Annotated in this window: 55 protein-coding genes and 1 tRNA gene (1 of these 56 only partly in view); 29 read left to right on the forward strand and 27 right to left on the reverse strand. The window is 46.7% G+C overall.

Annotated elements, in window-relative coordinates; all coding sequences use genetic code 11:
* Positions 1-67: 67 nt before the first annotated feature.
* A complete protein-coding gene (gene mutS, locus J0M30_08995; protein ID MBN8667627.1) occupies positions 68-2,686 on the reverse strand; it encodes a DNA mismatch repair protein MutS in 2,619 nt (872 codons plus the stop codon).
* A gap of 120 nt (positions 2,687-2,806) precedes the next feature.
* Between mutS and J0M30_09000 the strand changes: the two genes are divergently transcribed.
* The 6 genes from J0M30_09000 (at position 2,807) to J0M30_09025 (ending at position 8,041) form a co-directional block, all read left to right on the forward strand.
* Positions 2,807-4,441, forward strand: coding sequence for a CotH kinase family protein (locus tag J0M30_09000; protein MBN8667628.1), 1,635 nt, complete (start codon positions 2,807-2,809; stop codon positions 4,439-4,441).
* 50 nt (positions 4,442-4,491) lie between these two features.
* Positions 4,492-5,019 carry an RNA methyltransferase gene (locus J0M30_09005; protein ID MBN8667629.1) on the forward strand — a complete coding sequence of 176 codons (528 nt, stop codon included), beginning with the start codon at positions 4,492-4,494 and terminating at the stop codon, positions 5,017-5,019.
* A 56-nt stretch (positions 5,020-5,075) separates the two neighbouring features.
* Positions 5,076-5,951, forward strand: coding sequence for a UbiA family prenyltransferase (locus J0M30_09010; protein ID MBN8667630.1), 876 nt, complete (start codon positions 5,076-5,078; stop codon positions 5,949-5,951).
* 51 nt (positions 5,952-6,002) lie between these two features.
* Positions 6,003-6,413, forward strand: coding sequence for a Holliday junction resolvase RuvX (ruvX, locus tag J0M30_09015; protein MBN8667631.1), 411 nt, complete (start codon positions 6,003-6,005; stop codon positions 6,411-6,413).
* Positions 6,414-6,534: 121 nt separating this feature from the next.
* The gene (locus J0M30_09020; protein MBN8667632.1) at positions 6,535-7,116 is read left to right on the forward strand and encodes a peptide deformylase; all 582 of its coding nucleotides are present in this window, start codon (positions 6,535-6,537) and stop codon (positions 7,114-7,116) included.
* A gap of 1 nt (position 7,117) precedes the next feature.
* Entirely contained in the window at positions 7,118-8,041 is a 924-nt protein-coding gene (locus tag J0M30_09025) for a hypothetical protein (GenBank protein ID MBN8667633.1), read from the forward strand.
* Here the strand turns inward: J0M30_09025 and J0M30_09030 are convergent.
* On the reverse strand, positions 8,031-9,086 hold the full coding sequence (locus tag J0M30_09030; GenBank protein MBN8667634.1) for an RluA family pseudouridine synthase: 1,056 nt from the start codon (positions 9,084-9,086) through the stop codon (positions 8,031-8,033). The genes J0M30_09025 and J0M30_09030 overlap by 11 nt on opposite strands.
* A gap of 40 nt (positions 9,087-9,126) precedes the next feature.
* Here J0M30_09030 and lipB point away from each other — a divergent pair, with 40 nt between their 5' ends.
* Entirely contained in the window at positions 9,127-9,816 is a 690-nt protein-coding gene (gene lipB / locus J0M30_09035; protein ID MBN8667635.1) for a lipoyl(octanoyl) transferase LipB, read from the forward strand.
* 25 nt (positions 9,817-9,841) lie between these two features.
* Here lipB and J0M30_09040 read toward each other — a convergent pair whose 3' ends face one another.
* Positions 9,842-10,693, reverse strand: a complete 852-nt coding sequence (locus J0M30_09040; GenBank protein ID MBN8667636.1) for a hypothetical protein — start codon at positions 10,691-10,693, stop codon at positions 9,842-9,844.
* Between the two features lie 38 nt (positions 10,694-10,731).
* Positions 10,732-11,646: a pyridoxal-phosphate dependent enzyme gene (locus tag J0M30_09045; protein ID MBN8667637.1), complete on the reverse strand. Its 915-nt coding sequence runs from the start codon at positions 11,644-11,646 to the stop codon at positions 10,732-10,734.
* 50 nt (positions 11,647-11,696) lie between these two features.
* Here J0M30_09045 and J0M30_09050 point away from each other — a divergent pair, with 50 nt between their 5' ends.
* Entirely contained in the window at positions 11,697-12,596 is a 900-nt protein-coding gene (locus J0M30_09050; GenBank protein ID MBN8667638.1) for a nucleotidyltransferase, read from the forward strand.
* Between the two features lie 53 nt (positions 12,597-12,649).
* Here J0M30_09050 and J0M30_09055 read toward each other — a convergent pair whose 3' ends face one another.
* Positions 12,650-13,744 carry a trypsin-like peptidase domain-containing protein gene (locus tag J0M30_09055; GenBank protein MBN8667639.1) on the reverse strand — a complete coding sequence of 365 codons (1,095 nt, stop codon included), beginning with the start codon at positions 13,742-13,744 and terminating at the stop codon, positions 12,650-12,652.
* The gene (locus tag J0M30_09060) at positions 13,737-14,312 is read right to left on the reverse strand and encodes a sigma-70 family RNA polymerase sigma factor (GenBank protein ID MBN8667640.1); all 576 of its coding nucleotides are present in this window, start codon (positions 14,310-14,312) and stop codon (positions 13,737-13,739) included. Before J0M30_09060 ends, J0M30_09055 begins: the two co-directional genes overlap by 8 nt.
* A 141-nt stretch (positions 14,313-14,453) precedes the next feature.
* Between J0M30_09060 and J0M30_09065 the strand changes: the two genes are divergently transcribed.
* The 9 genes from J0M30_09065 to J0M30_09105 all read left to right on the forward strand — a co-directional run bounded on the left by J0M30_09065 (position 14,454) and on the right by J0M30_09105 (position 23,999).
* Entirely contained in the window at positions 14,454-14,639 is a 186-nt protein-coding gene (locus J0M30_09065) for a hypothetical protein (protein ID MBN8667641.1), read from the forward strand.
* A gap of 91 nt (positions 14,640-14,730) precedes the next feature.
* Positions 14,731-16,389: a DEAD/DEAH box helicase gene (locus J0M30_09070; GenBank protein MBN8667642.1), complete on the forward strand. Its 1,659-nt coding sequence runs from the start codon at positions 14,731-14,733 to the stop codon at positions 16,387-16,389.
* Positions 16,390-16,597: 208 nt separating this feature from the next.
* Positions 16,598-17,431, forward strand: coding sequence for a prephenate dehydratase (locus J0M30_09075; protein MBN8667643.1), 834 nt, complete (start codon positions 16,598-16,600; stop codon positions 17,429-17,431).
* 7 nt (positions 17,432-17,438) lie between these two features.
* Complete coding sequence (locus J0M30_09080; GenBank protein MBN8667644.1) at positions 17,439-18,614, forward strand: aminotransferase class I/II-fold pyridoxal phosphate-dependent enzyme; 1,176 nt, start codon at positions 17,439-17,441, stop codon at positions 18,612-18,614.
* Positions 18,615-18,621: 7 nt separating this feature from the next.
* On the forward strand, positions 18,622-19,470 hold the full coding sequence (locus J0M30_09085) for a prephenate dehydrogenase (protein ID MBN8667645.1): 849 nt from the start codon (positions 18,622-18,624) through the stop codon (positions 19,468-19,470).
* 125 nt (positions 19,471-19,595) lie between these two features.
* Positions 19,596-20,663 (forward strand): bifunctional 3-deoxy-7-phosphoheptulonate synthase/chorismate mutase type II, encoded by a 1,068-nt coding sequence (locus J0M30_09090; GenBank protein ID MBN8667646.1) that lies wholly within the window; start codon positions 19,596-19,598, stop codon positions 20,661-20,663.
* Positions 20,664-20,668: 5 nt separating this feature from the next.
* Entirely contained in the window at positions 20,669-21,679 is a 1,011-nt protein-coding gene (gene aroB / locus J0M30_09095) for a 3-dehydroquinate synthase (protein MBN8667647.1), read from the forward strand.
* Positions 21,680-21,690: 11 nt separating this feature from the next.
* On the forward strand, positions 21,691-22,998 hold the full coding sequence (gene aroA, locus J0M30_09100) for a 3-phosphoshikimate 1-carboxyvinyltransferase (protein ID MBN8667648.1): 1,308 nt from the start codon (positions 21,691-21,693) through the stop codon (positions 22,996-22,998).
* Positions 22,999-23,024: 26 nt separating this feature from the next.
* Positions 23,025-23,999 (forward strand): chorismate synthase, encoded by a 975-nt coding sequence (locus J0M30_09105; protein ID MBN8667649.1) that lies wholly within the window; start codon positions 23,025-23,027, stop codon positions 23,997-23,999.
* Between the two features lie 31 nt (positions 24,000-24,030).
* Here the strand turns inward: J0M30_09105 and J0M30_09110 are convergent, their stop codons facing one another.
* The gene (locus tag J0M30_09110) at positions 24,031-24,735 is read right to left on the reverse strand and encodes a M15 family metallopeptidase (protein ID MBN8667650.1); all 705 of its coding nucleotides are present in this window, start codon (positions 24,733-24,735) and stop codon (positions 24,031-24,033) included.
* 20 nt (positions 24,736-24,755) lie between these two features.
* Here J0M30_09110 and J0M30_09115 point away from each other — a divergent pair, with 20 nt between their 5' ends.
* From J0M30_09115 to J0M30_09125, 3 genes are all read left to right on the forward strand, one after another.
* The gene (locus J0M30_09115) at positions 24,756-26,468 is read left to right on the forward strand and encodes a L,D-transpeptidase family protein (GenBank protein MBN8667651.1); all 1,713 of its coding nucleotides are present in this window, start codon (positions 24,756-24,758) and stop codon (positions 26,466-26,468) included.
* Positions 26,469-26,471: 3 nt separating this feature from the next.
* Positions 26,472-26,879 (forward strand): septal ring lytic transglycosylase RlpA family protein, encoded by a 408-nt coding sequence (locus J0M30_09120; GenBank protein MBN8667652.1) that lies wholly within the window; start codon positions 26,472-26,474, stop codon positions 26,877-26,879.
* Between the two features lie 77 nt (positions 26,880-26,956).
* Positions 26,957-28,291 (forward strand): OmpA family protein, encoded by a 1,335-nt coding sequence (locus J0M30_09125; protein MBN8667653.1) that lies wholly within the window; start codon positions 26,957-26,959, stop codon positions 28,289-28,291.
* Positions 28,292-28,532: 241 nt separating this feature from the next.
* Here the strand turns inward: J0M30_09125 and J0M30_09130 are convergent, their stop codons facing one another.
* Entirely contained in the window at positions 28,533-29,786 is a 1,254-nt protein-coding gene (locus tag J0M30_09130; GenBank protein MBN8667654.1) for an ABC transporter permease, read from the reverse strand.
* A gap of 73 nt (positions 29,787-29,859) precedes the next feature.
* On the opposite strand from J0M30_09130, the gene J0M30_09135 reads away from it, so the two are divergent.
* Positions 29,860-31,455, forward strand: coding sequence for a peptide chain release factor 3 (locus J0M30_09135; GenBank protein ID MBN8667655.1), 1,596 nt, complete (start codon positions 29,860-29,862; stop codon positions 31,453-31,455).
* Here J0M30_09135 and purB read toward each other — a convergent pair.
* A complete protein-coding gene (gene purB, locus J0M30_09140) occupies positions 31,452-32,786 on the reverse strand; it encodes an adenylosuccinate lyase (GenBank protein ID MBN8667656.1) in 1,335 nt (444 codons plus the stop codon). The genes J0M30_09135 and purB overlap by 4 nt on opposite strands.
* Positions 32,787-32,843: 57 nt before the next feature.
* Between purB and J0M30_09145 the strand changes: the two genes are divergently transcribed.
* On the forward strand, positions 32,844-33,587 hold the full coding sequence (locus J0M30_09145; protein MBN8667657.1) for a menaquinone biosynthesis protein: 744 nt from the start codon (positions 32,844-32,846) through the stop codon (positions 33,585-33,587).
* 7 nt (positions 33,588-33,594) lie between these two features.
* On the opposite strand, the gene J0M30_09150 is transcribed toward J0M30_09145, so the two are convergent.
* From J0M30_09150 to J0M30_09180, 7 genes are all read right to left on the reverse strand, one after another.
* Entirely contained in the window at positions 33,595-34,449 is an 855-nt protein-coding gene (locus J0M30_09150; protein MBN8667658.1) for an alpha-1,2-fucosyltransferase, read from the reverse strand.
* Between the two features lie 24 nt (positions 34,450-34,473).
* Positions 34,474-35,223 carry a DUF268 domain-containing protein gene (locus J0M30_09155; GenBank protein ID MBN8667659.1) on the reverse strand — a complete coding sequence of 250 codons (750 nt, stop codon included), beginning with the start codon at positions 35,221-35,223 and terminating at the stop codon, positions 34,474-34,476.
* A gap of 4 nt (positions 35,224-35,227) precedes the next feature.
* A complete protein-coding gene (locus tag J0M30_09160; GenBank protein MBN8667660.1) occupies positions 35,228-36,013 on the reverse strand; it encodes an FkbM family methyltransferase in 786 nt (261 codons plus the stop codon).
* A 22-nt stretch (positions 36,014-36,035) separates the two neighbouring features.
* Positions 36,036-37,151 carry a hypothetical protein gene (locus tag J0M30_09165; protein ID MBN8667661.1) on the reverse strand — a complete coding sequence of 372 codons (1,116 nt, stop codon included), beginning with the start codon at positions 37,149-37,151 and terminating at the stop codon, positions 36,036-36,038.
* Between the two features lie 32 nt (positions 37,152-37,183).
* Positions 37,184-37,654: a T9SS type A sorting domain-containing protein gene (locus tag J0M30_09170; GenBank protein MBN8667662.1), complete on the reverse strand. Its 471-nt coding sequence runs from the start codon at positions 37,652-37,654 to the stop codon at positions 37,184-37,186.
* Between the two features lie 63 nt (positions 37,655-37,717).
* Positions 37,718-38,551: a glycosyltransferase gene (locus J0M30_09175; GenBank protein MBN8667663.1), complete on the reverse strand. Its 834-nt coding sequence runs from the start codon at positions 38,549-38,551 to the stop codon at positions 37,718-37,720.
* A gap of 3 nt (positions 38,552-38,554) precedes the next feature.
* Positions 38,555-39,478 carry a glycosyltransferase gene (locus tag J0M30_09180; protein MBN8667664.1) on the reverse strand — a complete coding sequence of 308 codons (924 nt, stop codon included), beginning with the start codon at positions 39,476-39,478 and terminating at the stop codon, positions 38,555-38,557.
* A gap of 95 nt (positions 39,479-39,573) precedes the next feature.
* Here J0M30_09180 and J0M30_09185 point away from each other — a divergent pair, with 95 nt between their 5' ends.
* Positions 39,574-40,773, forward strand: a complete 1,200-nt coding sequence (locus J0M30_09185; GenBank protein ID MBN8667665.1) for a glycosyltransferase family 4 protein — start codon at positions 39,574-39,576, stop codon at positions 40,771-40,773.
* Between the two features lie 3 nt (positions 40,774-40,776).
* On the opposite strand, the gene J0M30_09190 is transcribed toward J0M30_09185, so the two are convergent.
* Positions 40,777-43,290, reverse strand: a complete 2,514-nt coding sequence (locus tag J0M30_09190; GenBank protein MBN8667666.1) for a YfhO family protein — start codon at positions 43,288-43,290, stop codon at positions 40,777-40,779.
* 55 nt (positions 43,291-43,345) lie between these two features.
* Here J0M30_09190 and J0M30_09195 point away from each other — a divergent pair, with 55 nt between their 5' ends.
* On the forward strand, positions 43,346-43,651 hold the full coding sequence (locus J0M30_09195; protein ID MBN8667667.1) for a hypothetical protein: 306 nt from the start codon (positions 43,346-43,348) through the stop codon (positions 43,649-43,651).
* Positions 43,652-43,653: 2 nt separating this feature from the next.
* Positions 43,654-44,457: a queuosine precursor transporter gene (locus tag J0M30_09200; GenBank protein ID MBN8667668.1), complete on the forward strand. Its 804-nt coding sequence runs from the start codon at positions 43,654-43,656 to the stop codon at positions 44,455-44,457.
* A 100-nt stretch (positions 44,458-44,557) separates the two neighbouring features.
* Here J0M30_09200 and J0M30_09205 read toward each other — a convergent pair whose 3' ends face one another.
* Genes J0M30_09205 through J0M30_09220 form a run of 4 tightly spaced genes read right to left on the reverse strand, consistent with a single transcriptional unit; the run spans position 44,558 to position 47,693 of the window.
* A complete protein-coding gene (locus J0M30_09205) occupies positions 44,558-45,022 on the reverse strand; it encodes an NUDIX domain-containing protein (GenBank protein ID MBN8667669.1) in 465 nt (154 codons plus the stop codon).
* A gap of 2 nt (positions 45,023-45,024) precedes the next feature.
* On the reverse strand, positions 45,025-45,963 hold the full coding sequence (locus tag J0M30_09210) for a magnesium transporter CorA family protein (GenBank protein MBN8667670.1): 939 nt from the start codon (positions 45,961-45,963) through the stop codon (positions 45,025-45,027).
* A gap of 39 nt (positions 45,964-46,002) precedes the next feature.
* Positions 46,003-46,788 carry a diaminopimelate epimerase gene (locus J0M30_09215; protein MBN8667671.1) on the reverse strand — a complete coding sequence of 262 codons (786 nt, stop codon included), beginning with the start codon at positions 46,786-46,788 and terminating at the stop codon, positions 46,003-46,005.
* 26 nt (positions 46,789-46,814) lie between these two features.
* Positions 46,815-47,693 carry a nucleoside phosphorylase gene (locus tag J0M30_09220; protein ID MBN8667672.1) on the reverse strand — a complete coding sequence of 293 codons (879 nt, stop codon included), beginning with the start codon at positions 47,691-47,693 and terminating at the stop codon, positions 46,815-46,817.
* A 55-nt stretch (positions 47,694-47,748) separates the two neighbouring features.
* Between J0M30_09220 and J0M30_09225 the strand changes: the two genes are divergently transcribed.
* A tRNA-Cys gene (locus tag J0M30_09225) sits at positions 47,749-47,819 on the forward strand.
* Positions 47,820-47,858: 39 nt separating this feature from the next.
* On the opposite strand, the gene J0M30_09230 is transcribed toward J0M30_09225, so the two are convergent.
* Together J0M30_09230 and J0M30_09235 are read right to left on the reverse strand one after the other, a co-directional pair.
* Positions 47,859-48,275, reverse strand: coding sequence for a hypothetical protein (locus J0M30_09230; protein ID MBN8667673.1), 417 nt, complete (start codon positions 48,273-48,275; stop codon positions 47,859-47,861).
* A 156-nt stretch (positions 48,276-48,431) separates the two neighbouring features.
* Positions 48,432-49,334 carry a hypothetical protein gene (locus J0M30_09235; protein ID MBN8667674.1) on the reverse strand — a complete coding sequence of 301 codons (903 nt, stop codon included), beginning with the start codon at positions 49,332-49,334 and terminating at the stop codon, positions 48,432-48,434.
* A gap of 79 nt (positions 49,335-49,413) precedes the next feature.
* On the opposite strand from J0M30_09235, the gene J0M30_09240 reads away from it, so the two are divergent.
* The 3 genes from J0M30_09240 to J0M30_09250 all read left to right on the forward strand — a co-directional run bounded on the left by J0M30_09240 (position 49,414) and on the right by J0M30_09250 (position 51,742).
* Positions 49,414-49,755 carry a hypothetical protein gene (locus J0M30_09240; protein ID MBN8667675.1) on the forward strand — a complete coding sequence of 114 codons (342 nt, stop codon included), beginning with the start codon at positions 49,414-49,416 and terminating at the stop codon, positions 49,753-49,755.
* A gap of 18 nt (positions 49,756-49,773) precedes the next feature.
* Positions 49,774-50,247 carry an FKBP-type peptidyl-prolyl cis-trans isomerase gene (locus J0M30_09245; protein ID MBN8667676.1) on the forward strand — a complete coding sequence of 158 codons (474 nt, stop codon included), beginning with the start codon at positions 49,774-49,776 and terminating at the stop codon, positions 50,245-50,247.
* Positions 50,248-50,308: 61 nt separating this feature from the next.
* Entirely contained in the window at positions 50,309-51,742 is a 1,434-nt protein-coding gene (locus J0M30_09250) for an L-serine ammonia-lyase (protein ID MBN8667677.1), read from the forward strand.
* A 34-nt stretch (positions 51,743-51,776) separates the two neighbouring features.
* Here the strand turns inward: J0M30_09250 and mqnE are convergent, their stop codons facing one another.
* The 4 genes from mqnE to trxA all read right to left on the reverse strand — a co-directional run.
* On the reverse strand, positions 51,777-52,901 hold the full coding sequence (gene mqnE / locus J0M30_09255; protein MBN8667678.1) for an aminofutalosine synthase MqnE: 1,125 nt from the start codon (positions 52,899-52,901) through the stop codon (positions 51,777-51,779).
* A 78-nt stretch (positions 52,902-52,979) separates the two neighbouring features.
* The gene (locus J0M30_09260) at positions 52,980-56,153 is read right to left on the reverse strand and encodes a zinc-dependent metalloprotease (protein ID MBN8667679.1); all 3,174 of its coding nucleotides are present in this window, start codon (positions 56,151-56,153) and stop codon (positions 52,980-52,982) included.
* 89 nt (positions 56,154-56,242) lie between these two features.
* Positions 56,243-57,547, reverse strand: coding sequence for a NupC/NupG family nucleoside CNT transporter (locus J0M30_09265; protein MBN8667680.1), 1,305 nt, complete (start codon positions 57,545-57,547; stop codon positions 56,243-56,245).
* A gap of 113 nt (positions 57,548-57,660) precedes the next feature.
* Positions 57,661-57,671: the final stretch of a thioredoxin gene (gene trxA / locus J0M30_09270; protein MBN8667681.1), read on the reverse strand. The gene runs 307 nt beyond the window's last position; 11 of the gene's 318 nt are visible here — the last part of the coding sequence; its start codon lies off the right edge, out of view — the gene reads right to left on this strand; the stop codon is at positions 57,661-57,663.

Here is a 57,671-nt window from a genome sequence, read left to right on the forward strand (position 1 = left end):
AAGCCAAGATATCTTATAAATAATTAATAATCAATAACTTATAATAAATCAACTCCCATTGGTCTGACTATTTCAGCAGATTCTTGATTTCCTGCAATTTCAGCAGTGCCTCGACGGGAGTCAGGCGATTGATATCCGTGCTTTCGAGAATTGTCCGGATAGTTTGGAAGGTTTCGGTATGGGCATCAAAAATGGAAAGTTGCAAACGTTCCTGTCCTGGACCGTTCAGGTCTTTTAATTTTTCAGCAGGTGCCGGATGGCCACTCAGGTGTTTATCTTCTAATTGGGCCAGGATCTCATTGGCCCGGTTGATCAGCGAAGGGGGCATTCCCGCCATTCGGGCCACATGGATACCAAAGCTGTGGGTGCTGCCGCCCGGGGCGAGTTTTCGGAGAAAGAGAATGCGGTTTCCTACCTCTTTATTAGTGATATGGAAATTCTTTACCCTGACCAGTTTTTCTTCCAATTCATTCAACTCATGATAATGGGTGGCGAAAAGGGTAAAAGGCCGGTGGGGTGATTCGTGCAGGTGTTCGGCAATGCTCCAGGCAATGGAGATACCATCGTAGGTGGAAGTGCCCCTACCGATCTCATCCAATAATACCAGACTTCTGGGAGTGAGGTTATTGATGATACTGGCGGTCTCATTCATTTCCACCATAAAGGTCGATTCGCCGCCACTCAGGTTGTCAGATGCGCCTACCCGGGTAAATATCTTATCGGTCAGCGGAATACTGGCAGCGGCCGCTGGTACAAAACTTCCGGTATGCGCCAATAACACGATCAGGGCAGTCTGGCGCAAGAGGGCACTTTTACCACTCATGTTGGGACCGGTCAGAATGATCAGCTGTTGTTTCGTTTTATCCAGGATAAGATCATTGCTTACATAGGTTTCACCGGCAGGAAGCTGTCTTTCAATCACCGGATGACGGCCTTCGCGGATATCCAACTCTGCTCCATCGTGTAATACCGGTTTGCGGAATTGAAACTGCAATGCATTTTGGGCAAAGGCACACATACAATCCAGGTTGGCAAGGATGTGCGCGTTTGCCTGTATTGGTTGTAAATAATCCTGCAATTCAGTGACCAGCCCTTCGAATATGGCAGTCTCCAGACCAAGTATTTTTTCCTCGGCTCCGGTGATCTTTTCTTCATATTCCTTCAATTCCGGCGTGATATAACGCTCGGCATTGGTCAGGGTTTGCTTTCGGATCCAGGAGGCAGGTACTTTGTTTTTATGTGCGTTGGTTACTTCGAGATAATAACCAAAGACATTGTTGAAGGCGATTTTTAAAGAAGAAATTCCTGTTTCCTGTGCTTCTTTTTGCTGCAGGCTGGCCAGGTATTCTTTTCCGTTATGAGCTATGGATCGCAGTTGATCCAGTTCGGCATGTATGCCAGCCTGAATCATCCCGCCTTTGGCAGCGAGGGCAGGGGGATTATCAACGATCTCCCTGAAAATTTTCTCCGCGATAAAAGGACATGGGTTAAGCGCATCGCCCAATCTTTTTAAGTATTCACTGGTGGAGCTCAGGCAAACCTGTCGGATCGATTCCACTTGTTTCAATCCTCTTCCCAGTTGTAACACTTCCCGTGGATTGATCTTTTTCATCGGAACTTTGGAGATCAAACGTTCAATATCTCCGCAGGCTTTGATGTGTTGATATAACCGGTTACGGGTTTCCGTATCCTTCACCAGGTATTCCACCAGATTGAGTCTTTCCTGGATCTTCTGGATATCCCGCAAGGGAAAAACCAGCCAGCGACGGAGAAGCCGGGCACCCATGGGAGAAACAGTGGTATCGATGACATCCAGCAGGGTAGTGGCATTCTCGTTGGAACGGTGAACCAGTTCGAGGTTACGGATCGTAAACCTGTCCATCCATAAAAAATCCTCCCGGTCGATCCGTTGAAGGGAACTGATGTGTTGGAGATTGGGATGTTCGGTATCCTTTAGATAGTGCAGGACAGCACCGGCCGCAACCAATCCTTCTTGCAGATCCTCCACCCCAAAACCTTTGAGTGAATGTGTCTGAAAATGCTTGAGCAGGGTATCAATACCATAGGTCGGCGTAAAGATCCATTCATCCAGGGTATAATTATACATTTTCCCGCCAAACTGTTCGCGGAATAACTTTTGTTTATGCCGCTGAAAGACCACTTCGGCAGGTTTAAAACCCTGTAGTAGTTTATCCGCATAATCCCTGTCGCCTTCAGCGATCAGGAATTCTCCGGTGGAAATATCCAGAAAAGCCAGTCCATATCGATCATTTTCAGCAAAATGAACCCCGGCGAGGAAGTTATTGCTGTGGTGTTCCAGCAATTTGTCATTGGTGGCTGTTCCCGGGGTTACCATTTCAGTCACCCCTCTTTTCACGATCCCCTTGGCCAGTTTGGGGTCTTCCAACTGGTCGCAAATGGCCACCCGGTATCCGGCTTTGACCAGTTTGTGCAGATAGGTATCCAACGCATGATGCGGGAATCCAGCTAATTCGGAGGACGAAGCCGCTCCATTGTTTCTTTTGGTCAGGGTAATTCCAAGTACCTGGGCAGCGATCACAGCATCGGGGCCAAAGGTTTCATAGAAATCCCCAACCCGGAACAAGAGGATTGCATCCGGGTATTTTTGTTTGATGGCCCGGTGCTGCTGCATCAAGGGAGTATCTGATGTTTTGGCTTTACTCATACGGTGGCGGCAAAAATAAGGAAGTGGGGCGGGAGTCATCTTGGAACAGGGTAATATTTGTGTATTTTTGCCTGTTGACCCGTTCCGTACATCATACGCCGGGTTTTTAAATACTGCTATATGAAAAAGGGTCTGATCTTTCTGGCATCACTGGGCTGGTCTCTGCTGTCGTTAAGCCAATCCGTCAATCTGACGAGTTCCAATCTTCCCATCATTGTCATCAATACACAAGGCGTGGAAATTCCCGATGATCCCAAGATTCCGGCAGATATGGGGATCATTTATAATGGACCCGGATTGGTGAATCATATGTCTGATCCATTCAACCATTATAACGGAAAAATAGGCATTGAGATCAGGGGAAAATCTTCCCAGAGTTTTCCAATGAAATCCTATTCCGTGGAATTGCAGGATGCTACCGGAAATGATATAGAACAGGCGCTGTTGGGTATGCCAAAGGAAGCCGACTGGGTATTGTATGCACCGTATACGGATAAAACCCTTATGCGGAATTTTCTGGCCTATACCATTAGCCGCGAAATGGGAAATTATGCATCGCGTTGCCGCTATGTGGAAGTCGTGTTGAATGGTGATTACCGCGGCGTGTATATTCTGGAAGAAAAAATCAAAAGAGGTTCGGGCCGATTGCCCATTACAAAAATGGGGAATGCGGATAATTCGGGTGACGCAGTGACCGGAGGTTATATTTTTAAAATTGATAAAAAGGACCCGGATGAACAAAGCTGGATTTCCTATTTCAAACCGACAGAAAATCCGAATCGCCAGATTGAATTCATATATGAATATCCAAAGAGTGAGAATGTCACCAACGCCCAGAAAATATACCTGCAGAGCTATGTTGACAGTTTTGAAAGAGCGTTGAATGGCGCCAATTACCAGGACCCCGATCTGGGCTATCGCAAATATGCGGATGTAGCTTCCTTTATTGACTTTTTTATTGTGAATGAGGTAAGCCGGAACGTGGATGGATATCGCCTCAGTTCGTATTTTCATAAGGACCGTGATAGCAAAGGAGGAAAACTCAAGGCCGGGCCGGTATGGGATTTTGACCTTGGATTTCGTAACGCCGACTATTGTAGTGGTGCCGCGGTGGATGGTTGGAGTTTTCGGTTCAATACAATATGCCGTGATGATTATTGGCTCGTCCCATTCTGGTGGGACCGGCTGATGACGGATTCTTCCTTTTCCTCCTCCCTGCGCTGCCGATGGAAAAACCTCCGTGCCGGATCGTTGAATGAGCAACGTTTATTCTTTCTGATCGACTCCGTAAATGCCTTACTCGGTGAAGCCAATGTGCGCCATTTCCAACGCTGGCCGATCCTGGGCCAATATATTTGGCCCAATCCAAGTCCGATCCCCACCACCTATGCAGGAGAGATCACCACCTTAAAACAATGGTTGGGGCAACGCCTTGCCTGGATCGATCAAAATATACCCAATACCGGATCCTGTTTCGACTGGCCCTCAAATAAACCGGGTACTATTGAAGTACAGGTCTATCCCAATCCATTCAAAAATCCTCCCTCTATTAAAGTGACCGCCAAAGAAGACCAGGTGCTTCAGACGGAAGTATTTGACCTTTATGGACGTAAAGTTTTCAATGCTCAGTTGAATGTGCTTAAAGGGTTCAATTTCTTACCGGTGCCTTTGGACCGGTATCCTTCGGGTCTCTATATCCTCCGGATCAGGAATGGTGCAGGAGAATCGGCCACCTTCAAACTTATGCGTCAATAAGCCCACCCAATGGGTTGGCCCTTTATCTTTGCGCCATGCGAAAAAGGACCATGGAAGAGTTGGGTCGAAAATCGGTGGAGGAGTTCCGGGAATCCCGGAAAAATCCGGTAATTGCCGTTTTAGAGAATGTACGGAGCGGCTACAATGTGGGTAGTTTGTTTCGAACCGGTGATGCTTTTTTACTCGAAGCCATTTATATCTGTGGTTATTCTCCATATCCTCCCCATAAGGAAATTCGCAAAACAGCCCTTGGGGCTGAAGATACCGTGAGCTGGAAACATTTTAAAACAGCAACCGAGGCTGTCCATGAATTGAAAGAAATGGGTTACCGGGTCTTTGCGGTGGAGCAAACGGAGAATAGTATCCCGCTGCAAAAGGCAGAGTTTGACCCCATGGAAAAAATCGCGGTCATTTTTGGAAATGAAGTGACCGGTGTGGAGCAATCCACTATTTCCCTCTGTGAAGGAACGATAGAAATTCCTCAGTGGGGGATGAAACATTCGCTCAATATCGCTACCGCAGCAGGGGTGGTGTTGTGGGAGTTGGTGCGCAAACGCGTGAAAGAAGAAAATACCTAAAAGCTAAAAGCTAATAGCTTTTAGCTCATCGTAAATTATAAACTATCAATAGGTTTTTGTTGAAAAAATATCTCAGTTTAATTAAGTTTTCCCACACCATCTTCGCCATGCCCTTTGCGTTGATCGGGTTCTTTCTGGGTGTCCGGTCAGAAGGGGTCGAAATGGATTGGCAGGAAGGAGGAAAGCTGCTGTTCCTGGTGGTCCTTTGTATGGTATTTGCACGAAGTGCCGCCATGGCCTTTAACCGTTACCTTGACCGGCAGTTTGACGCCAAAAACCCCCGTACCGCCATTCGCGAAATTCCAGCTGGATTAATCAAAGCGAATCATGCTCTGTTGTTCACGGTCATATCGAGCTTACTTTTCGTCACCTGCGCTTTCTTTATCAATACCCTTTGTTTTTATCTTTCCCCGGTGGCCTTGCTGGTGGTATTGGGTTATAGCTATACCAAAAGGTTTACGGCTCTTTGTCACCTTGTTTTAGGACTCGGACTTTCCCTGGCACCGATCGGTGCCTATCTTGCCGTGGCCGGAGTGTTTGATGTGTTACCCATTCTTTTTTCTTTTTGTGTATTGTTTTGGGTCAGTGGGTTTGATATCATTTATTCGTTGCAGGACGAACATTTTGATAAAGAGAATGATCTTTATTCCATTCCTGCTCAACTGGGAAAGAAAAATGCATTGCAGGTTTCGCGGGTATTGCACGTGCTGTCTTTTGCCTGCTTACTCGGAGCTGGTCTATCCGGCCATTTTCATTGGGTCTATTGGGTTGGAATGGCGATGTTCACTGCCATGCTCATCTACCAGCATTCGATCGTTAAGCCCGATGATCTTCGCCGGGTGAATATTGCTTTTATGACAGCCAATGGCATAGCCTCGGTTGTATTTGCGATATTTGTGATTCTCGACCTTATTCTCTTAGCTAATGGCTAAAAGCGAATAGCTATCAGCTCTTGGTCTTCACAACAATAAAACAGAAACACCTTGGCCCGCATATTATCCATTGATTTTGGACTTAAACGAACCGGCATTGCCGTAACGGATCCATTGCAGATCATTGCTACTGGATTGACAACTGTGGAGTCAAAAGAGTTGATCGTTTTTTTGAAGAAATACATGCAAACTGAAGCAGTGGAGCGTTTCCTGATCGGGGAACCAAAGAATTGGGATGATTCAGATACCCATGCCACGCCACTGGTGGAACAATGCATAAAGGACCTGGAAAAGAATTTTCCCCAGATTCCCATCACACGCGTGGATGAGCGTTACACATCGAAAATGGCAAAGGATGCCATGCTTGAAATGGGGATGAAGAAAAAGGACCGCCGCAAGAAAGGCCTCGTTGACGAGATTGCTGCAACGATCATGTTGCAGGAGTACCTGACAAAAATTTAGCTGGTAAGCTTTCTCCTGTTCTTTGCGGTAAATTGATGCCCCACCAATGCTCCCGATCTTCAGTATTCCATTTTTCTCTATAAGTCCGTAACTTTGTCCGTTAATCGGAAACAGAAACAGAATGATTCTTCCTATCGTAGCCTACGGACATCCAGTTTTGCGAAAACTTGCCACTGATATTCAACCTGATTACCCGGGTCTGGAAAAATTGATCGCGGACATGTGGGAAACCATGTATCACAGTAGCGGGGTAGGGTTGGCTGCTCCCCAGGTAAACCGTGACATACGTCTTTTTGTGGTGGACAGCCACCAGATACTGAAAGGAATGGACAAGGAAGAAAGGGAAGAATATGGAGATGATCAGGGAACCAAAGAGGTATTTATCAATGCCCGAATTGTAGAATTTGAAGGGGAAGATTGGCCTTATAATGAAGGGTGTCTGAGTATTCCCAAGATCCGCGAAGATGTTTGGCGCCCTATGCAGGTTGGCCTTGAATATGTGAACGAAAATTTTGAACCCCGGAAGAGGATGTTCACCGGTATTACAGCCCGCGTCATCCAGCACGAATACGACCATATCGAAGGCAAGCTTTTTATTGATCACCTGACCCCTTTAAAGCGGAAATTGATGAAGGGAAAACTGGATGATATCTCAAAAGGGAAGATCAGCGTGGATTACCGGATGCTCTTTCCTAAAAAATAATATGCGCCGACTGGTCCTGATATGGCTTTTCTTTCCTTTTACCGCCCTGGCTCAGGACGAAGACTCACTGGAAAATGAACGCCTCGCCCGCATGATCACCTTGTCTGAACTCGTGATGCGATCAGACCTGAGTATCCCCAAATTCATTGATCGTATAAAAAAGGACACCACCTTTTATAAGGCATTTCGCAATTTACGGGTGCTTGGTTTTACCTCGCTCAACGATATCCGGATGTTGGATAAAAAGGGTATTTTAAAGGCCTCGCTGCAAAGCCGCACAAAACAGGTGGTAAAAAATGGTTGCCGTAGTACCGAAGTTCTGGAGGAAAAAACCACTGGCGATTTTTATGACGGAGACCGCGAATACAATTACTACACGGCCGAACTTTATGCCAGTCTTTTTTTTGCCAAAGGCACCATTTGCGGAGAAAACAATATTGTAAAAGGGCATGACCGACAAGTAAAGGAAAAGAAAGGTCTGGATAAAAGAAAGGAACAACTCAAAATGCTATTTTTTGACCCGGGGAAGAAGATACCCGGTATTCCTTTTATGGGGGGCAAGACCGCTATTTTTGATGAACACATGAGTGAGCGATACGATTACTCCCTGGATATGACCGATCAGGGAGGCCAATCCTGCTATTTGTTCACCATAACGGCCAAAGAAGGGTATAAAGGGAAAGTAGTGATAGACCGGATGGTAACCTGGTTCGATGCCAATTCACTGGAGATTTTAGCCCGTCATTACTCCCTCAGTTATGATACGGGCATTTATGACTTTGAAGTGAGTATGGAGGTTCAACTTACGCATTTTGGCAACCTGTTGGTACCACGTGTGCTAAAATACAATGGCACCTGGGATGTGCCGCTGAAAAAAAGGGAACGAGCAGTTTTCACCGCCACCTTATTTGATTTTAACCGATGATATTCTTTTGCTCGGCGTAACTCCTCCACTTGTCAATCACTGATTGAATATCCGATGGTAGATCTGCTTCAAAAAAAAGTTCCTTTCCCGAAACCGGATGGACAAATCCCAGGGTACGCGCATGCAGGGCATGACGTGGACAGAGGGCAAAGCAATTCTCCACAAACTGGCGGTACCGGGCATAAACAGTCCCTTTCACGATCTTATCACCACCATAGGTATCATCATTGAAAAGCGGATGACCCAGGTATTTCATATGAACCCTGATCTGGTGGGTACGGCCTGTTTCCAAAATACAACGTACCAGAGTGGTATAGCCAAATCGTTCGAGCACCTGGTAGTGGGTGATGGCCTCTTTTCCATGCTCACCATCCGGATAGGCTTCAAATAATTTTCGAAAACGTTGATGACGTCCCACATGGGCGATGATCGTTCCACTGTCTTCCTTCAAATCGCCCCAAACAAGTGCTACGTATTGGCGCTTTACAGTATGATCGTAAAACTGTTTGGCCAGTTTGCTCATGGCTATTTGTGTCTTGGCCAAAACCAGCAAACCTGATGTGTTCTTATCGATACGGTGAACCAACCCAAACCGTGGCAGGGATTCTTCGGTCACCCCTGGATCCTTTTGCTTCAGGTACCAGGCCACACCATTTAGGAGGGTACCGGTATAATTACCACTTCCCGGATGTACCACCATACCTGCTGGCTTGTTGATCATCATCAGGTGCTCATCTTCAAAAGCGATATTAAGCTCCATGGGTTCAGGTACCACCTCTGTATCCGCGGCGGAGGTATCCGAATACACTATGATCTCATCCAGACCCTTGACCTTGAAATTGGGTTTTACCTCCTTTCCATTGACCGTTACCAGCCCGGCATTGAGGGCCTGTTGTAATTTATTTCGGGTAGCCCCCTCTATCCGGTTCATCAGGTATTTGTCAATACGCAGCGGTTCCTGCCCTTTGTCGGTACGAAAGACAAAACGCTCATACAGATCATCATTGCCATATTGCCCCGGTTCTTTATCCAACTCCTCAGCCATGAAAAAAATTTAGGCAAAAGTAAGCTAACTTTGCCACCGCATGGAAAGACAGGATGTGACCTTTCGTGACCTGGGACAAATGCCTTACAAGGAAGCCTGGGATTACCAGGAATCGTTGTTAAAAGCCAATGTACAGGCTAAATCGGAGGGTAAACCTACTGAACACTACCTTTTATTTGTCGAACATCCACCCGTTTATACCCTGGGTAAGAGTGGTAAGATCGAGCATGTTCTGCTCAACGAGGCTGAACTGGCCAGAAGAGGTATCGATTTTTTTAAAACCAATCGGGGAGGTGATATCACCTTTCATGGCCCTCAGCAGATCGTAGGGTACCCCATTTTTGACCTCGAACGGATCTATACCGATATCGGCCGGTATCTACGCGAGCTCGAAGAAGTCATCATCCACACCTTGGCCTTTTATGGATTGAAAGGCGAACGATCCAAAGGAGAGACAGGTGTCTGGCTCGACCCGGGAATCCCCGGCAGAGAGAGAAAGATATGTGCCATGGGGGTAAGGTGCAGCCGCTGGATCACCATGCACGGGTTTGCTCTTAATGTGAATACCGATCTGAACTACTTTAATTTTATCATTCCCTGTGGTATCCAGAATAAACAGGTTACTTCCATGGAGAAAGAGTTAGGAAGAAAAGTAGATATGCAAGAGGTGCAGGAGAAACTTCGTCTGTCTTTTGAAACTATATTCCCACTTCAGGTAACGAAAAGCTAATAGCTAACTACTTTTTCCTTTTACCTTATTTTGAAATAAAGAACCGGTGTTTTTCCAGGATCTTCCCGTTCTCAAACAACTCAAATTTGAACCAACCGGCGTGAAAGAAATTGGTTTTGTCCAGGACCAGGTAAGGCCGCTTCACTTCTTTTATCTCAAACAGAAAATTATCGTTGTCTTCGTAGAATTTAATGCTGTACTTCTTTTTGTCAAAATCTTCCAGGCTGATTCGCAGATAGCCTTCCGCGTTGGTAAACAATCGCATGGAAGGGACAAACACATTGGGTTTGTTATTCGATTTTAACCCGGGCGCTTGTAATTTGTTGATCGAGTCAGCTAATACAAGGGCTTTATCATTCTTTATTTTCTTGGGGATATATTGGTCGGTCAGGGTATCGAGGACCATCACGATCACCGAGTCAGGTGCTTTTTCAGTAAGCGGGATGACGAGTTTGGGTGTTTCTGTTTGAGACACGGCCGGAGCGACAGGTCTTGTAGTATCAAAAAATGGCCGCTGGCTTTTTGAGAAAACAAAATTGGCCCCATCGATCACGATGAAAAGACGGTAGAACATATTGTCCTTTGGCGCCTTGGTATCCAGATAACCATTTTCGCGGTTCAGAGGATCGGGTACTGTCAGGATCGTGGTAAAATTGCGCAGGCTGTCGTTGGATCGCTGGATGCTGATCTGTTTGACAGAGGGGTAACCATTGACCCAGTTGACAAGGGTACGTTGCGGACCAAAATTGGTCACTTTAAATTGGGGAAGGGAATCTTTAACCTGTGCTGACAGGTTCAGTGTTATCACAAATAAAGTCAATACCAGAAAGGGCAGACGGGATAAGTGGAGTGTGGTTTCAGGATTTTTTCTTTTCATGCCGGTAGCGACAAAGATAATAAAGCCCCTAAGAATCCCTAAAATATTAACGTTCCCTTTTTCAGGGAGCGATTACCCTGTAATCCTCCGCTGTGCACCACGAGGATTTTACGTCCGGCAGGGAAGTGATTTTCCTTTACGCGCTTCATCACTGCATAGAATAATTTACCGGTATAAATGATATCGGTGGGTATGCCTGTACTTTGATACCAATCATTCATGAAACGAATCAGTTCATTATCCCAATGGGCATAGCCACCATGATGCGCATCATGATCCAGGATGTGCCGGCCCAAATCTGTATGACCAGGCAGGAGCGAGAGGATATCCCTTTCCATAGAAACATACCCTTTCAATACCACAATGCCATGGATCGTGGATGCCTCATCAGCGGTATGTATTAAACCTGCCATGGTAGTACCTGTACCTACGGCACAAAAAATATCCTCGAAGGGTGGCGATGATTGTAATCCGGGTATCGTAGCTGCGCCCTTCCTGCCTTCGATTCCAAATCCCCCTTCAGGTACCAGGACCGCTCCATTTTGCTGAATAAGTAAATCGATGTCGTGTGGCAGCTGTTTAATCCGATAGGTTTCCCGGGAGAGAAATTGTAGTTCCATGCCCAGTTCAAGGGCATCTTGCAAAGTAAGCGAAAGGGAAGTAGGTCGCTCACCCCGTATCAATCCGATGGCACGCAAACCATTTTCATGACAAAAAGCGGCTGTGGCAAGGATATGATTTGACCAGGCTCCGCCAAAAGTGACGATCATTTTTTGTGATGTATGCCGGGCTTTTTCGGCATAATACCGGAGTTTGAACCACTTATTACCCGATACGAGTGGATGGATCCGATCAAGTCGCAAAACCTCCATGCGCACCTGTTTTTCCTCCAGCAGGGGATGGGTGACCTTTTCAGGGGCGATATGGTCTGAGGTTGATAATGAAAAAATCATGGCATGAAGGGGCGAATTTATTTAATTTCGCGGCACTAATTAGAAACCACATGAAACCTGCCTTAGTCATCCTGGCCGCCGGAATGGCCTCCCGTTACGGAAGTATGAAACAGATCGAAGGGTTTGGCCCCTCCGGGGAGACCATTATGGACTATTCCATTTATGATGCCATCAAGGCGGGATTTGGAAAGGTGGTATTTATCATCCGGGAAGAATTTGCGGAAAATTTCAAAGCCATTGTGGAGCCCCGCTGGAAGGGCAAGGTGGAATTGGCCTATGTTTTTCAACACCTGGGCCGGTTTACCGAACATTGCGAGATTCCTATGGAACGTACCAAACCCTGGGGTACTGCCCATGCGGTGATGTGTGCCAAAGATGCCGTAAACGAACCCTTTGCCGTGATCAATGCCGATGATTTCTACGGCAGAGATGGCTTTGTCAAGGCCTATGAATTCCTGATGAATGAAAGCAATGCCTCAACGTATTCCATCATAGGATATGAATTATTGAAAACACTATCCGACAATGGTACCGTGAACCGCGGCGTTTGTCAGGTCGATGATCAGGGAAACCTGACCGCCATTGCCGAGCGGTTGAATGTTTCCCTGAAAGATGGGAAAATTGTTTGCGAGGATGACCAGCAACCACATGAATTGCCTCTTCAGACTTCGGTCTCCATGAATTTCTGGTGTTTTACACCTTCGATATTTCCTTACTCAGAAAAATTATTCAAGGAATTCCTTGATGCGAATGTACTCAACATGAAGGCTGAGTTCTTTATTCCCATTGTAGCCGATAAGTTCATCAATGACAAAGTAGGGGTCATCAAAGTAATCCCTACCAGCGCGCAATGGTTTGGTGTAACTTATAAAGAGGATGCGCCAGAGGTAAAGAAGAGCCTGGATACCCTGATCGCCAAAGGCGAATACCCCGATAACCTTTGGGCCTAAAAAAAGCGCCTGCACCACGAGGGGCAGACGCTATATGATTCAAAGGGAATATCTTAATTGATCTTCACCATGAAGATGAAATCTTCGATCTTTCTCACCTGTTCGGTGCGATCAAGGCCTTTCATTGAACCTGTAGGGAGTTTCAACCCCTGATGTGTTGTATCCGATTTCTTCAATTCCTCAATGGCTTTACCGATATATTTGGAATGTATTGCAAATACCACACCTTCTGCGGCTGTTTGACGGGTACTCAAAAGTCCGATCACTTCACCATTCTTATTTAAAACCGGGCTACCGCTGTTACCGGGGTTAGCTGCAATGGCGATCTGGCAGGAGAGGGTATCACCCTGATATCCTGTTTTGGAACTCAGATAGCCTTCTCCATATACGATCTGATCACGAGGGAAACCCATGGTATAGATCGGCTCGGCCAGGTCGGTAGAAGATTTTTTAAAATTAAACGGGATCGAATTATACCCCTTGAAGGCGTCATCTTCGATCTTCAGGATCGCAATGTCTTTCGAAGGGTCATTATAAACCAGAATGGCTTTAAACAACTGGCCCTTGGTATTCTGCACAACGATATTACGGGCATTGTGCACCACGTGTTTGTTGGTGACCAGGTAACCTTTACCATCCACCAGAAAACCTGTTCCACCGGAGGTAAAAGAGGCCGGATCGATCTTGCTTTTGATCTTATTGATCTCCGCTTTCTGGGCATTATTGTCACGGGATACCTGGTTGATCTTACGGTCCAGGGCCTGAAGACGTTCGCTATCCTGTTTAGGGGAAATAACCCAGACGAGAGCTGAGAAGGTCAGGGCGGTAACACCCGCGATGGAGGCTGCAACGGCTACAACCCGCTTATAGCGGTTCCAGAGGTAAACAACTTTGGACCGACCTGCCGCTGTGGTGGAATGGATCACATTCCGCATGGAAAGGTCAGTATGTACGTCCTGAAGGGTAGATTTGAACTCTTTACGCTCGGCAAGTTCATTGACTTCATGTAAAAAGAGGGTATGGGCTACGACCATCTGGTCCACTTCCGGATTGTCTTTTCTCAATTGTTCAAAATAGACCCGCTCATCGGGTTTCATTTCTCCCCGGATGTATCGCTCCACGGCCTCAATCATCTTTACTTCATCCATTTCCGTTCCCATTTTTATACTGTGAAAAGAATATTTTCTTTAATCGCATCAGGCACTTGTACTTCTGGTTCTTAGCATTGTCGGCATTGGTATATCCAAAAGAGGAGGCTATTTCCTGCATATTCCTTTTTTGGATGTAAAAAGCCTCGATCAGGCTTTTGCAGGGTTCGCCCAGGTTGGCAATGGCCTTTTCCATCAACCGGAACTCCTCATTCCTCTGTTCATGCTCCTCCAGGTCCTCCTCCACGGGTACCACCTCATTCACATTGTCCAATTCGCCCGAATACCGGTTAACCTGTTGTAATCGTTTGAGCCACAATCTTCTGCATACAGAGTACAGGTAGGTTTTCAACTGGCAGTTCAATTCAAACTGACCGGTTTTGGCCTTTTCATACAACACGATCATGGCTTCCTGAAAAAGATCTTTAGCGTCATCCGAATTCCCATTATTATTGATCACTAGGGTCTGAATGGTAGCATAATTCTCCCGATAGATACGCTCAACTGCCTTTTTGTCGTTGATAGCCAGTCCTTTAAGTAAATCTTTGTCCTTTTGGTCAGGATGCACGCTGTTTAATTTAATACGATTGGATAAAAATAGTAACCCAAAAGCCGTGAAAAAAATTTTTTAAAATCCTGGGTTACCTTTCTTCAGTTCCAGTATAAAGGTTATCATTTAATTTATAAATTAAACAAAAACACAAATCGCATGAAAAAGCTGTTAGCCATCATCGCTGTTGCTGGATTCGTAGCTTGTAACAACTCTGCAGAAGCTGATAAAACTGCAACTGACACAACTACCCCTACAGTTGACACAACTGCTCCTAAAGTAGATACAACTGCTCCAGTAGTTGACACAACTGCTAAAGTTGACACTACTGCTGCTGCCAAGTAATTATATAGGCAAGCAACCGCAATGAGGCCATCCATTCAGGGTGGCTTTTTTGTTGTTACTTTTGCACTTTATATCAAACTAAAACAATTCTGTGATCACATTTGAAGCGCTAGGAATCGAGGAGGGACTGCTTAACTCCATTAGTTCACTCGGATTTACCACACCCACCCCCATTCAGGAAAAAGCCATCCCTGTTCTGTTACAGGGAACCAAGGATTTTGTCGGTCTGGCCCAGACAGGTACCGGTAAGACGGCAGCCTTTGGGTTGCCCCTGTTGCAATTGGTCCGGTCGGAGGACCGGTTCCCCCAGGCCCTGATCGTTTGCCCCACCCGCGAACTCTGTCTCCAGATCAGTAAAGACCTGGAACAATTCCAATCTAAAAAACGAAAGTTACAGGTAACTCCGGTTTATGGAGGAACCTCCATCACCGACCAGATACGCGAACTGAAAAGGGGAACGCATATCGTAGTGGCGACTCCCGGTCGCCTGATTGACCTGATCGAACGGAAAGCCATCCACCTCGATAAGATCCACTACGTGGTACTGGATGAGGCCGATGAAATGCTCAACATGGGTTTCCGCGAGGATATTGAGTTCATTCTCCAGAACTCACCCAATCGCCAAAGCATCTGGTTGTTTAGCGCTACCATGCCCAACGAGGTAAAACAGGTGAGCAAACGCTACATGGACAAACCCTTTGAAATTACCATTGGCAAGATGAATACCGCCAATGTCAATATTGACCACCAGTATTATTCAACTGTTCATGCAAACCGGTATGAAACCCTCAAGCGGATAATTGATTTCAACCCGGGTATGTATGGCATTGTGTTTACCCGTACCAAAGCGGACGCACAGGATATTACCGAAACGATGATCCGGGAAGGATATGATATTGAAGCATTACATGGTGACCTGACTCAAGGTCAACGGGATAAAGTGATGGGACGGTTTCGCGAGAAAAGCCTTCAGTTACTGGTGGCCACCGATGTAGCGGCCAGAGGGATCGATGTAAAAGGCATTACCCATGTCATCAATTATGAATTACCCGATGACCCCGAAGTATACACCCACCGGAGCGGCCGAACAGGTCGTGCGGGACAAAGTGGTGTATCCATTTCACTGGTCACCCCCAAAGAAGTATATCGCCTTCGCCAGATCGAAAAAATGATCAATAACCGTTTTCATAAAATGGATATCCCGGCCGGAAAAGATGTTTGCCGGAAACAGTTTTTCCATTTTATCGATAACATGCTCCAGACCGATATCAGCCATGGTGAATATGAAACCTATTTGCCGGTATTAATGGAAAAATTCGCGGCAGTAAGCAAGGAAGAAATATTGCAGCGTGTGGCAGCGAAAGAGTTTGACCGCTTTCTCCGTTATTATGAAAATGCACCAGACCTGAACATACGGGAAGACAGGCGGGGCGAACGAACGACAGCAGGTACGGCCGTAAAAGGACGTGCAAGAGGAGATGGAAATTATAAACGACTGTTTGTTAACCTGGGTACAAAAGATGGATTTTACAAAGCGAGTTTCCTGCAGTTCATCCTTGATATCAGCGATCTGAAGAAAGATGTATTGGGGAGAATAGATATGAAAGAGATGAACAGTTGGATCGAGATCGAGGAACCATCGGCAAAGATCATGATCCGTTCGATGGATGGTAAGAACTATCGCGGAAGACGAATTCGCATGAATGAAGCAGATTCTGTCAACCCCAGAAAAAAATCAAGGCAGGGATGACCTGTATTTAAAAGCAATCCTTATATTTGTTTCATCATGACAAGCACAAGAGCCTACTTCTGGTTTTATTTTGGTTACTATTTCTTCTTTTACGGAAGGAAGCCGGAGGTGCTTTTGTTGAAAGTAAATGGATAACGCAAAACCAAAATCAACATAAGAGTCCTCCGGTGATCCGGGGGATTTTTTTTGTATATAGGTCTCAAAAAAAATGATAATGAACAATCGGGTTTCCATCCAGGGCTATGAAGGCAGTTTTCATCAGGTGGCTGCACGGCAATTTTTTGGTCAGGAAGTTGAAGTGATCACCTGCTCCACTTTTCGCGAAGTGGTTCGCTTGGCAGCGAACAAAAGAGAAAGTCGTGGTGGAGTAATGGCCATTGAAAATTCGATAGCGGGAAGCATACTGCCCAACTATAACCTGTTGCAAAAAAGTAATCTCCGTGTGGTCGGAGAAGTCTATCTCCATATCAAACAACACCTGCTGGTGAACCCGGGTGTAAAAGTGGAAGACCTGAAAGAGGTACATTCTCATCCCATGGCCATTTTGCAGTGTATTGATTTTTTAGAAAAACATCCGCACCTGAAAGTGGTGGAAACAGAGGATACCGCGCTTAGCGCCAAACATATTCATCAACGACGGAGCAAACATGCTGCTGCTATTGCCGGCAAACTGGCGGCTGAATTATTTGATATGGAGATCGCAGTTCCCAATATCCATACGGTGAAGAATAATTATACCCGCTTTTTAATTCTGCAACGGGAAGATATGGCCATGCAGACGCCTGATCCAAATAAAGCATCGGTAAATTTCACTACCGACCATTCCAAGGGAAGCCTGGCCCGTGTGCTGACAAGAATCGCTGAGGGTGATATCAACCTCAGCAAATTGCAAAGTTTTCCGATTCCGGGAAGTGATTGGAAATATAATTTTCATGCCGATATGGAATTTGAATCACTGGATAAGTTCCAACGGGTGATCGAAGAGATCAAACCGCTTACGGTGGAGTTGAATGTATATGGTGTTTATAAAAATGGTAAATGAACTGATCATGAAAACGAGTCAACGGCTGGATGGAATAGGGGAGTATTATTTTTCGCAAAAACTGCGGGAGATAGACGCCATGAACAAAGCGGGCAAACAGGTGATCAACCTGGGGATCGGCAGCCCTGATCTTCCCCCACACCCGGACGTTATTCGGGTGTTGAAAGAAGAAAGTGATAAAGACCATGTACACGCCTATCAATCTTACAAAGGATCACCGGTATTGCGCCAGGCCATGAGCGATTGGTATGCACGTTGGTACGGTGTGTCGTTGGATCCTGAAAATGAAATATTGCCCCTGATCGGAAGCAAGGAGGGGATCATGCATATCTGTATGACCTATCTCGATGAAAAGGATGGTGCCCTGATCCCCAACCCGGGTTACCCGACCTATAAGGCAGCCGTAAAACTGGCTGGTGGCGAACCGATCTCCTATTCATTGCATCCGGAAACAGATTGGCACCCGGATTTTAATGAACTGACGAGATTGGTTGAGGCACATCGCGCGCAGGGACATGCGATAAAGTTGTTGTTTGTGAATTACCCGCATATGCCAACCGGAAAGGTTCCTGATGCGGTATTCTTTAAAGACCTTATCGCCTTTGCCCGGCAACAGGATATTCTGATCGTACATGATAATCCATACAGCTTTATACTCAACGACCACCCCATGAGCCTTCTGAGTATCGAAGGGGCCAGAGAGTATGTACTGGAATTGAATTCCCTGAGTAAAAGCCAGAACATGGCCGGCTGGCGGGTTGGTATGTTGTGTGCCGATAAAAAACGCATTGAAGAAGTGTTGCGTTTCAAAAGCAATATGGACAGTGGAATGTTTCTTCCGGTGCAACTAGCAGCTGCCAGAGCTTTGAAGTTGGAACAGGATTGGTATGATAAAGTGAATGCCGTTTATAAAGCCCGCCGTGATAAAGTATTTGATCTGCTCGATCTGCTGAATTGCCGGTATGAAAAGGGGCAGGCAGGCATGTTTGTATGGGCTGCGGCACCTGATTCTTATACCGACGGTTTTGCCTTGAGTGATGAAGTACTTCATCAGGCAAATGTTTTCATCACTCCCGGCGGCATATTTGGATCGGTTGGAAACGGTTTTATCAGGGTAAGTCTTTGTGCGTCGGAAGAAAAGATCCTGGAATCTATTGAACGAATAAAAAAATCAAGACAATAAACTGGTTATGGAAAGGAAAAGAGTGGCGATAGTAGGCGTGGGTTTGATCGGCGGATCGCTGGCGCTTCAACTCAATGAAAAAGGGCTGGCAGGAGGTATCGTCGGAGTGGAAGCCAACCCGGAGCACGCGAAAAAGGCGGTGGACCTGGGATTGGTGGATGAGGTGCTGGAATTGGAACTGGCCATAGCACAAAGTGATCTCATCGTGTTGGCTGTGCCGGTTGATTTGATGAGTACACTGTTACCACGAATACTTGACCTTGTGGACAGGCAGATCGTGATGGATGTGGGTTCCGCCAAAGCGCAACTTCATGAGGCGGTTAAGGATCATCCTAAACGTGGACGGTTTGTATCTACCCACCCAATGTGGGGTACCGAATACAGCGGTCCGGCTGCTGCAGTAAAAGGAGCTTTTGAAAACAAGGCCGTGGTTATCTGTAATGCTGGAGAATGTGATTCCGATGCGCTTGAGTGGGTAAAAGGGGCCTACAAAAAAATGGGTATGCGCTTACTGAGCATGAATGCCGGAGATCATGACCTGCATACTGCGTATATCAGCCATATTTCCCATATCACTTCTTTTGCCCTGGCCAATACTGTCTTGGAAAAAGAAAGGGAAGAGGATGCCATTTTTGAATTGGCCTCAGGAGGTTTTGAAAGCACAGTGCGGCTGGCCAAAAGTAATCCGGCTATGTGGGTACCGATCCTGATGCAAAACCGGGAGAACGTACTTGATGTATTGAATGAACACATTTCTCAGCTCCGCAAATTCAAAGCCTGTTTGGAAAAAGAGAATTATGAATATTTAACAGAACTGATTGAAAACGCGAATAAAATTAAAAGAATTATAAAATGAGAAGTGATTTGAGAATCGTGAGACGTGAGTCGTCAGTCGTGAGTTACCACTCACATCTCACGCCTCAGGTCTCACGCTCTCGCCTCACAATTCACTAAATTTACACCATGCAAGCAACTCAAACCATGAAAGACAAATTACAATCCGCCTGGTCCAAGCGGCCTTTGATCATTTCCGGACCTTGCAGTGCTGAAACAGAAGAGCAGGTTTTGGCTACGGCACAAAGGCTCGCTGCCACCGGGAAGGTGGACATGCTCAGAGCCGGTATTTGGAAACCTCGTACCAAGCCGGGTATGTTTGAAGGAATCGGTGCCAAAGGGTTACCCTGGCTGCAGCAGGCCAAAAAAATAACAGGGTTGCCCACTACAGTTGAGGTAGCAACCGGCAAACAGGTACAGGATGCCCTGACCTTTGATGTGGACATGCTTTGGATCGGGGCACGTACAACCGTGAACCCGTTCAGTGTACAGGAAGTAGCCGATGCGCTGCGGGGTGTAGATATTCCCGTACTGATCAAGAACCCGATCAACCCCGATCTTGAATTGTGGAGTGGTGCTGTGGAAAGGGTGGCCCGCGCCGGAGTCAAACAAGTGGGTTTGATCCACCGGGGTTTTTCCTCCTACGGAAATACCGAATACCGGAATGCCCCCATGTGGCACCTCGCGATCGAAATGAAAAGAAGAAACCCTGAATTATTGATCATCAATGACCCCTCCCATATCTGTGGTCGTCGGGATATATTACTGGAAACAGCACAGAAAGCGGTCAACCTCGACTTTGATGGTTTGATGATAGAAAGTCATATCGATCCCGACAACGCCTGGAGTGATGCGAAACAACAGGTAACACCTGAAAAGCTGGCCGAAATGCTGGATAGTATCGTTTGGAGAAAGGAAGATGTGAACTCGGAAGAGTTTCATGCGGCCCTGGAGAAATTGCGTCAACAGATCAATCATCTCGATGATGAATTGATGCAGATTCTAAGCCAACGGATGAAGATCGCGGAAAAGATCGGCGAGTATAAAAAGAACAATGCCATTACGATCCTTCAAACCAATCGTTGGAATGAGATACTGGAGCGTGCCTTCAAACAAGGGGAGAAGATTGGCCTCAGTAACGAGTTCATCACCCGGTATTTTGATGCGGTGCATATGGAAAGCATCAATCACCAGAACAGGATCATGAATAGTTGAATAACATGAAGCACAAGAAGGTCAAAATAGGACAAGCACAGGTGGACTATTTTTTTGATAGTAACCTGACCTCCCTTTCCCGGATCACCGACAAGAAATCGACCATTCTGGTTACCGATGAACACCTTGTAACGGCACACCCGCAAAAGTTCAGTTCATGGAAGACCATTGTGCTTAAACCTGGGGAGAAATACAAGACGCAAGCCACCGTTGACGATATCGTACGCCAACTGATTGGCCTGGAAGCCGACCGTAACACCACCCTGGTGGGTGTAGGCGGAGGTGTAGTGACTGATCTTACCGGATACCTGGCCTCTGTCTACATGCGGGGAATTCGGTTTGGTTTTGTACCTACCTCCATACTCGCTCTGGTGGATGCATCCATTGGCGGTAAAAACGGAGTGGATGTAGGCGTTTTTAAAAATATCGTTGGTACTATCCGCCAACCTTCTTTCCTGCTCCATGACCATCGGTTGCTGGCGAGTCTGCCCGAAATGGAATGGATCAATGGTTTTGCCGAGATCATCAAACATGCCTGTATACGGGATGCTGCGATGTTTCGGGAACTGGAAGATCATTCGATCCCATTTTTTCAACGGAATAAAAAAGCATTGGCTGATCTGATCCGGCGAAATACATTATTAAAGACCAAAGTGGTTCAATTGGATGAATTTGAGAAAAACGAAAGACGGTTATTGAACTTTGGTCATACCCTGGGGCATGCCCTGGAAAATCAATACAACCTCACGCATGGACAAGCAGTGGCGATCGGGATGGTATTTGCGAGCCGGATGTCCGAAAAGATCACCGGTTTTCGTCAGGCGGAGCGTGTTGGCAGATTAATTGAAAATTACCAATTACCTACAGCGATCAGCTATGACCGTGATAAGGTATTTGAGGTGTTAAAAATGGATAAGAAACGGGCCAGGAAGGAAATGAATTATGTTTTACTCCAAAAGATCGGAAAAGGCGTCGTTCATTCGCTACCGTTGGATTACCTTCGGAGCCAGTTATAAACCTATCCAGCATGAAAGTGATTATTCAACCATCCCGTTTATCCGGTACCGTGACCGCCAATGCATCAAAAAGTTCCATGCAAAGAGCATGTGCGGCGGCACTACTTCACCCCGGTATCACTCTTTTAGCCAATCCGGGTAATAGCAATGATGATCTTGCCGCCCTGGGAATCATTCAGCACCTGGGTGCAAAAGTGGAACATAAAGGGCATTACCTCGAAATACAAGGACTAAACAGCTTCCAAAGCCCCGATGCACGTTCTGCAACTATTGATTGTGGTGAGTCCGGACTCAGCATCCGTATGTTCACCCCGATCGTATCCCTCCTTGACAGACCCGTAAAAATTACCGGCTCCGGAAGTCTGTTGACAAGACCAATGGATTTTTTTGATGAAGTACTTCCCTTGCTGGATGTGTTTGTTGAATCCAATGATGGGAGGTTGCCTTTGTTGATACAAGGCCCCCTTCAACCGAAAGACATACGAATCGATGGTTCTTTAAGTTCTCAATTCCTGACCGGGCTATTAATGGCTTATTCCATTTCCGCACAGGAACAAGTGACGATCACGGTGGATGACCTGAAAAGCAAACCCTATATCGATCTCACTCTGGCGGTCATGAAACAGTTTGGTATGCGCTTGCCGGAAAATGACCAATATCGTCGGTTCACCTTTTTACCCAAACCAACCAACCCGGTACCAGGTACCATACATTATTTTGTAGAGGGCGATTGGAGTGGAGCCGCTTTTTTGCTGGTCGCCGGGGCCATTGCAGGTCCGGTATTGGTGGAAGGACTCTCACTCGACAGTACCCAGGCCGACAAAGCGATCTACCAGGTGCTGCAAAAGGCCAATGCCCAATTAGTATCCGAGAGTAAAGGAATCAGTATTGCCCCATCAGCCCTTACCGCATTTGAATTTGATGCCACTGATTGTCCCGATCTTTTTCCTCCCATGGTGGCATTGGCTGCCTATGCCGAAGGGGAAACCCGGATCCATGGAGTTCACCGCCTTACCCATAAGGAAAGTAACCGGGCCCTGGCCTTGAAAGAAGAATTTGGAAAGATGGGAATACCTGTAGAGTATGACAATGAAACCATGGTCATTAAGGGGGGTGGTTCCCTAACAGGGTCTACTGTTCATTCACACCATGATCACCGTATTGCCATGGCCTGTGCGGTTGCAGGATTAAGGGCAAAAGGAGAAACCAAAATTGAAGCTGCCGGAGCCATAAATAAATCCTATCCCGATTTTTATCGACATTTACAATCATTAGGGGCAAATTTGGAAGTGGCAAATCCTTTTTCTTACAACCCCTGAACATCTATTCATCCTAATCCAACACGATGAACGCATTTGGGCGCCTTTTCCGGGTACAGATATTTGGAGAATCACACGGTCAGTGTGTGGGCATAACGATAGATGGTTGTCCGCCAGGACTGGCGCTGACCCCCGAGGATATGTTACCCGATCTTGAACGCAGGAAAGGAGGACAACAGAAAGGAACAACCCCGCGAAAGGAAGATGATTTTCCCAGGATCATGAGTGGCGTGTTTGAGGGAAAGACAACAGGATTCCCGATCACCATACTATTTGATAATAAAAATATACGCAGCGAAGATTATCAGAAACAAAGAAGCATTCCACGCCCTGGGCATGCTGATTGGGTGGCCCATCAAAAATTTCATGGGTTTGAAGATTATCGTGGAGGAGGGCATTTCAGTGCCCGGCTTACCACCGGACTTGTAGCGGCGGGAGCCATTGCAAAGAAACTCATGCCAACGATCAATATAAGTGCGCGGGTCAGTGAAATTGGGGGGGAGACCGATACGGAGAAAGGACTTCAAAAAGCCATTGATGCCAAAGATTCAGTGGGAGGGATCATCGAATGCCGGGTGACCGGTATGCCGGTTGGACTGGGTGAACCATACTTCGATTCCGTAGAGTCGGTACTGGCGCATATGCTTTTTTCCATTCCTGCCGTAAAAGGAGTGGAGTTTGGAGCTGGCTTCAAGGCAGCTACCATGTTTGGAAGTGAACATAATGATGCGATTGAAGATAAAACGGGTCGCACCCGTACCAATCATGCCGGTGGAGTTGTTGGTGGTATAAGCAATGGAAACGACCTGGTATTCCGACTTGCGATCAAACCCACCGCGTCTACACCCAAGGAACAGCAAAGTTTGAACTGGGATACAGATCAGGTAGAGAACTTTTCTGTAAAAGGCCGCCACGATCTTTGTGTGGCCTTACGCGCCCCGGTTATTGTTGAGGCAGTAACGGCATTGGTTCTGGTCGATTTTAAATTGATAACTGGATAATTTGGAAATAAAGCATCAAACTCCCCGATGCTCATTTTCTTAAATTCCGAAACTCCAGATCCATTACGCCATATCTCCCGTCATTGGTCCAGTAATAATGCCACCATTCGGTGGGCAAAGCGGTAAAACCGTGTTTTTCCATAATCGACTTTAGTTTCTCCCTGTTCTTTAGTGTTGCTTCGGGTAAAGAGCGGAAGGCATGATGTGCGGTATCTGTGAAATTATCAAAGGTGGTTCCCATATCGAGTTCCTGGCTTGTGGCGAGGTAAATCAAGGTGAGGTCAACCGCCAGTCCCCGGTTATGCCCACTGCCTTTTGCCGGGTTCGCCACATATCTTTCATCCTTTATCAGGTCCCACATTTTTACGGTGACGGAATAGGGCCTGTAAGCATCAAAGATCTTCAACCCCAGCCCCTCCTGTTTTAATTCCGATTGAATTGCGGCCAATTCCCTTGCCGGGAGCAACCGTAAGTAAGTATGCTCTCCGGAAGGATAGAGTTGGGTGCCCGTGAAATTATTTTTTGTGGCATAGCGCAGGTCATAGACTATTTCCGGGATCGAGGATTTTAATTCCACCAATTTCAATAACGAATCCTTTGCAACCTGTTTATGGTATAGCTTCGTCTTTTTTAAAACAGGAAAAGCAGGTTTCTGCGCCAATGTGGTATCTGCGATCAACACCCCAAAAAGAAGTGCATACAAAAGGTAAAGGGTTCGCCTGTATTTGACTAACATATTCTATTTTTACTACAACCATGATTGTTCAAACAAGATACAGATACTTTGTAAATGCCACCTTCTGGTGGACGGGCATTTTGGGGGGCGTTTTCCTTATCTCCTGTAATAATGCGACCCTTCCAAAAGAGGAAAAGGTGGAAACGGCTGAGGAGATCGATGCCACGGCAGGTGCGCTTATATCTGATTACGTCGACAAAGCCCTTTCCGATAGCGGTAAGGTTAATGGGTCATTTTGGCTGGGGCAAACGCAACTGGTCAAAGCGGTGTATGAACGTCGGGGGTTTACCACACAATGGAGCGAGAAGGACAGTCTGTTTCCTGTGGGGGATAGCCTGATCGCTTTTATACGACATAGTAGAAATTATGGCCTTTTCCCTGAGAATTACCATTATTCCTTATTGGATTCTTTGCGACGGAGAATTGGAACCTTAGGCGGAAAATTAGACGCTGTCACCTGGGGGGAAACGGATATTCTTCTTACCGATGCTTTTGCCCAGCTGCTCCACGATATCAAAATAGGCAGGTTGCCGGCAGACAGTGTTACGGGTAGGGAAGACTCTACCTTATCCGAAACGATCCTGACCGACCAATTCGACTTTTTGTTGCGTGGAAAGTCACTCTCCACCATCGTATCCCAGCTGGAGCCCCGGCATACCGGGTATAAATTGATCAAGGAAGCCATACCTGCTTTTCTGGCTTCGGCCCGTTTTGATAAGGAATGGACCAAAGTGCCATTTCCTGTAAAGGACTCGGCACTCTTCCGCGAAAAATTATTCAGGCGCCTGCAGGAAGAAGGGTTGATCCCCGATTCACTCACCATACCCGACCGGGCTCAGATGATCACTGCCCTCAAAACCTATCAAAAGGCAAACGGGTTGACCGATGATGGCCGGATCGGTGCACAGACCGCTCAACGGCTCAACAGTTCCGATCAGGACCGGTTTTTTCAATTAGCGATCACACTTGACCGGTATAAGTTGTTACCCCCGGAGATGCCGGAAAAATATCTCTGGGTGAATATTCCATCCTATCAGCTAAGCCTGGTGGAGAAGGAGGAGGTGATTCTCCAATCCAGGATCGTGGTAGGAAAACCCATTACCCGCACACCGGTATTGACCAGCGCGATATCTCAGATGATCACGTATCCCCAGTGGACGATTCCAACCAGTATAATAGCCAAGGAAATACTACCAGCCCTCAAAAAAGATCCCGGTTACCTGGCCAGAAAAGGCTATTCGCTCATCAATGGAGAGGGAGAGGAAGTGGATCCTTATTTGGTGGATTGGAGCAAATACAGCAAAGGGATTCCGTACAAAGTTGTTCAGGGGTCGGGCGATGACAATGCCCTGGGGATTTTAAAATTCAATTTCAATAACAAATACTCTGTTTACCTCCACGATACCAACCAGCGCTATTTCTTTAGCCGGGCGGAGCGAGCACTGAGCCACGGCTGTGTCCGCGTACAATCCTGGAAAGAACTTGCAGATTTTATCATTCGAAACGACAGTACCGAGGCCGTGGGAAAGAGTAACCGGAATTTCCTTCCCAGCGATTCTTTGTCTAAGTGGCTGATTAACAAAGAAAAACACACAATTGCCATCCGCAACAGGATACCCGTTTTCATCCGGTATTTTACCTGTGAGGCCAAAGAGGGGAGGTTGACTTTTTATGACGATATCTACCAGGAGGATGCCTTGCTGAAAAAGCATTATATTTCGGCAAAGAATTGATGCATGCCAATTCAAAAGTCGCTGTTGATCATACTTTTATGGGTTATCGGAGCCCCGGCCTCCCAGGCGCAGGATACCGACAGCCTGCCTGCAAAAAAGAAATTCTATTATGGGACGGCAAGCTATTATGCCGACAAGTTTGAAGGACGGAAAACGGCTTCCGGAGAGATTTTTAGTCAAAAGAAGATGACGGCTGCCTGTAATGTCCTTCCCCTTGGAACCTGGATCAAAGTGACCAACCTCCGAAATGGCAAGTCGGTGATCGTAAAGACCAATGACCGGCTACATCCCCGGATGACCAGGATCGTGGACCTGAGCAGGGCGGCGGCCCAGCAACTCGGTTATATCCGGTCGGGGCTAACCCGTGTGAAGGTGGAAGTATATGGGAAAAAGAAACCCAAAAATACCTGAATCTTAAATGATTATTTTATTTTAGGATGTAATACATACCTGTTATTTTTGCCCCTACAATTTAAACTGCCAGCATTATGAAGAAAATAACTGCTCTGCTTATTGCTCTTTATTTCTTGGTTCCTGCCACACAAGCGCAAGAGGAGTATACAAGGCCTTCCCAGTTAGGTGTCAGTTTCTTTTTGAACGACTACACCACGGCCAGCCGTATCCGCTCCAGCTCTTTGGCTTCCGTTCTGAGAGACAAGCAATGGGCGAAACCGGGCACCATGAGTCCGGGGATTGCGGTGCATTATTTTAAAGGCCTGAAACCCCATGTCGATTTCGCAGGAACGCTAGCTTTTTCCGGCGATGAGGATGCGCTTCCCAGCACAACAAGTAATAGTACCGCCGGTCTTCTTTTGGAAGCCGACGCCTCTCTTCAATTTAAAATGTTCACCGACCGCTATTGGGTTCAACCCTATCTTTCTGCCGGTATCGGTGCCCAGAAGTACAAAAAATACTATGGCGCTTTTGTTCCGATCGGAACAGGGCTGAAATTTAACTTCTTTGGAGAAGCCGATGTGATCCTTGCGGCCCAGTACCGTGTTCCGGTAACCACCGAAACCTCCCGGTATCGCTTTTTCTACAGTTTTGGCGTAGCCGGTAATATCGGCAAACGCAAAGAAGCCAAGGTCGTTCCCCCACCGCCTCCCCCGGTAGTTGATACCGATGGAGATGGTATTACGGATGATAAGGACAAATGTCCCACGGTGGCCGGTACCCTCAAGTACGATGGCTGCCCGGTGCCTGATACGGATAAAGATGGTATCAATGATGACAATGACAAATGCCCTGAGGTTCCTGGTATCGCCCGCTACAACGGTTGCCCTGTACCGGATACTGACCGCGATGGTATCAACGATGAAGAAGATAAGTGTAAGGACAAACCCGGTGTGGCCCGCTATGAAGGTTGCCCTGTGCCTGATACTGATGGCGATGGCATCAATGACGAAGAAGATAAGTGCCCAACCGTTCCTGGTGTAGCTGAACAACAAGGTTGCCCCGCTATTTCTCAGGATGTGATCCAGAAAGTTGAGTTCGCCGCCAAGAATATTTATTTCACTACCGGAAGCGCCAAGCTGCAAAGCAAATCCTTCAAACCGCTGACCGAAGTGGTGACCATCATGAAGGAAAACAAAGACCTTCTGTTGGATATCAGCGGTCATACCGACAATACCGGTAATGCCGCCCGTAACCAGGCCCTGAGTGAAACACGCGCCGCTGCCGTGAAAGCCTGGTTGGTTAGCAAAGGCATCGATGCCTCCCGTATCACCGCCGCCGGTTTTGGCCAGGATAAACCTGTAGCCGATAACAAAACCGAAGCCGGTCGTAAGCTGAACAGGAGAGTGGAGTTGAAGGTGGGGTATTGATTGGAGGTTGGATGACGGAGGGCAGATGTTGGATGACAGATGACAGATGACAGATGACAGTGAGTAAGATTTAAAGTTTATAATAAAAGGAGAGGGGCTTGAATTTCTTCAAGCCCCTCTCCTTTTATTTTATCTCAAACTATAAAGGTCTAACTACCGAAATCCAACATCCAACATCCAACATCCGTCATCTGTCATCCGTCCTCCGTCCTCCGTCATCTGTCCTCCATCCTCCCCCCAACTACTTACTCCTGATCGCCACCACCGGATCCATTCTTGACGCCTGTGAGGCGGGAATGATACCTGCCAGGATGCCAATGACAAAACAGATGACCACCGCCACGATCATATTGGAAGTGGAAAGATAAATAGGGAAATTAAAGACATTGGTGAGGATCTTGGTCAGCCCAAATACGAGTAGTAATCCGATGGCCCCGCCCACCAGACAAAGGAAGGCTGCTTCCAGCAGAAATTCCGTAAGGATGATGCGGCTTTTTGCCCCTAAAGCCTTTTTCAGCCCGATCTGGCTGGTCCTTTCCTTCACGGTAACAAACATGATATTGGCCACACCAAACAGCCCTACGATCAGGCTAATGCCGCCAATGATGGCCCCGCCCAGGTTGATCCCGGAAAAGGCTTCGCTAAAGGCAGTGCTCCAGTCGTTCACATCATTGAGGGAAAAATCATCTTCCTGAGTGGGTTTCAATTTATGGATGGCCCGCATGCTGCCCCGGAGGTCTTCCTTCAAGGCTGTACTTGGAATATTCTCCTTCCCCTGCACCATGATCAGTGGGGAAGCATTTCTTTCATTCATGATATTGCGGGCAAACTTGTAGGGCATCACGAGGCTCTGGTCAAACTGCCATCCTCCAAGCATCTGGTTCCCCTGTTTTTTGATAACGCCGATCACGGTGATCTTTTTGCCTTTGGCAATGATCTGTTTTCCAACGGCTCTTTCGGGGTTGACAAATAATTGCTCGGCCACCTCATTCCCGATCAGACCGGCATTGCTTCCCCGCTCAAATTCACTGGCCGAAAAATAGCGGCCATAGCGCACCTCGATCGGTTGGATATCGTCAAATTCCTCACTGAATCCATAGAGGATCACATTGGAAAGTATATTGTCGGAATATTCCAGGTTAGCATTGGAGTTGATCATAAAGGCCGCATGGCTTGCCGTATGCGTCCTGTCTTTGATCTGTTTCACCTCATCATACTTTGGCAGCGGCCGCTTGATGAATTTCCACCAGGGGTAGTCCGGGCCACCGCCCTGGCTGTAATCCCATTTATCCAGATAGATGGTATTGGTACCAAATGACTGGATCTCATTTTGGATATTCTTTTCCAAACTGCCCAGGGTGGCCATCACACCAATGATACAGAAGATGCCGATGGTAACCCCGAATAGGGATAGAAAAGTGCGGAGTTTGTTTTTCCACAACTCCAGGGCAGCCATTTTGAAGCTGCTAAGGATGATCTCAATTGTGCGGAGCATAGACAAAAGTAGCCCCAATTTGGTATTTTTTCCATGAATTATGACCGGAGGTCAATTACCTTTGCGGCTTGCTATGAAATACGCGAACGAGATCAACCGAAGAAGGACATTTGCCATTATCAGCCACCCCGATGCCGGTAAGACCACCCTGACCGAAAAATTCCTCCTTTTTGGAGGGGCCATCCAGGTCGCCGGGGCCGTAAAGAGCAACAAGATCAAGAAGCACGCCACCTCTGACTTTATGGAGATCGAGCGGCAGCGGGGTATCTCGGTGGCTACCTCGGTCATGAGCTTTGAATACCAGGGGATTCTCATCAATCTGCTCGATACACCCGGGCACAAGGATTTTGCCGAAGATACCTACCGGACCCTTACAGCTGTGGATAGTGTCATCCTTGTGGTTGACAGTGTAAACGGGGTGGAGGACCAGACCCGCCGATTGATGGAAGTATGCCGGATGCGGGATACGCCCGTGATCGTTTTCATCAATAAAATGGACCGGGATGGTAAGAACCGGTTCGACCTGCTGGAAGAGATAGAAAAGGAACTTTCCATTCATTTACACCCCATGACCTGGCCGATCAATAGCGGTAAGGATTTTAAAGGGGTATATAATTTACATGATAAGAACCTTCGGCTGTTCACTGCCAATACCAAAGCCGCTGACGAAGATGTGATCGCCATCCAGGACCTGGCCGATCCGGTGGTGGATGAAAAACTGGGAGAGAAAGATGCAGCCTTACTACGGGAAGATGTTGAACTGGTGGACGGCGTTCATGGCCAGTTGGACGTGAGTGAATACCAGGCCGGAAAGGTAGCTCCCGTGTTCTTTGGGAGTGCTATCAATAATTTTGGTGTCAAGGAAATGCTCGACACCTTTATTCGGATCGCACCCTTTCCACGTGGCCGCGAAACATCGGTACGTAAAGTAGAAGTAGGGGAAGATAAATTAAGTGGCTTTGTATTCAAGATCCACGCCAACCTGGATCCCAAGCACCGTGACCGGATCGCCTTTTTCCGGGTATGCTCCGGAAAATTTGAGCGAAACAAATATTACCACCATGTCAGGCTCGACAAAGATGTACGTTTCAGCAACCCCTATACCTTTCTGGCGCGGGACAAAAGCATTGTTGATGATGCTTTTCCTGGCGATGTGGTCGGACTTTTTGATACCGGTAATTTCAAGATAGGGGATACCCTTACCGAAGGGGAGGATTTCTATTTTACCGGCATCCCTACCTTTTCGCCGGAGATATTCAAGGAGGTGGTCAACAAAGACCCGATGAAGACCAAGCAGCTTGAAAAGGGCCTGATGCAATTGACCGATGAAGGGGTGGCTCAATTGTTCACGCAGTTTGGAGGAAATAAAAAGATCATCGGATGTGTGGGTGAACTGCAATTCGAGGTCATTCAATACCGGCTTTTACAGGAGTATGGAGCTTCGGTGGAGTTTCGTACGTTACCCTTTTATAAAGCCTGCTGGATCACCTCAGCCGATGCCAAGAAGCTGGAGGATTTTACGCGTTTTAAAACCAATAATATCGCCGAAGACAAAGACGGGCACCTGGTATACCTGGCACAAAGTGAATGGTTCCTCAATACGGAAAGGACAAACAATCCCGATATCGAGTTTCACTTTACCAGTGAAGTGCACAAAGAAGGGGTTTAAATACCAGTGTAATTGTGTGGCGTGATGGTGCGTAATTCTTTTTTTACATTTTCCGCCACTTTCAACCCATCAATGAATTTCCGGATACTTTCCTTGTTGATCTTATGATTACCCCGGGTTAATTCCTTCAGGGCCTCATAAGGCTTGGGGAAATTCTCCCGACGTAAAACGGTCTGGATCGCTTCAGCCACCACGGCCCAGTTATTATCCAGGTCCTGGTAAATAGCCTCGTCATTTACTATCAATTTTCCCAATCCTTTTTCTATGGATCGTATAGCTAGCAAGGTATGCGCCAGCGGGAGGCCAATATTTCGAAGTACTGTAGAATCAGAAAGATCACGTTGTAAACGCGAGATCGGGAGTTTGGCCGACAAGTGTTCAAACAAGGCATTAGCAATACCCAGGTTCCCTTCGGCATTCTCAAAGTCGATGGGATTGACCTTGTGTGGCATAGCTGATGACCCGATCTCACCGGCCTTTACTTTTTGCCGGAAATATTCCATGGAGATATAGGTCCAAAAATCACGACACAGATCCATCAGTATCGTATTGATCCGTTTGATCGCATCAAAATGAGCGGCCAGGTTATCATAATGCTCGATCTGGGTAGTATGTTGCTGTCTGGTCAGTTCCAGTTTTTTCTCTACGAATTCATTTGCCAGTTTTACCCAATCCACTTTTGGGTAGGCGACATGGTGGGCATTCATGTTTCCGGTAGCGCCACCAAATTTTGCACTGAAGGGAATCCCTATCACCTGTTCGATCTGTCGTTCGATGCGTTCGATAAATACCTGGATCTCTTTTCCCAGGCGGGTGGGACTGGCTGGTTGTCCGTGGGTATGGGCCAGCATGGGAATATCCTTCCAATCGGCGGCCAGTAATTTGAATTGATTGTTCAGGTTGAGCAGGGAAGGGAGGTATTCGTATTCAAGGGCGTGCTTCCAACTTAATGGGATTGCCGTATTATTGATATCCTGTGAGGTGAGTCCAAAGTGGACCCATTCTTTTTCTTTACCCGCCCCGGCCTTTTCCATTTCCTGTTTGATGAAATACTCCACCGCCTTTACATCATGGTTGGTGGTATATTCGATCTGTTTGATCTCCTGTGCGTCTTCCAGGCCAAAATCCTCCTGTAGTTTTCGCAGGGATTTGACCACTTTGGAGGTCAATTTGAAGAATTTCTTATCGGCCAGGAACAAAAGGTATTCCACCTCTACCCATACCCGGTATTTCATCAGGGCATATTCAGAGAAATACTCATCCAGGTGCTGAACCTGTTTGCGGTACCGGCCATCAATGGCCGATAGAGCGGTCAGGGGGGTCAATTCCATAATTTGTTTTTATAAGCGGTCCCTATTGTTACCTTTGCTGCCGCAAAAATAGCTCAATTGGCAGAGAAGATAAAAGTTGGTATTGTCAGTTATCTCAACACCCGCCCCCTGATCTATGGCCTGCGCCAGGAACCCATGGCCAGCCAGATAGAATTGTGGGAGGATACCCCGGCACGCCTGGCCGATATGTTGGTCAATGGAGAGATCGACCTGGGACTCGTTCCGGTAGCGACCATTCCCCACCTGCCTACCTATCAGGTGGTTGGCGACTATTGCATCGGCACCGAAGGGGAAGTGGCCTCTGTTTGCCTGTTTAGTGAGGTGCCCCTCGAACAGATAGAGACCGTATATCTGGATTACCAAAGCCGGAGTTCTGTGGCACTCCTCAAGTGGATCATGCAGGAATACTGGGGAATTAAGCCACGCCTGATCGATGCCGAGAACGAGGATTTCAGGGCCGAGATCAAGGGTACATCTGCAGGGCTCGTTATTGGTGACCGGGCATTTGAACAGCGAAAAATATCCACCTTTATCTACGACCTTGGCTCCGAATGGAAGAAGATTACCGGGTTACCCTTTGTTTTTGCAGCCTGGGTTAGTGTTAAGCCTCTTCCCGAAGCATTTCTTCGGGATTTTAACCAAGCCAATGCCGTCGGTTTAAATGCACTGGATGATATTTTAAAGGACATCCACTATGATCTGTATGATCTCCGAAAATATTACACCATTCATGTTAGCTACCCCCTGAATGAAGCCAAGCGTAGAGGAATGGAGAAATTTCTGCAGGTGATTGGCGGGTAATTTTGTTCTATAAGAGCACCCAACCAGTAGGGAACAGGTCTTCCGTATCAGAAGGGCCCTGATCAAACCAGCGCTTTGGCGCGATCACAGTCTTATTTTCCTGTGATCCCATCCAGGCCGCCCACCAGCTAAAACTGCTGTTGGCAATGATATTGTGCCGGCAACATTGCATGAGGTAAAAATCTTCATAATGAGTCTTCGCCAATTCACCAGAGACGATGACCGCATTCTCTATTTTAAGTTCCTGCCGAACCCAATCCATATCATCGGAGAAAATATAGAAGGTAAGATCATTGAATTGCTTACGAAGCGTGGCCATTGCGGCTGTATAATATTCAGCAGAGCACAGGCCATGGTATTCCAGAAAACCCGGTTTGGTATAATCTGTTCGACGGATATGAACGGAAACAGCGTTTTCAGCTTTTATTTTTTCCCCGAGTCCCGCCACCTGCCTTATCTTTTCAGCCGGTAACGCCAGCTCAGAAAGCAGGGTCTCCCGAATGGGCTCAAAATATTTTGGGCTTTGAAAATTGCCTTTAAGATAACAGGAGGGCCCGATCTGTTGGAAGGAAGGGTCATAGTGAAAATACCGCTCGCGATGGTAGGTCCGCCATCGTTTGGGACGCAGATACTGTAAGGCCTTGGCGGTATTCGTGGCTGGTTTCAACCGGTTGATATCTGTCTCTTCTGCCAGTTGAAACTGGGTAGGGAAGTTTCCCAGTTCCAGTTTTCGGAGATCATATCCCGCAAAATCCCGTGTATCCAGCTTTAATTCCACACCATGCCGAAGGCTTAAATAACGCCCCGCCGCATACTGGAAAAACTGGTTCCCCATTCCGCCGATGATGTGGGAGATGATCATTTCTATTTTGGGTTACTCTATCTGTTATTGCTTTCTAAACCAGAAACATCCACAGGGAAATTTTTGTTTCTGTATAAATTCATTGTCCGCATTTTCGATCAACTCACCCTGATCAGGAATAAGCGTGAAGTTCATAAGTGTACAATTTCCAAAATACCCTAATACCTGATCCTTAGAGTAAAGCCTTTGTCCATTAAATTCTATACGCCCATCGCCCAGTGGTGCCACAAAAAGAATATCGCCTCCTTTACGTACAACCCGTATCAATTCATTGATAGCTTTTAGATCAGCTTTGGGATCAATTGGGTCGCCATATCTCCCTAATCCTATATGTTCGATTGTATGCATGCAGGAAATAGAAGGTATGGAATCTGTTTCAAAGGACAGGTTGGTAAGGTCGGCAAATCCAGACTGATAATTTGAAAGGCCAATTTCGGCTACCCGGTAGTCATAAAATTTTATAGGCAAAAAGGCAGAAGCTATTGTACTAAATGAGAGGATGGAGGAAATGTCAACATGGTATTCAGGACGCGTTTGAGCAAGTACTCTCGCTGCCCAGGCTGGGTGAAGTACATAATGACGGTCGAATGGAGTTGTTTTTACGCGATCGGTAAGACAAGGATATATTTCAGCGAATTTCATTCGAAGCCTTCCATCGTTCATTTTGTTGAATTGACGGTATTCGCCAAGAAATTTAAAAAAATAAAATACTCTTTTAGGGAACCTAACAAGAATGTCTTTCCCAAGAATGGTGAAATAGCGTTTTAAGTACATGTTCCTATCTTGACAACTTTACATAAATATCACCAAACCCGGTTTTAATAAATCCATCCGTTGCAACATGTTGGATAAATGAATCAAACGGTATGAAATTATCCAATTCGTATACCATTCCTTCCCCAACAGAGTAATTAAATAAATAATCAGGGCTCAGGGATTGACAAAGACGTAAGCATTCAGCGAGCTTTTGATTTTGTTCGGGAACCGTATACTCAAATGATATTACTGGAATTGGTTGGTGAAGTCCTTTTAGAACTTCAACTTCATATCCCTCTACATCAATCTTACAAAACTGAGGTAGCCCAAATTTTTCGATAAGTTTGTCAAGCGTGGTGATTTTGACTTTTTCCTTTTTCTCCCAATTATGTTGTTTAAAGCGTGATTGTTTAACACTTTCGATCCAATCCTCCGCCATAGAGGAAATCGTACTGTAATCCGCAATGTAAAGGTCCTTTTCTGATTCTTCTGCACCCAGTCCCATGCCTACTACATCGATACGATCTCCAAACTTTTTATGTAAGGTTTCGATGCAGTTTTTTTGGGGTTCAACAGCAACGACTCTTGCTCCAATTGCCAGTAACACGTTAACCCGGTTTCCAACATTTGCACCTACATCATAAACAAGTTGACCTTTACTAACGATATTAGAATAAAATTCAAGGCGGGGCTGGAAGTGTTTTTCGTCTTCCTTTTGGTTCTTCTTTTCTAATTGTTTGAACTTGTACTCAGTATACACCTTGTAAAGGCCAATTGCCTTAAGGATACTTATGATTGTTTTCTTCATATAATTGTTCATTTCCACGTCTTTACAGACATGGGATTGCGGTGGTAACCAATGCACCGCTATTATCTACCGTGACCCTCCAACAGTTGCCGTTGGGAGACTTCATGATAATGCCAGAACCAATTTGGTCAATGTTCACATCACCGGCAAATACATGTAACCTGGATCTGGGCGTTCCACCATTACTCATTCCAATACCTACAAAGTTATTTATTTTGGTGGCAACCAATGAGTGGGTAAACGTATTCTGATTAAAAATGGAAAAGTTTCCGACCCCACCAGCCGTATTTGTTGTACCGCCAACAATAAGTGTAAATTGGGTGTTGGAAGGATTATTTTTTAATCCAATTGAAGCATGCCAATTATCCTCAGACTCAAAAAAAGCGATACTTCCACCAGGTCCAACATTCGAGGGTTGCTGACGAATATGTAATGGGTATTGTATATGCGCATCCAACCCAATTCCAATCTTTCCAACGGAGGAATGGATGCCATTGGCATCCGGGATCCAATAGGAGGCAGCGGTATTTGTAATGGTATTGCCTGAAATACTGATACCTGTTCCACCAACCAAATTATGCGAAACCGTATTTCCCGATATATTAATCCCTGTTCCCCCAACCAGGTTATGTGCTATTGTATTTCCTGTAATATTGATCCCGGTTCCCGCCAGGTAATTGGCATTGATGATATTTCCGTTGCTGATCGAAATTGCATTTCCCGCTACCAGATTGGTGCGATGAGCGTATAGTGCATAAGGTACACTCAATAATTGGGTGGTGCCTTGTACCTGATAAGTATTGGTGCCATCGGCTGAGATCTCTACCTGCAAAAATTTATTGCCACTGCCCCAGTTGATCGTATTAAATGTACCACTCACAACTGTTCCTGTTCCGATGGACAGGGTAAACAAGCCAAAATTATTGGTGGTGGTGGCATGTGTCTCCTGGTAAATAAGCGTGCCGTTCACAGATCCATCGAGAATCGAGAACCGGACATTTACATTCTGGGTCGGTATGATTAACCCCGTAGCTGTTCTCGCCACGGCCTGATAGTTGAGCGCCTGTGGCACTTGTTGAGCGAGCAAGTTGGTCACGGTTAGGATGATAACCAAAAGAGATAAGATTTTCTTTGTCATGGTATTATTTTTATAAGAGATGATGGTTTGGTTTAATGCTTTTTGATGATCTTCAAGGTCTTGTATTCTCCGCCACAACCAGGAAGCAATCGTATGATATACATTCCCGAGGCGAGTTTTCTCAGGTCAATGTAGTTATTGAAAAACCGGGTATTGCTCACCAGTTTTCCATCCGCTGCATAGATCTGATAACTGGTGATCCAGTCATGCCGGCCGACCAGTCGTATATAATCTGTTGTGGGATTGGGAAAATATTGAAAAGTATTGTTGATGATATCACAGGCCGCATCCGCCACTTTTACCGAAGGTTGTAATACCCCCTGGGTTACCTGATAATTACCGCCGGAAATGGTGGTGATCGAAATCTCGCCAATGGAGTATTCAATTTGATAGTCTGTCGTAACCAGCGTGGCTCCGGTCGAATTAACAACGGACTGCCCCCTGGCGACCCCCATGGAGCAAATCAAACAAATTAAATAAAATCCTTTTTTATAAATTTTCATAAAATGGGTTTTGGTAAAAATAGCAAAAATGGGCATGGGCAGAGAGCAGAGGGGTTTAATTTTTCAGGGAATTAATCTGTCCTTTATGTCCTTTAAAATGGCCCTGATGCGATCAGCCACCATTGTCCAGAATATGGAACGATCATAGGCATTATAAACCCCTTTTTCCTTCCTGGCCTTGAGATAGATCCGTTTTGTTTGAAAATAAAGGTAATAGGGATTGATACGTCTGTAATGGACATGGGTGGTATTCTGGCTGTGGACCCGGTATTTGATCACCGGGCGGTCAATTTTTTCGATGGCATAACCATCCGCCAACAAGGATAACCAGAGGGGGTAATCCTCAACCGCATATTCGGGTAATTGCTGGCTGGTATCATACCCATATTGCCTCATGATTACCGTACGTATCATGACCGTGGAATGGGTAATGCAATTCTCCCATTTCATTACCCGGCGAATATCCTTTCCTGATACGATCTTTTCATCCATATCCCAGGGTTTTGCTGGCGCCCCTGATTCATCGATCGGCAGGGTTTTGCCAGCCACAAGGGCCGATTCGGGATGACGCTCCAGCCATTCCTTTTGCCAGGCCAACCGCTCGGGTAAGGATATGTCGTCTGCATGCATGATACAGAGGAGTGGGGCCTTCACCAAGGCGATTCCTGTATTCATGGCGGCAACCACGCCTTTATTCACCTCATGTTTTATATAAACGATTCGCGGGTCGGTGTAGGAAAGAATAATGGCCTCGCTCTCATCAGCCGAGCAATCATTCACAATAATGAATTCAAAATCGGTATGTGTCTGGCCAAGGATACTGTCAATGGCCTCCCGTAGAAATTTACCCGCGTTATAAACGGGCATGATCACCGATATGGATGGCGAATGGGCCATAGGTTAGCGGACGAATACATTTTTCATGAAGAATCCTTTCAACGTGTACCATTGGGATTTGATCAAATAACGACCTTTGGCCGGGGTGCCTGCCAGCAGAAATTTTAAACCGATAAGCCAGGACACCTTCCATTTAAAAACAAATTCCAGGCCTTTGGTAAAGAGGCCCCAACCACCCTTTTCTGCTCTTACCCTAATCTTTTCCTCGTTGCCGGTCTTCAGGTATAGTTTTCGAAAATTGTCCGGATGCAACCGCTCGGCATCAATGTTATGATAAACCACAGCAGCCGGAACATACCAGATATCCTGGCTGAATTGACGGACCCGAAAATTAATGGCCTTGTCATCGCTCCGGAATTGCAGGTCTGTATTGAATCCTCCGGCTTTTTCCAACGCAGCTTTGCGATAGCTCATATTACATCCTGCCGGATACTTCATTTGCCGGTCATACTTCCTAAGCTGATCTCCATGGTCCTGGCCCGCCACAAACCCATACAGGTAATGGCTCATCCAAACCGGTTCTTCTCCATCGGGATATTTGGGTAATACTTTTCCTCCAGCACCTACAGCCTCTGGGTGATGCTCAAAAAATTGGAGCAGGGAAGCGGCAAATTCCGGAGTCGCCTCCGCATCGTCATCGATATAGGTAATGATCCCCGAACCGGCTTCCCGGTAGCCACGGTTCCGGGCATGGGATAGACCCTTGTTTTCCTCATAAAAATACCGGATCACCGTATCAGGGTTTTGCGCAATTACTTCCTGCACGATTCGGGCAGTTTGGTCGGTACTCCGGTTATCGATCACCAAAACCTCATAAAAGGCTTTGTTCAATTCCTGTTTGATCAGGGACTCCAGGGCCGCACGGATAAACCTGTCGCGGTTATACGTACAGATCACGATCGATATGCTGGGATGAGTAACGGCCATGTAACGAAGGCTTGAAAATCATTGCAAAATAAAGCTATTGGGCTCAATATTCCCCCCGGGAATTTATTAAGTTTGAGCCCCGGATACACCCATCTATGGCTTCACCTGTCTACCTTCTTCTACAGATCAAACGCTACACAGAACAGGTGTTGATGTGGCCATTTGTGGCTTATGGAAGGCTCCGGGCCTCCCGGGAGCCATCAATTACGGCGTACGACCTGGTTTGCTTTTTTCCGGGCTATGCCCTCGGCGGAGCCGAAAAGGTACATGCCGATGTGGTGGATTGCTTTCCGGATAAACGTATTCTGATCTATTTCACCCGACGTTCGGCCAACGACAAAATGTTGCACCTTTTTCAACGCGAAGGGGTCACTATCCGTGATATCAGTGCCTGGACCGATAATAAATACAAATACTGGCAGAATTTTATCTGGAGGGGTATTTGTGCCGGCCTGATCGTCCGACAGAAAAACAAACCCGTTGTATTTTCCGGTCAATGCAATTTTGGCTATAAAGTCTTGCCGCATTTGCCAACCGGGGTCCGAAAGGTGGAACTGATCCATGTAGCAGAAAAAAAATTCTCCTGGATCACCTTTCCTTTTATTGGTTTGATCGATCAGCGGGTCATGATCTCAGACATCATCATTCAACGGGCTCTTCATTTCTATCGATCCATTGGCGTTCCAACTAAATATGATCAACGTATTCAAAAGATCATCAACCACACAGAGCTGCCACCCGATGTACCGGTGCGTACCTATACAGATCCATTAAAAGTGTATTATGCCGGGCGGGGTGGGTATCCAAAACGACTGTATCTCCTGATGGAGGTAGTTCGGAAGAGTAAACAATTGAACCTACCCATAGAATTTCATTTTGCCGGCAGCATCGCTGATGAGATTCCGGCTGAATTGACAAAGGATATAATTTACCATGGCGAACTGCAGGGTGGGGAGGCCATGCGTACCCTTCATCAAAAAATGGATATCCTGTTCATGTCCTCCGCCTCAGAAGCCTTCCCGATGTTGATCATGGAAGCCATGGCCAATGGGGTAGTGGTGATATCCACCAGTGTTGGAGGTATCCCCGAACATATCCATACCGGTAATAATGGCCTGCTGATCACCGCAGAGGATGAAAATGCGATCGTGGATGAATTGCTCTATGCTCTTCAGGAGCTTAGCCGCGACAGGGAACAAATAAAACGGCTTGCCGAAGCAAGCCGCCAATACGCGTTCAATTATTTTGGTAAAAAACCTTTCTGCGAAGGGTATCGCAAGGCTTTATTTGGATAATGATCAGGCCGTTTTTTTACTCCTCCGCCACAACATAAACCCGCCAAGGATCAATAACACATACACAAAAATACTCGACCAGAGTACAAGGGTATTGCCCAACCGATACGAATCCGGGTCAAAATGAAATTTGATCGTATGCTTTCCGGCTGGAACAGATAATCCACGCAGGGCATAATTGACCTTAATGATCTCCACCGGTTTATCATCAATGGTAGCCTTCCAACCACCCGGATAATAGATCTCGCTGAACACAGCAAATTGCTGGGTTGCCGCATTGAAATCATAGGTGATATCATCGTTACGATTCTCTACGAGGCGAATGGAAGCCGTGGAATCCATTTGCGGGGCGGCGGTGATCAGCGGTTTGAATTTCTCCTGCACAATGGCGGTGTCCCGCAGATTGATGCTGTCCAGGGCCTTCATTTCATCCTTTCCATCTTTTACATACAGGATATGCTTCACCAACCAGGCATGGCCAAAAGCTCCAGAATTGATCTGGGGAATGGGCTTGCCATCCTGTGGATTGGCTACAATAAAATACTTTGTATTCAGCATGTCGAAGGCCTGCATATTTCCTTTGGACAATTGTTGTTCATACAGGTCCTGGAAAATCGCAAGCTTGGCCGGATGATACCCACCAATGGTATTGTGATAGTAGGAGGGTAGGGATTCATCAAAAGGAGGAACGGTCTGGTTAAAGACCCGATAGTACCCCGTATCCTGTTTGATCTGCGCATCGGCCTGGGTCATGGCAAAAGTGTTCTCGTAGGTGGATTCATCCACATAGGATTCCCTGTCCAGATAACGGTTGGCAATGCCTAACAAATCCAGTGAACTGATAACGGTAAGCGAAGCAAGTGCCAGTCCGGATTTGATCTTTCCCTGCACAAATAACCAGATCAACAGAAAGGAAAGACCAATGAGTACGGTATTCCGTAACATGTCTTTCATGTACATGGATTTTCGGTCTTCCTGGATTGCATCGACAAAACCCGAAGCAAATTGTTGTGCTTGCATTTGCGCCTCAGGACCGGGTTGTTGTCCCCCGCGCATGGCCTGCTGCAGCATCATATTGGAAAAGTTATCACGTAGCCCTGCATCAGAGTTGCCGCTAAAGGATGCAGTGGCATAAAAAGCAAGAAGCACGGCAATAAGCGCTCCGGTAGTTATACCGGCACGCTTCAGTATTTTGACCCATTCTGCCTTCTCGCGCTTGCCAAAAAATATCTCCTGCAAGGTGAAGGCTGCCATGACGGCAAAACAGAGTTGAGGAATGACCAGGGCCATAGTAGGCGCCCTGAATTTTTTATAAAAAGGAAGATAGTCGAACAGGAAATAGTTCACCGCTTCGAAGTGATTCCCCCATGCGAGGATTATGCCAAATAAACTGGCGGCAACGATCCACCCCAGGTGCCAGGATCGGACAGTAAATAGCCCGATGATAAATAACAAAACGATCACAGCACCCAGGTAAACCGGCCCGGATGTGCCCGGCTGAGGGCCCCAATAAGTGGAACCATTTGCCACCTGAAGGGCTGTCTCCTCTGGATAACCAATCTCGGTGAGCTTTTGGGCAAAGACAGAAGTTTTAAGGTTCTTGCCGGCACTGCCGCCACCATAAGCCGTAGGATGGACCAGGGTTAGTGTTTCACCAATGCCATAACTCCAGCGAAAGGCATATTCCTTATCAAGACCACCCGTGGTGGTATTGGGATCGGCTTTGTCTTTCATTTCAGATTCACCACCACGAATGGAATACTTTGCATAGTCATATGTGGTCAGTGTGGTCACGGCTGAAGTACCCATAGAAACCAGGGCGATCAGGATCCCGATACCCCCACTCAGGAGCAGGTGACCCCATTCTTTGGCTTTAATGGCCTGCCAGGCATGGAACAAGGCAATAAATGCGGCAACGATCAGGGTATAGTAAACGATCTGTAAGTGAACGGTTGCCATTTGGAGACTAAGGGCTACGGCCAACATCATTGCGCCACCCCAATACTCTTTTCTAAAAAGAAGGAGAAAACCACCGATCACGGCAGGTGCCATGGCGATAGCTTGCATCTTGGTATCATGCCCCACTTCCACAATGATGGGATCATAGGTAGAATAGGCATAGGCCAGTGCACTCAATACCCCGATCCAGGGTTTGACCGGTAAGATCAAAGCGAGGATATAAAAACTCAAACAGGCCAGAAAGAAAAAACTGATCGGTTTGGGCAGTCCCAGGGTCAGAACAGAATAGATATGGTTGACCGTAACAGGGTGCGTCTGCCCAATGATGATCTGGTAGGCAGGCATACCGGCAAACATGCTATTGGACCAAAGCGGGTAGTGCCCGTATTTCTCTTTGAATTCGTAGGATTTCTGGGCCATGGCCTTCCAGCGTTGAAAGTCATGTTGCTCCACCACCTCTCCCCGCAATACCGGTGCGCAATAGATCACCGACACCACAAGAAAAATTGCCACGGCCGCCAAATGGGGCCATCCTTTCTGGAACCAATGCTTATTCATAATTAGGCGGTTGTTAAGGCTGACAAAATAATGCTATTTTACACTAAATTAGTCCATGCGCTGGCTATTATTTTTGTCCCGGGTGGCCCTGATCTGCAATCTGTTTTTCCTGGTCGCCCTCTCCTTACGGTTGTGGAACTGGATCGGTAGTGCCGATCTGCAATCCACCATAATCATCCTGGGCTATGTATTGTCCATGTTGTTCAATCCCCTGACTGTACTTACCTGTCTTTTTGTTTATATCCTGAACCGCCAAAAATTAGCCGTGGTTCCAGGCTGGCTTATTGTGACCAATGTGGTCTTTTTATTTCTGCAACTCATATTTGTCCTCTCGCTGAATATTGACGAAATCAAAACCTGATCATGATACAAAGCATCCTCAAAGATCGTCCTACCCGACTTTTTCTGGTACTGGGCGCTGTATTTGTCGCCAATGCGCTCATCGCCGAAGTGATCGGGGTGAAGATTTTTTCACTGGAGGCGACGCTGGGATGGAAACCGGCGGATTGGAATATCCTTGGCAATACATTTTCATTTAACCTGACGGCCGGGGTACTGTTATGGCCGGTGGTCTTTATCATGACCGATCTGATCAATGAATATTATGGCATGAAAGGGGTGCGGTTTCTTTCCTATCTCACCGTGGCACTTATCGCGTATGCTTTCCTCATTTTCTTTGGGGCCATTCATCTTACCCCGGCCGGATTTTGGGCCAACGATTATTTTAAGGGTGTAACGGATAGCAATGCGGCTTATGCAGGGGTTCTTGGACAAACGCAGGCCATCATCATCGCTTCCCTGATCGCCTTCCTGATCGGACAGGTATTGGATGTATATGTATTTCATTTTATAAAAAAGAGAACGGGAGAGAAGAGTATCTGGCTCCGGGCAACCGGGTCAACATTTGTGTCGCAATTTGTGGACAGTTTTGTCGTCTTGTTCGTTGCCTTTTATGTGGCACCCCGCCTCACCGGTCAAACCAACCCCTGGACCTTTGGTATGGTGATGACCATTTGTATTGGAAACTATATTTACAAATTTATCATGGCGATCGTTCTTACCCCGGTAATTTACCTGGTACACGGATTCATTGAGAAATACTTGGGACATGATAAAGCGGCAGAGATGAAGCGTGCAGCGATGGCGGAGGAAGGAAGAACAAGGTAATAAGGAGTAAGAAATTAGAAACATGAAATAAGGAAGTACTTGGATTACCTAAGGAAAAATCGGCTGTCGGATACTTTACTTATTCCTTATTTCAAATTTCTTATTTTTTATTCTTTACTATTTCCGCAACGATTTTATCAATCGGTAAGGTCACGGCTTCCGGGGTAAATTCTTCCCAGTTTAACAAGCGAAAGGTTTCGGTTTCCTTGGTACGCTCATAGATCTCCATCTGTTGCTCATCAAAATCAAAGGGCTTATCGCGAAAAGGTACTTTGATCTCCTCCAGGGGATGAGCGAAATAATAGATCGAAATGATCTGGTGAGAGGGGTTAAAAGCCGACATCTGAAAGTAATCGGTAGTATAAATATGATCTCCGATACGGGCTTCAATATTCATTTCTTCTTTTAGTTCACGACGAAGGCAATCACGGGTGCCTTCTCCAAATTCCAACCCACCTCCCGGGAATTTGGTATAAAATCCCCCACGGATATATTCATCACTGACGACTACCTGTTTTTTTTCATTGAGGATAATGCCGTACACACGGATGTTGAAAAAACTCATGCCTACAGAATTTTTTTACGTAAAAAGAACCAGCCGATGATCAGGGCGATCACCAGCGATAGGATGACAACGATAAGAAAGGCGTACCTCGATTCCTCAAACCCATTGCGCACGTTCATCCCAAAAATACTGGAAATGAGTACGGGAAGGGTCAGCACGATTGTGATCACGGAAAGCCTTTTCAGCACTTCGTTTTGATTATTGGCAATGATGCTGGCAAAAGCATCCAGGGTGCTGCTCAGGATATTGGTATAGATATTGGCCATTTCAAGGGCCTGGGATGTGTCAACGATCAAATCTTCAAGATATTCCCGCTCTTCTTCGGTCAACCCCAGGAAATTGGTACGGGCCAGTTTCATGAACAATAATTCATTGCTTCGCAGGGAGGTGACAAAATAAACCAGGCTTTTCTGGATACGCATCAATTGAAGCAGGTGCTCATTCCGGTTCGCATCGTACAATTTCTGCTCGAGAATATTACGCCGGTGATTGATCTCTTTGAGGTATTCAATTGAATTCTGCACCACCTTTTCAAAGATCTTCAGCACCATCATATTCTTTTTGTCGGGATGCCGGTTTTGAAAGGTGTTCAGGAATTTCTTCATCGCCGGGTTCTCAAAGGAGTTTACCGTTACGATCTGGTGGTGGGTCAGGATGATACAAATCGGGATGGTGATGTAATAGGCATCACTATCGTTGAAGGAATTGTTCTCCGTTGGCGTTTTAAGTACAATGAGTTTAACATTGTCATCTTCCTCATAACGTGCCCTTTCATCAATATCCAGCGAGTCGGTCAAAAAGTCAACGGGGATATCCAGTTGTTCGGATAATTCCGTGAATTCCTCCTGCTTGAACGGAGGGAGAATATTCACCCAGGCGCCATTCTCTGGTCTTTCAATGGCCACAGTTTGGTGATCGATATTCTTGAAGTACTGGATCATCCGGGTAAAGGTAGGGGTGGGTGGGGAGAGTAAAAATTTTTAAATCGAGAGGGTTCCTTCAAATACTTTTTCAGCAGGCCCGCAAAGCCAGATATTTTCAAACCGGTCATCTCCGGTTCTGTCATACTCCACACTAAGCTTTCCACCGGGTGTGGTCACTTCCACTTCATTAAAACCATTTTCATTGTGATAGCAAACGATGGCGGCAGCAGTAACACCGGTGCCACAGGAATAGGTTTCGTTTTCCACGCCCCTTTCGTAGGTCCTTACACTGATCTTGTCATCTTCCCCGAGGTGTTCAACAAAATTGACATTGATCCCTTCCTTTTCAAATTCTTTGCTGTAACGGATATCCCGGCCTTTACGAAAAACATCCACTTCGGCCAGCATGGGTACGAATTTGATATAGTGCGGCGAACCAGTGTTCAATACATAATCCGACCCCATTTTTTTTATACTCGTTACATCCATCATCTTCAGGGATACGGTACCATCACTATCGATCTCGGCTTCATGTGGGCCATCGGAGGCCAGAAAATGATAGGTAGATTGGGCTAGACCCAGATGGGAGGCAAATTTGACAATACAACGTCCGCCATTTCCACACATGCTTCCTTCCCGTCCATCGGCGTTGTAATACTTCATCTCAAAATCATATCCCTCCAGGGAATTGAAAGTCATGAGCCCATCGGCACCGATACCAAACCGACGGTCACAAAGAAAATGGATCTGTTCAGTGGTCAGCGAATCATAACCACCGTTCCGGTTGTCGAGCAGGATAAAATCATTTCCGGTTCCCTGGTATTTGAAAAATTGGATAAGCATAAGGGTACAAAATTACGAAGCCTGATTTATTCTATGTCTTTGATAATATCCAGCGATTTTACGATCAGGTTTTCTACCGCGGCAGCACCGTCCGGAGAGAATTGTTTCAATACCCGGTTGGCGACGATCACATTCAGCGACAGACAGTGGTGGCCAAGTAATTTACCAAGACCATAAATGGCCGAGGTCTCCATTTCAAAATTGGTGATCCGGTAGCGCCCAAACCGGAACTGGGTAAGCCGGTCGATAAGGTCAGGCTGGGCCACACCCAAACGCAGAACCCGTCCCTGCGGGCCATAGAAACCCGGGCAGGTAACCGTAATGCCATGGTGATAATCCTTTCCAAAATGTTTGAGCAGAGAGGCGCCGGCCCCGAATATATAGGGGTGGGCGATCCCGTTATGCAGTTGGGTAAAGGTGATGAAGGATTGAAGGAGTTGCTGCTCTTCATCATTCTGTTGCATCCGGTAAAAATTCATCAGGTTGTCAATACCCAGGCCATGGGTAGAGCAAACAAAACTATCTACAGGGATATCGTCCTGCAGGGCACCGGAGGTGCCCAGACGAATAATATTCAGGGAGCGTAAGGAGGGGCGTATACTTCGCGTACTGAGATCAATGTTCACCAGGGCATCGAGTTCGTTGATGACGATGTCAATATTGTCCGTACCAATGCCACTGGAAAGGACGGTCACCCTTTTTTCGCCCAGATAACCTGTGTGGGAAATGAATTCACGGTGCTGGGACCTGTGTTCGATGGTGGAAAAATGTTTGCTCACCTGAGCGACCCGGTCAGGGTCTCCAACCGTCAGGATGGTGTGTCCGATTTCTTCAGGGCGTAGGTCTAAATGATAAACGGCTCCCCGGGCATTGAGGATCAGTTCCGATTCTGCGATACGTTGCATGCGTCAATTAGTTAGGTAGATTCTCCCGAATATACTAATTTTGGCGGCTCTAGCCGGTACCGTGGCCGAGTGGCTAGGCAGAGCTCTGCAAAAGCTCCTACAGCAGTTCGAATCTGCTCGGTACCTCAGCCTTCAACCACCAAAGCATTCGCGTTGGTGGTTTTTTTACATCCAATAGTTCATCAGGAACGAAGAAACAGGCTTCTGCTGTTTCCTTTTCTTTTCGTAGGAGCTGTTATACGTGAAGTGAACCTCGTTGGTCTGGTTGCGGTTCAGGTAGCCAACACCAGGTATTTCGACTTCCAATCCCTGAATCAGCAATTCATTGATATAGTAGGACAGACTGCGGATGTCTGCATAGATCACACAAGCTTCCGATTTTAAACGGTCACATAAAAATTGCACCAGGCTTTCATCCAATCCATTCTTTCGCAAGGGCGAGAAACTCAGTTTCCGACGGGTTAATACTTCCCCACGGGGCATGGTCAACTCCTCCGTATGAACGTCGAAACGTCCTATGGTGGGGATCTCGAGGTATCCTTTTTTTTCAAGGAATTCTCTTAAATGCCGAGCGATTTTCATGATTGGCTTTTTGTTACATCAGCGCATTAAAAATTGGTTTCCCTGACCTGCAGGCGTAATCTTAGGTTAGCGTTTTGGTTGCTTTAATAGGGGAGCTGGAAATGGGGAAACAATGTTAACAAAATATTCCGAATCGTGCAAGTATTTATTTAAAAATTAATATTTGACAACCTTTACAGGAGGTTGACCTTTAGAGATATAAAGAACATTGAGCGAGTCGGCGATCCGGGTGGTATCGCTGGGGAGGGCGGGAAGCCGGAAGAAGACCTGATAACGGACGCTGTCAGTGGTGGAAATATGAACATCGACCTTGCATTGTTCTTTCAGGTATTGGTACCGGGTATAGGCCTGTCGCATGGAGGCCTCTTTGACGATGAATTTATAGGTTTGGGAGGAGACCGGATCGGCCACCGGGGCCTGATTGACCGGTGTGGTAGCTACAGCCAGGGTATCCGGAACGGGTTGGGTGGTAACTTCGGGAGTGGTGGTATCTGCTTTGGACCGGATCATCGATTTGAACAGGGTATATCCACCCCAAATGGCCAGTCCCAGCCCCACAATGACCACTGCGCCGGTCAGCCACTTGTTCCGTGCATTGGATGCAGCTTTGCGAGTACCCAATATATCACTGTAATCGAGTGAATGATCCTCCGCTGTTGCGCCTTGTACCAGGTTATCCTTTTCAGAAAGAGGGAATTCTTTTGATTTTTCGGTCTGAATCAGACCGGCTGTAAATTCCATCACACCCTCCTTAAGTGGTGTCAGTGTGCCTATGCCTTCCAGAAAAAATGGCTTCCCGATATTGAGGAATTCTTTCATCTGGTCGATGTAGGATACCAGATCTGCCTCTGCCAGACTTTTCATTTTGCCTGTCTCCCTGGCCACAAAATTGACAAGGCCTTCATCCATTTTCTCTGCTTTATTACCAGTGAAACGAATATTCAGGTCCGGGGATCCGTCAGCGCGTGATTGGGATTCGGTGACAAAACGGCCAATACCAACAAGGGATAGCTGCTGATTGGACATCAGGTATTGGGTCAATAAGGGGGATAATTTCAAGGTATCAGAGTTTAACCCTCACAATATAAATATTTTAGATGGGAGGTGCAAGAAGGTGGCCGTGTATTAATTTTGCAGGATGCTAAGTACGGAAGAATCAAAATTTCTGGATTATTGGGAAAAGAACAGGGAAAGAAAGAAAAAAGTGTACCGGCAGTTGTCCGTAGGCCTTCCCACCGGAGCTGTTCTTGTTATCGCCATTTTCATCAATGTATTCTCCGGGTGGTACACCCGGGCCCTGATGACCTATAATGGAGATAAATCCATTTTATTGGTATTATTATTGGGAGGAATAGGCATCGCCACTTTTTTTACCATTTATTCAGCCCGGCACCGATGGGATCAAAACGAACAGAAATACAAGGAATTGCTCCAAAAAAAGAAAAAAAGGGGCAGCGAATCAGACCATGAATCGGTCTAATCAAATAATAAGTGAATTATGAAAAATGTGACCATTCTATTCTTATCCGTACTCGTAATGATGACCGGAACCGGCTGTGTTAAAGACCAGGGCTGTGATGACAAATCCCCCCAATCAGAAAAAGCTACCATGGTGGCCTATGCCACAGCAGAAGGCATTAATGCGGTAGAACATTCCAGCGGACTTTATTACGAGATCATTACCCCCGGCACAGGCAACCAACCCACTGCTGCTTCCAAAATTAAAGCCACCTATACCGGAAAGCTGCTCAACGGGACCGTATTTGATCAACTGACTACACCACCTACTCAACCCTGGGATATGAGCCTGCTCATAGAAGGTTGGAAGATCGGATTGCCCTTGATCAAACAAGGCGGTACAATCAAACTGATCATCCCATCCTCCCTGGCCTATGGCTGTAATGGCGCCGGGCCGATTCAGGGAGATGCCATACTTTATTTTGATGTAACCCTGGTGGAAGTGACGAACTAAAAGCTAATAGCTATTAGCTTTTAGCCTTTGGTTAAGATCATTCTTCACTAAATTGCATGGCATGTCTTTCCACCACGAGGCCATATCGGTTTTTGATATCTTCAAAATCGGAGTAGGCCCATCCAGTTCTCATACCCTGGGACCCTGGCGGGCAGCGGAACGTTTTGTACAATCACTCCGAAAGCGTGATCTTCTTTCTCAGGTTACCAGCATTCGGGTACTACTCTATGGGTCATTGGCCAAAACAGGCAAGGGCCACGGAACAGATATTGCCATTCAATTGGGATTGGCTGGAGAAGACCCGGTAACCTTCGACACACAACAGATAGGAACGCGAATAAAGGAGATTGCCTCCATGAAAAGACTTGTACTGGGTGGATGGCATGAAATCCCCTTTGATCCGGCCGAGGATATTGAATTCCTTTTTGCCGAGAGTCTTCCTTTTCATCCCAATGCCCTCAGTTTTCTGGTCCATTTGCAAAATGGAATGGATATCGCCGAAACCTACTACTCAATGGGTGGAGGGTTTGTGCAGCAAGAAGGCGAAAATGGGTCACAAGCCAGTGGACAAATGCTTCCGTTCCCTATCAATACCTCACAAGACCTACTGCACTGGTGTATGAAAACCGGTCTCTCGATCCATGAGGTTGTCATGGAAAATGAATTGGCCTGGCGGTCAGAATCGGAGATACAGGCAGGAGTAGGGAAGATATGGGAGGTCATGAAGGATTGTATGTACCGGGGTTGTCATACTGAAGGACACCTGCCAGGAGGTTTGGATGTAAAAAGAAGGGCCGCCCCGCTGAATACAAAACTTCTCAATGGCCAATCCTATTCCGGTTATACAGAATGGATCACCTGCATCCGCCAGGGTGGTCATGATTTTAAATATACGCTGGACTGGGTTAGTTGTTTTGCTCTCTCCGTCAATGAGGAAAATGCATCCTTTGGACGTGTTGTTACCGCACCCACCAATGGGGCCGCAGGTGTTATTCCGGCCGTACTTTTTTATTATGTTGTTTTCTGCGGAGGTGACAAGGAAACAGATATCATCCGGTTTCTGCTTACCGCTGCTGAGATCGGTAGCATTTTCAAAAAAGGAGCGACCATTTCAGCCGCCATGGGCGGTTGCCAGGCAGAGATCGGTGTTTCCTCCGCCATGGCCGCAGCTGCATTGACCGAAGCCCTGGGAGGCACACAACGACAGGCATTAATGGCCGCCGAGATCGCAATGGAACATCATCTGGGATTGACCTGTGACCCCATTGGCGGACTGGTTCAGGTTCCTTGTATTGAAAGAAATACCATGGGAGCGATCAAAGCCATCACGGCCTGTCAACTGGCCATGCAAAGCAGTCCCGATTTTGCCAAGGTATCACTCGACGCGGTCATTAAAACCATGTGGGAAACCGCACTCGATATGAATAGTAAATACAAAGAAACCTCCGACGGTGGATTGGCAGTGAATATCCCGATCAGTCTGCCGGAATGCTGAAAGCGAGCTGTTGGCTTATACCTAATGCCCAGGACTAATACTCAGCAATTACCTCATACAGTGTCCCGCGCTCCACAGGCTTTCTCCCTACTTGTTTGATCAAATTCACCAATTCCTCAGTTGTCATGGCCGGGTTTTGTTCCTCTGAGCCTGCCATGGAATAGATCTTAGTCGTATCATCAATGGTGCCATCAATATCGTTTACGCCATAGGCAAGAGTCAATTGCGCCTGATGTCGGCCCAACATGGGCCAATACGCTTTGAGGTGAGGGAAATTATCCATGTACAAACGAGATACGGCATACATCTTCATATCCTCGATCACTGAAACTTCAGGGATATGGCTCATGTCATTGTCCTTATTGCGAAATTTAAGGGGGATAAACGTATTGAACCCCCTGGTCCGGTCTTGTAATTGCCGAAGCCTTTCCATATGGTCAATGCGGTGTTTGTATTGTTCCAAATGGCCATACAGTAAGGTGGCATTGCTTGGCATTCCCAGACGGTGGGCTGTTTCGTGAATATCCAGCCATCCCTGGGCATCCACTTTATCCGCGCAAATTTGTTCCCGTATCACCGGATCAAAAATTTCCGCTCCTCCACCGGGCAGTGAATCCAGGCCAGCTTCCTGCAGGACTTTCAATCCTTCTTCCACACTCAGTTTGGCCTTGCGGAACATATAATCCAATTCTACAGCGGTAAACCCTTTGATGTGGAGATCGGGGCGATGCGTTTTGATATTTCGAACCAGGTCGGCAAAGAAGTATAAGTCCATTTTGGGATGGACACCGCCTACAATATGTACCTCGGTAACCGGTTGCCCATCGTATTTTTTCACGATGTCCATCATCTGTTCCATGCTTAATATCCATCCTTCCTCACGGTGCGCATATAGCCGGGAATAGGCACAGAAATGACAGGAGAAAACGCAAACATTCGTCGGTTCGATATGAAAATTTCGGTTGAAATAAGTGACGTCGCCATGTTTTCGTTCCCGCACCATATTGGCCAGGCTGCCCAGCCAGGGGAGGTCTCCTTTTTCAAACAGGGCCAGTCCTTCCTCCTCGGTGATTCTTTCCTCTGCCCATATTTTCTCTCCGATCCGGTTCAGCAGGGGATCGGTCGTAGCGTTTCCTATCTTTTTCATGGCGGTCTCCATATCAACTCATTTTTGCAAAGTTATTCAAAAAAAAAGCCCCCTGAAACAGGGGGCTTATGATATTCATCATTGGTATGATTAATACTTGATCACCTGTTGCTTGATATCCTTCTCAGCATTTTCGTAGCCTACATGAACGATATAGGTTCCGGCAGGACGACCAGTCAGGTCAATCGAAATCAGGCGTTGGGCATCTCCGTTGAATTGTTTCTTCCAAACCTGTTGACCGGCTGAATTATACACAGTGATATATTTCAACTGGGTGGGGGTTTGATAGTGCCATACTGAGAATTGGTTATTGAAGGGGTTCGGGAGGATCATATATCCTTCAGACTTCAATTTAGTTGGTACTACTTCCGTAAAGAGGTTCACATCATCCAGGAAGAGGTTGTTCTCGAAGTTTCCGGTAAAGCGGAAGGCCAGCATGAATTGGGTCTCGGAAGTGCCGAGGTAATTACCCAGGTTCACTGAATCCTTTCTCCACTGACGGGAAGTCGGGAAGAATTCCTGCGTGAACGGATTATTCGGATCTCCAATGGTTTGCAGGTCTTCACCCCATTTCTTATACACAGGGATAAAGGTATTACCGCAATCTTTGGAGAGCAATACGGCGAATGTATCGAGGCTTACACCTGTATTACCCGGTTGGGTGTAGGTAGCAGCAGCCACGTTAAAGGTCAGGAAGATGGAGTCGATACCGCTGTAGGTATAGTTCGGCAGGGCGATATCGTCTGTCCGGTTAAAGGTGGCATTACCCCAGTTGTTGACCCAGGCAGAACCAACGGCTGTGCGGCCAATGGTAGTATTCTTCTGCCAGGTTACGTCTGCATTGGGGTTGATGACTTCCCAGCCAGCCGGCGGGAACGCACCTGTAAAGGTTTCTGCAATAGATCCAGGCATAGCGCTAACGGTATACACAGTATAAGATTTCGACTGTGCATCGTTGGTAGAGTTACCATCGGGGTTAGCATTATTGGGCAGGGAAGTAAAGGCAGTAAAGGTATGAGCGCCGGCTCCACCGATATTCACGTTATTGATCGTAACATTGGTAGTAGCACCGGGGTTCAGGGTACCGGTCCAGTTGATCTGGGTAACAGCACCTGCATCAACACGGTAGTTCAGCTTCAGAGTAGTAATCACTTCCGAACCAAAGTTGCGGATGGTGACCACAGGGCTTACTGTGCTGGTACATTCTCTTGGGTTGGGTTTGCTGATAGCAACAACACCCGCATCCACAGGAGGAAGAACGATCTTCTCGATATTGATATCATCTACAAATACGTTATTTCCAAATCCTGTAGTTCCTCTCCAACCAAATTGAATAAAGGAGGGGTTACCGGGGAAATTAGGTTTCACTGTTACAACCTCAGTTCTCCAATTGGCAGGACTGCTTGGAGCAAAGTTGGCTGTAGTGGCAGGCAGGGTAGAAAGGTTTCTACCGGCAGGGCCGTCACTCCATTTCAGGTAACCACCAAAGTTCAACCAGGTAGTTCCGCAATCAGGAGAGTAAACCAACTCCAGAGAGTCGGGTCCGAATCCGGGATAGCCAGCATGCGAAACACTAAACGTTACCCGCAACGAGTCGATCGGAGCGGAGATATCTACAGCAGGCGAGATGAGATAATCTTTCTGGCCTGTAGCGGAATAGTTGAAATAGTTGATACCCATGGAAGCAGGAGCAGTAAAGGCTCCGGCGAATGCTGTACGAACCCAGGTAATTCCATTATCAGGGTTGCTCAATCTCCAGCCAGTGGGCGGGAAGGTGGTACCGCTAAAGTTCTCACTGAGAGGCAGAGGTAAGCCAGCGCCAACATTCAAGGTAACACTCGAGGTATCGTTAGAAGCCTGGAGGTCGGCCGATCCATTGGGGTTATTAGTATATATCTTCAGCAGGTAGCTTCCGGGTGTCGCAGGAGCGGCAAAGCCAGGCAGGGTCACGTTCGCGGAGGCGAAAGGAGCCAGAGATCCTGTCCAGTTGGTAGACGTGGCAGGATTGCTACCCAATTGAGTAAAGATCTGCAGAGAGGTAAGGGTAGTGGTACCATAGTTTTTGATCTCAACGATCGGGGTAACACCAGCACCAGGGCAAAGATCGGTAGGTCCGCCGCCAACACCACAACCACCGGAACCGGGGCTCAGAATGGCTTTAACACCCGCATCGAGCGACAGTGCAGCAACAGGCACACAACCTTGAGATGTTTTGAGACCGGGACGACAGTTGTCAACCACCCATTGCATCCTGTCTACCTGCATATTGGTAAACATGGAATAACAGGCATCGTCTGTATAGTCCATATAGTTCTGATACATTTTACCAGGAGCTGCGGTAGCGCAGGCATCGGTTACTGTACCCGAGGGACAGCCACTGGTGCTTCCTGCCTGGTTGGGTGTATCGCCAAAGGCATTATCCGTACTTGTACCTGCCAGAGAACCGGGCAGCAAACAAGTACCGGGCATTTGACGGAAATCGGATTGAGCACAACCCGACTCATCACCCCAGATATGGTAAAGTCCAAAATAGTGACCAGCTTCGTGAACGGCTGTACGACCCAGGTCAAACGAAGGATCTGCGTAAGCCGGGTTATTGGAGAAACCTTCAAAGGCCAGTACGATACCATCTTCAGAAGGATCGCCAGTTCCGGGGAACTGGGCAACACCCAACAAACAGTTACCTACTTCACCCACCCAGATGTTGAAATACTCGGTGGTATTCCACGCATCGGCTCCGCAACTGGAGGCATGCTTCAATTGCTCATAATCGCTACAAGCATCTGTGAGTGTAGAAACTACCCGGTTGATACCATTGGTGGGTAAACCATTGGGATCACGCTGGGCCAAACAGAACCGGAGTTCCGAATGTCCTCTCACGGGATAGAAGTTAGATCCGTTGGTACTGTCAGGATTGACACCAGAGAAGTCTTCATTGAGTTTATTGATCTGCCAGATTACGTCGGCATCGGTCACCACCGCCTGACGAGCAGATGATCCCACAATGTGCACAACCACAGGAATAATGGTGATGGCATCGGTCCGCTGATTGGATCCCGTTTCCGTGGCAAAAAGAGTTTTATTCCTTTCTGCTTGCTCACGGGCGCCGGGGTTCTCCTGGAACCAGCGTTCCAGACCTTCCATCGTAGCACAACGCAAACGCTCGTTACCACCAATGGTGGAACCGGGTTTTACCTGTGCCTGAATCGTGGAAAAGGAAAAAAGTGAAAGCGCCGCAAATGCCAGAAAAGTAAATTTTTTCAAAGCAGTATGTTTTTGGTTATTGAATACGTACAGAATCGCAAAAATACGAGCACAAGTTTACTGAATCTTAGGCAGAAACGAAAAAAATCTTAACTCAGGGCCCCTGCAATACAGGCGGTCATTAAACAAGCCAGTGTACCTCCGATTAAGGCCTTAATTCCCAATTCCGTAAGATTTTTTCGCTGTCCCGGTGCCAGGGCACCAATTCCGCCGATCTGAATACCAATCGAAGAAAAATTGGCAAACCCGCAAAGTGCAAAACTGGCCATCACAAGTGTCTTAGGATCAGTGATTACCTGGGCGCTCTTCATTTGTGCAAGACTGTTATAAGCGATAAATTCATTGATGATCGTTTTCTCCCCCAGCAATTGCCCAAAGGCGGTAACATCCTGATTATGAACGCCTATCATCCAGGCCACCGGGGCAAAAATGTAACCAAAAATGAATTGCAGGGATAGTCTGTCGAAGCGGCCACTTGTTGCATTGGCGATTGTATCGTTCAGGCTGGTAAGATTGCCCACCAGGCCTAAAATACCATTCAATACGGCCATAAGCGCCACAAAAGCGATCAACATGGCACCCACATTGGCCGCCAGTTTTAATCCATCCGTTGTTCCGTTCGCCACGGCTTCGAGCAGGTTTGAGCCTATCCGGTCCTTAGGTACGTGCAGGTCACGGCTTACATTGGCAGGATCCGGATCCGGAAATAATATCTTGGATACTACTATAGCGGCAGGGGCTGCCATCACCGAGGCCATCAACAATAATTTGGCATAATACTTTTGCATGATCACGTCATTCCCTCCAAGCATGCTAACATAGGTTCCCAGTACACTTCCTGCCGTTGTGGCCATTCCCCCCACCATGATACAAAGCATTTCATTCTTCTTCATTCGCTCCAGATATGGCTTCACCATCAATGGCGCCTCCGTTTGGCCCAAAAAGACATTCGCAGCCGCTGATATACTTTCGGGTCCGCTAACCCCTAATTTGGTCAGCAACCAGGCAAATACATAAACGATGCGTTGGAGAATACCCAGATAATATAATAAGGCAGATAAAGCCCCAAAGAAGATGATAATAGGTAGCGCCTGAACGGCAAAAATGAAACCCCAGCTTTGTTCATCCTGAATCAGATTGCCAAACAAGAACATTGCCCCTTCCTTCCCCTTGTTGATCAATTTAACGAACATGTCCGCCAAAAACGAGAACACATCCGACATCCAGAGGATATTCTTAGTAATAAGGATGGCGAGCAGGATCTGTAAACCCAGGCCAAACCCAACCAGTTTCCAATTGATCTTTCTCTTATTGTTGCTGAGGATATAAGCAAGAGCGAGCAAAAAGGTTAAACCTAAAATGCCCCGCAGAATGTTTTCGAGGTTGACCTGCATATAGTAGTTTCAGTTTAACGGGCAATATACTATATATTTTGAATGGCCGAAAAACCCGGTAAAAACGCGGGTATTTCAGCCATTCAATTTCTTTGTCAACCAGGAAAAACTGATCAGATATGCG

The sequence above is a fragment of the Chitinophagales bacterium genome (assembly GCA_017303415.1).
Taxonomy (GTDB): Bacteria; Bacteroidota; Bacteroidia; order Chitinophagales; family Chitinophagaceae; genus SpSt-398.

Bases quoted from the DNA above. Each gene is read 5' to 3' on its own strand.
- mutS (MBN8667627.1), bottom strand. From the start codon at position 2,686: ATGAGTAAAGCCAAAACATCAGATACTCCCTTGATGCAGCAGCACCGG.
- J0M30_09000 (MBN8667628.1), top strand. From the start codon at position 2,807: ATGAAAAAGGGTCTGATCTTTCTGGCATCACTGGGCTGGTCTCTGCTG.
- J0M30_09005 (MBN8667629.1), top strand. From the start codon at position 4,492: ATGGAAGAGTTGGGTCGAAAATCGGTGGAGGAGTTCCGGGAATCCCGG.
- J0M30_09020 (MBN8667632.1), top strand. From the start codon at position 6,535: ATGATTCTTCCTATCGTAGCCTACGGACATCCAGTTTTGCGAAAACTT.
- J0M30_09025 (MBN8667633.1), top strand. From the start codon at position 7,118: ATGCGCCGACTGGTCCTGATATGGCTTTTCTTTCCTTTTACCGCCCTG.
- J0M30_09030 (MBN8667634.1), bottom strand. From the start codon at position 9,086: ATGGCTGAGGAGTTGGATAAAGAACCGGGGCAATATGGCAATGATGAT.
- lipB (MBN8667635.1), top strand. From the start codon at position 9,127: ATGGAAAGACAGGATGTGACCTTTCGTGACCTGGGACAAATGCCTTAC.
- J0M30_09040 (MBN8667636.1), bottom strand. From the start codon at position 10,693: ATGAAAAGAAAAAATCCTGAAACCACACTCCACTTATCCCGTCTGCCC.
- J0M30_09045 (MBN8667637.1), bottom strand. From the start codon at position 11,646: ATGATTTTTTCATTATCAACCTCAGACCATATCGCCCCTGAAAAGGTC.
- J0M30_09050 (MBN8667638.1), top strand. From the start codon at position 11,697: ATGAAACCTGCCTTAGTCATCCTGGCCGCCGGAATGGCCTCCCGTTAC.
- J0M30_09055 (MBN8667639.1), bottom strand. From the start codon at position 13,744: ATGGATGAAGTAAAGATGATTGAGGCCGTGGAGCGATACATCCGGGGA.
- J0M30_09065 (MBN8667641.1), top strand. From the start codon at position 14,454: ATGAAAAAGCTGTTAGCCATCATCGCTGTTGCTGGATTCGTAGCTTGT.
- J0M30_09075 (MBN8667643.1), top strand. From the start codon at position 16,598: ATGATAATGAACAATCGGGTTTCCATCCAGGGCTATGAAGGCAGTTTT.
- J0M30_09080 (MBN8667644.1), top strand. From the start codon at position 17,439: ATGAAAACGAGTCAACGGCTGGATGGAATAGGGGAGTATTATTTTTCG.
- J0M30_09085 (MBN8667645.1), top strand. From the start codon at position 18,622: ATGGAAAGGAAAAGAGTGGCGATAGTAGGCGTGGGTTTGATCGGCGGA.
- J0M30_09090 (MBN8667646.1), top strand. From the start codon at position 19,596: ATGAAAGACAAATTACAATCCGCCTGGTCCAAGCGGCCTTTGATCATT.
- aroB (MBN8667647.1), top strand. From the start codon at position 20,669: ATGAAGCACAAGAAGGTCAAAATAGGACAAGCACAGGTGGACTATTTT.
- aroA (MBN8667648.1), top strand. From the start codon at position 21,691: ATGAAAGTGATTATTCAACCATCCCGTTTATCCGGTACCGTGACCGCC.
- J0M30_09105 (MBN8667649.1), top strand. From the start codon at position 23,025: ATGAACGCATTTGGGCGCCTTTTCCGGGTACAGATATTTGGAGAATCA.
- J0M30_09110 (MBN8667650.1), bottom strand. From the start codon at position 24,735: ATGTTAGTCAAATACAGGCGAACCCTTTACCTTTTGTATGCACTTCTT.
- J0M30_09115 (MBN8667651.1), top strand. From the start codon at position 24,756: ATGATTGTTCAAACAAGATACAGATACTTTGTAAATGCCACCTTCTGG.
- J0M30_09120 (MBN8667652.1), top strand. From the start codon at position 26,472: ATGCCAATTCAAAAGTCGCTGTTGATCATACTTTTATGGGTTATCGGA.
- J0M30_09125 (MBN8667653.1), top strand. From the start codon at position 26,957: ATGAAGAAAATAACTGCTCTGCTTATTGCTCTTTATTTCTTGGTTCCT.
- J0M30_09130 (MBN8667654.1), bottom strand. From the start codon at position 29,786: ATGCTCCGCACAATTGAGATCATCCTTAGCAGCTTCAAAATGGCTGCC.
- J0M30_09135 (MBN8667655.1), top strand. From the start codon at position 29,860: ATGAAATACGCGAACGAGATCAACCGAAGAAGGACATTTGCCATTATC.
- purB (MBN8667656.1), bottom strand. From the start codon at position 32,786: ATGGAATTGACCCCCCTGACCGCTCTATCGGCCATTGATGGCCGGTAC.
- J0M30_09150 (MBN8667658.1), bottom strand. From the start codon at position 34,449: ATGATCATCTCCCACATCATCGGCGGAATGGGGAACCAGTTTTTCCAG.
- J0M30_09155 (MBN8667659.1), bottom strand. From the start codon at position 35,223: ATGTACTTAAAACGCTATTTCACCATTCTTGGGAAAGACATTCTTGTT.
- J0M30_09160 (MBN8667660.1), bottom strand. From the start codon at position 36,013: ATGAAGAAAACAATCATAAGTATCCTTAAGGCAATTGGCCTTTACAAG.
- J0M30_09165 (MBN8667661.1), bottom strand. From the start codon at position 37,151: ATGACAAAGAAAATCTTATCTCTTTTGGTTATCATCCTAACCGTGACC.
- J0M30_09170 (MBN8667662.1), bottom strand. From the start codon at position 37,654: ATGAAAATTTATAAAAAAGGATTTTATTTAATTTGTTTGATTTGCTCC.
- J0M30_09175 (MBN8667663.1), bottom strand. From the start codon at position 38,551: ATGGCCCATTCGCCATCCATATCGGTGATCATGCCCGTTTATAACGCG.
- J0M30_09180 (MBN8667664.1), bottom strand. From the start codon at position 39,478: ATGGCCGTTACTCATCCCAGCATATCGATCGTGATCTGTACGTATAAC.
- J0M30_09185 (MBN8667665.1), top strand. From the start codon at position 39,574: ATGGCTTCACCTGTCTACCTTCTTCTACAGATCAAACGCTACACAGAA.
- J0M30_09190 (MBN8667666.1), bottom strand. From the start codon at position 43,290: ATGAATAAGCATTGGTTCCAGAAAGGATGGCCCCATTTGGCGGCCGTG.
- J0M30_09195 (MBN8667667.1), top strand. From the start codon at position 43,346: ATGCGCTGGCTATTATTTTTGTCCCGGGTGGCCCTGATCTGCAATCTG.
- J0M30_09200 (MBN8667668.1), top strand. From the start codon at position 43,654: ATGATACAAAGCATCCTCAAAGATCGTCCTACCCGACTTTTTCTGGTA.
- J0M30_09205 (MBN8667669.1), bottom strand. From the start codon at position 45,022: ATGAGTTTTTTCAACATCCGTGTGTACGGCATTATCCTCAATGAAAAA.
- J0M30_09210 (MBN8667670.1), bottom strand. From the start codon at position 45,963: ATGATCCAGTACTTCAAGAATATCGATCACCAAACTGTGGCCATTGAA.
- J0M30_09215 (MBN8667671.1), bottom strand. From the start codon at position 46,788: ATGCTTATCCAATTTTTCAAATACCAGGGAACCGGAAATGATTTTATC.
- J0M30_09220 (MBN8667672.1), bottom strand. From the start codon at position 47,693: ATGCAACGTATCGCAGAATCGGAACTGATCCTCAATGCCCGGGGAGCC.
- J0M30_09230 (MBN8667673.1), bottom strand. From the start codon at position 48,275: ATGAAAATCGCTCGGCATTTAAGAGAATTCCTTGAAAAAAAAGGATAC.
- J0M30_09240 (MBN8667675.1), top strand. From the start codon at position 49,414: ATGCTAAGTACGGAAGAATCAAAATTTCTGGATTATTGGGAAAAGAAC.
- J0M30_09245 (MBN8667676.1), top strand. From the start codon at position 49,774: ATGAAAAATGTGACCATTCTATTCTTATCCGTACTCGTAATGATGACC.
- J0M30_09250 (MBN8667677.1), top strand. From the start codon at position 50,309: ATGTCTTTCCACCACGAGGCCATATCGGTTTTTGATATCTTCAAAATC.
- mqnE (MBN8667678.1), bottom strand. From the start codon at position 52,901: ATGGAGACCGCCATGAAAAAGATAGGAAACGCTACGACCGATCCCCTG.
- J0M30_09265 (MBN8667680.1), bottom strand. From the start codon at position 57,547: ATGCAGGTCAACCTCGAAAACATTCTGCGGGGCATTTTAGGTTTAACC.